Genomic DNA, 55309 nt, shown 5'->3' with positions numbered 1-55309 from the left:
CGGCCACGGCCACCCGAAGAACGCGCTGGAGCTCCAGTGCCTGGTCGAGGCGGGGCTCACGCCCATGCAGGCCCTGCAGGCGGCCACGCAGTGGGCGGCCCGCTGCCTCGGGCTCGAGCGCGAGCTCGGCACGATCGAGAAAGGCCGCCTCGCCGACCTGGTCGTGGTGAACGGCAACCCCCTGGACGACGTGAAGATCCTGCTCGATCCCGCGAGGATCGCCCTGGTGCTCAAGGGCGGGGCGGTGTGCGCCGACCGGCGCGGGGCGCCCGCGCCTTAGCTCGTCCCCCGACACTCAGTGACTTACAGCTTCGACCCCGTCCGACTCTCCCTCATGTGCCACGTATGCGCCACGGAGAACGTCCTCGGGGTCGGTCGCCCGCACCGCGCCGAGGAGTCGCTCGCCCGGTTGACCGCTCGCGGGAGGTGCTCCGGGGCGAGGAATTGCGGGCGGCGGCCGCCCCGTCCTTGGTGAGCGCCCCGTCCCGGCTGCCCGGGCGCGTCGCTACTCGCGGGCGCGCGGCATCACGATCCAAAGCACCAGGTAGGCGAGGATGCCCGGGAAGGCCACGGACACGAGGGAGACGACGATGTAGAGGATGCGGACGACGGTGGGATCCCACCCCAGCCACTCGGCGATCCCGCCGCAGACTCCGGCGATCATCCGGTACTTGCGCGAGCGCTGAAGCGGCATGCCCCTCCTCCCGGCTGCGATGAAGGTCCCTACCCAGAGTGTCCCACAGAGCGCGGTCGCCCCGTCCCGCGGAGTCTCGGTACGGCGGATCGCGGCCCTCGCTACTCCTTCCTCGGCGCCTCGCCCCGGCTCAGCCGGACCAGGAACCTCCCGAGGTCCCGCGCGGCATCGTCGAATGACTCACGCAGGTGGTCGCGGCTGTCGCCCCCGAAGACCCCGTAGGCCGCGGCACGGCGGTCGGCCGTCACGAGAACCGGTTGGCCCGACCGGGCGTCCAGGAAGCGCATCTCGGTCTGGGCCTTCGAGCGCTCTGGAGTTCGGACGCGATCCCTTACCGTTTCGCGGCACCCTCGAGCCCGGCGAGCCTTCGGGCGAGCGTGCAACGGGGGCGATGGCCCGCGCGCCTCCGCCACGCGAGAACGGTGAGGCCGAGGCCCAGGAGAACGAGCGGGGCCGGAGCCGGGGCAGGCGCCGTCGCGCCGTTCGCGAGGGCGCCGACGGAGCTTGCGAGCGGACCGCCCGACTCGACAGACAGCGTGAGCGTCGAGCCCCCGAAGAAGAAATCGCCTCTCCGGGCGGTCAGCGTGACGCCGAGGCGGCCATCATCCAGCAGTGACAGGTCGGACAGATCGGACAGCTCGATCCGCACATCGTGCTGGACGTCGGCGTTGTGGAAGAGGAGCACTCCGTCCAGCGCGATGTTGATCTTCTCGCTCCCGTCGCTCCTGCCCTTGTCGTCCCAGAGGTCCAGCAGGAGTTGGGCGCCGGTGATCGTGTCGCCACCGCCCAGCACGCTCGAGAGATCGTAGTCGAAGGAGTGGCCCGGTCGCGACGCCCCGCTGCTGCGGTGGCAGGCTGCGGGAGCCTCGGCGCTGAGGCACAGCGCGTCCAGGGGCGTGTGTGTGAGGGGGACGGCCTCCGCTCGCCCAGGCAGGATCGTCGTCAGCGCTGCAAGTGCAATCAGTGCATGTCCGAGCAGGGTCTGCATGGTATCCGCTCCCTCCTGAAGTGGCCGTGCCTTCCGCGGAGAGGAACGTGCACGGGGCATGCCAGCCCGCGATCGCGGCGAAGACCCTGTTCCGGCGGGCACCTGGCGGCTGCGAAGCCCTTGCGCGGCGACGATTGCGCGTGCCGTCGACAATCCTGGTGATCGCGCGCCACGAAATTCGGCGTGCCCTGCGATCGGCCGGGCGTCTCAGCGGCGAGCCACTACTCGATGGCCGCTGTCGACTTCACCTGCTCGCGCAGGATGAACTTCTGGAGCTTGCCCGTGGAGGTCTTCGGGACCACGCCGAACATCACGGCCCGGGGCGCCTTGAAGTGGGCGAGGTGGGCGCGGCAATGCGCGATGAGCTCGGCCTCGGTCGCCTGGGCGCCTGGCTTGAGCTCGACGAAGGCGCAGGGGATCTCGCCCCACTTGGGATCGGGGCGGGCGACCACCGCCGCCGCCAGCACGGCGGGGTGGCGGTACAGCACGTCCTCGACCTCGAGGGAGGAGATGTTCTCGCCGCCCGAGATGATGATGTCCTTGGCCCGGTCCCTGATCTTCACGTAGCCGTCGGGCTGCATCACCGCGAGATCGCCCGAGTGGAACCAGCCGCCGGCAAAGGCCTCCCGCGTGGCCGTCGGGTTCTTGAGGTAGCCCTTCATGGTGATGTTGCCGCGGAACATGATCTCCCCCATGGTCTCGCCGTCCCTGGGCGTCGGGGTCATGCTCTCCGGGTCCATCACCGTGAGCCCCTCCTCCACCAGGTAGCGCACGCCCTGCCGGCCGTTGCGCTCGGCCCGCCGGCCGACGTCGAGGCCCTTCCACTCGTCGTGCTTCGCGCACACCGCCGCCGGACCGTAGGTCTCGGTGAGCCCGTAGACGTGGGTCAGATCGAAGCCGATCCTGTCCATGCCCTCGATCATCGCCGCCGGCGGGGCCGCGGCCGCGACCATGGCCGACACCTTGTGGGTGAGGCCCTCGCGCAGGGCGGGCTCGGCGGTGATCAGCGTGCTGTGCACGATGGGCGCGCCGCAGTAGTGCGTGACCCGATGCTCCCGGATCAAGCGGAAGATCAGCGCGGCGTCGATCTTCCTGAGGCAGACGTTGGTGCCGGCATTGGCGGCCATCGTCCACGGGAAGCACCAGCCGTTGCAGTGGAACATGGGCAGGGTCCAGAGGTACACGGACTGCTGCGGCATGCCCCAGGTGAGGATGTTGCCGATGGCGTTGAGGTAGGCGCCGCGGTGGTGGTAAACCACGCCCTTGGGGTTGCCCGTGGTCCCCGAGGTGTAGTTGAGCGAGATCGCGTTCCACTCGTCGGCGGGCGGCTGCCACGGGAACTCGGCGTCGCCGCCGGCGAGGAAGGCCTCGTAGTCCGTCTGGCCGAGCCGGGCGCCGGATCCCGCGTGCTCCGGGTCGTCCACGTCCACGACCACCGGCTTCATCGTCAGCTTCTCCAGCGCCCGCGCGACCGTGTCGGAGAACTCGCGGTCGGTGATGAGCACCTTCGCCCCGCCGTGCCCCAGCATGAAGGCGATGGCGTCGGCGTCGAGGCGCGTGTTGAGCGTGTTCAGCACCCCGCCCGTCATGGGGACGCCGAAGTGGCACTCGTACATCTCCGGGGTGTTGGCGAGCATGGTGGCCACGGTGTCACCCGCGCCGATCCCGCGCCGCGCCAGCGCCGAGGCGAGCCGGCGGCTCCGCGCGTAGGTCTCGGCCCAGGTGAAGCGCCGCGCGCCATGCACCACCGCCAGCGTCCCGGGGTAGACGTGCGCGGTGCGCTCGATGAACGACAGCGGCGTCAGCGGCGCGTGGTTGGCCGGATTCTTGTCCAGGTCGAGCTCGTACGGGTTGACGTTGCCGGGGGCAGCCATCGCATCTCCTCCGATGTGGGCGGACGTCATCTGGGGCGCACGAGCGCCCGGGGCTGATCTCCGTGGCCCATGCCCCGTCACGCCTCCCGCGCCGGGGCCAGCCGCGCCGACAGCTCGGCCACGAACTCGTCGGGCCGGCTGGGCGAGATCACGACGAGTCCGCGGCTGGTGTGAAGATAGACGAGATCGCGGGTGTTGGTGATGGCGAGGTAGTGCAGACCCGTGCGCGGGTTCCAGCGGAGGCCATAGGAGCCGAAGAGCCCGTTGAGCCCGAGCGCCAGCAGTCCCCCGATGGGCCGCGGGCGCCGGTCCACGGCGTGGATGGCCGAGTACGGGAGGCGCCGGGGGAGCCAGCGCCGCTCGATCCGCACCCCCCGCTCCTCCAGCGTGAACCCCGAGGGGGCGAGCCCCTGGAGGGCCCAGACGAGTCCCAGGAACGGCAGCGGGAAGATGACGAAGGCCAGCTCGCCCGTCGTGGCGAGCAGGACGACGGAGAGCGCGAGGGGCACGCCCACACCGAGGCCGAGGCCGATCGTCCCGGCGATGATCCGCTGCCGCAGTCCGAGGACGGCCGGGTAGAAGGTGGGCGCAGTCAGCGCGGGTGGATCTCGAGGGCGCCGAAGAAGTAAGGGATCTCGAAGGCGGCCGACTCCGGCGAGTCCGACCCGTGCACGGCGTTGGCCTCGATGGACGCGGCCAGGTCTCGGCGGATGGTCCCTGGCGCCGCCTTGGCGGGATCGGTGGCGCCCATCAGGTCGCGGAGCCGGGCGATGGCGTTCTCCCCCTCGAGCACCATGGGCATGCAGGGGCCCGAGGTCATGAAGGCGCAGAGGCTCGCGTAGAACGGCCGCTCCTTGTGGACGATGTAGAAGCCCCCGGCCTGCGCCGGGCTCAGATGCACGAGCTTGGCCGCCAGGACCTTCAGGCCCGCCTGCTCGAACCGGGCCACGATCTGCCCGATCACGCCTCTGGCCACGGCGTCGGGCTTGATGATGGTGAGGGTGCGCTCTGCCGCCATGGGACCCCGCCTACCCTGACTTGCCGAGAAGGCGAGCGACGGTGGCGCCCATGTCGGCCGGGCTCTTCACGGTGGTGATGCCGGCGGCCTCGAGCGCCTTCATCTTCTCGGCGGCGGTGCCCTTGCCGCCCGCGATGATGGCACCGGCATGGCCCATGCGGCGGCCGGGGGGCGCCGTCTGGCCGCAGATGAAGCCCACGACCGGCTTGGTGACATGCGCCTTGACGAAGGCCGCAGCCTCCTCCTCCGCCGTCCCGCCGATCTCGCCGATCAGCATGATGGCGGAGGTCTCCGGATCGTCCTGGAAGAGGCGGAGGACGTCGATGAAGCTGGTGCCGTTCACCGGGTCGCCACCGATGCCGACGCACGAGGACTGGCCCAGGCCGCGTCGCGTGAGCTGGTGGACCACCTCGTAGGTGAGCGTCCCGCTCCGCGACACCACTCCCACGGGACCCTCCTTGTGGATGTGCCCCGGCATGATCCCGATCTTCGCCTTTCCCGGCGAGATCAGCCCGGGGCAGTTGGGGCCGATGAGCCGGCTCTGCGTCCCGGCGAGGTACGCCTTGACCCGAACCATGTCGGCGACGGGCAGGCCCTCGGTGATGCAGACGATGAGCGGCAGGCCCGCGTCGGCGGCCTCCATGATGGCGTCGGCCGCCGCCGGCGGCGGCACGAAGATCAGCGCGCAGTCCGCGCCCGCCTCACGCACCGCGTCTTCCACCGTGTTCCAGACCGGGAAGCCCTCGTGGGTCGTGCCGCCCTTGCCGGGGGTGACGCCCCCCACCACCTGGGTTCCGTACTCCTTGCAGCGGAGGGCGTGGAAGGTGCCTTCCTTGCCGGTGATGCCCTGGACGACGACTCTGGTCGCACCGTTGGCCAGGATGCTCATGCGACGCTGCGCGCCAGGGCGACGACCGTGGCGGCGCCCGAGCCCATGTCGTCGGCGCTCGTGAAGTTGAGCCCGGACTCGGCGAGCATCTTCTTGCCCAGCTCCACGTTGGTGCCCTCCATGCGGACCACCACGGGGATCTTGAGCCCCAGCTTCGTGACGGCGGTGATGACGCCCTCCGCGAGCCGGTCGCAGCGGAGGATGCCGCCGAACACGTTGATGAACACGGCCCTGACGCTGGGGTCGGAGGAGAGAATCCGGAAGGCGTTCTCGATCTGCTCCGGCGAGGCACCGCCGCCCACGTCGAGGAAGTTGGCCGGCTGGCCGCCCGCCAGCTTGATGATGTCCATGGTCGCCATGGCGAGCCCGGCCCCGTTCACCATGCACCCGACGTTGCCATCGAGCTTGATGTAGTTGAGGCCGTGCTTCGAGGCCTCGACGTCGAGCGGATCCTCCTCGTTGAGGTCGCGCAGCGCCACGACCTCCTTGTGGCGGAAGAGCGCACTGTCGTCGAAGTTCAGCTTGGCGTCCAGCGCCAGCACCCGCCCGTCGCGCGTCACCACCAGCGGGTTGATCTCGGCCAGCGAGCAGTCCTTCTCGACGTAGGCCCGGAAGAGGCTCAGGATCAGCCCCACGCCCGCCTTGAACTGGTCCCCCGACAGCCCCAGGCCGAAGGCCAGTGCGCGCGCCTGGAAGGGCTGGAGCCCGAGCGCCGGGTCGGCCCACTCGCGGATGATCTTCTCCGGGTGGCTGGCAGCGACCTCCTCGATCTCCATGCCGCCCGCCTGGGAGGCCATGACCACGTGCCGGGCGCGCGCCCGGTCCAGCGTCACGGAGAGGTAGAGCTCCGTCGCGATGGACGAGGCCTCCTCCACCAGCACCTTGAGGACCTTGATGCCCTCGGGCGGCGTCTGTGGGGTCCGGAGCATCATGCCCAGGATCTGGCGCGCGGCGGCCTCGGCCGCCGCGGCATCGTCGGCCAGCTTCACGCCGCCCGCCTTGCCCCGCCCGCCCGCGTGCACCTGCGCCTTGACCACCACCTTGCCGCCCAGGCGCCCGGCGATGGCCCGCGCCTGGGCCGGCGTCTCGGCCACCTCTCCCGCGGGCACCGGGACGCCGAACTCCCGCAGGATCGCCTTGGCCTGGTACTCGTGGACCTTCATGGCTCGCGCTCGGCCGCCGGCTCTTCCGTATTCGCTCGGCTCGCCTTCGGCTGCGCCTCGCCCGTCACTTCCGCACCCCGAGCTTGCGCAGGACCCACACCACCGGGTCGTAGTACTCGGTCACGATGCGCTCCTTGAGCGGGATGATGGCGTTGTCCGTGATGTGGATATACTCGGGGCAGACCTCGGTGCAGCACTTCGTGATGTTGCAGAAGCCGAGGCCGGCCTTCAGCCGGATCAGCTCGCGGCGGTCCTGGGTGTCGAGCGGGTGCATGTCCAGCTCCGCCAGCCGCATGAGGAAGCGCGGACCCGCGAAGGCCGCTTTGTTCTCCGCGTGGTCGCGGATCACGTGGCAGACGTCCTGGCACAGGAAGCACTCGATGCACTTGCGGAACTCGTGCCCGCGCTCGATGTCCTCCTGGAACATGCGCCGCGTCCCGTCGGACTCCTTGGGCCCGGGCGTGAAGGCGGGAATCGTCTTCGCCTTCTCGTAGTTGAACGAGACGTCGGTCGCCAGGTCCCGGATGAGCGGGAAGGTCTTCATCGGCGCCACCGTGATGGGCTCGCCGGGCTTGAACACGTTCATGCGCGTCATGCACATCAGCCGCGGCTTGCCGTTGACCTCGGCGCTGCAGGAGCCGCACTTGCCGGCCTTGCAGTTCCAGCGCACGGCCAGGTCCCCGGCCTGAGCAGCCTGGATGGCGTGAATCACGTCCAGTACCACCATCCCCTCCTGCGCCTGCACCCGGTATTCCTTGAAGGCGCCGCCCTTGGCGTCGCCGCGCCACACCCGCATCGTGACTTCGGAGGCGGCCATTATTTGTTCTCCTCGAAGAGCTTCTTCAGTTCACTGGGCATCTCGGGGATGGGCTCCGGGGAGACGCTGATCTCGCCGTTCTTGCGGCGCCCGACCACGTTGACCTTGCCCCACGTGGGATCGGCCTTCGGGTAGTCGTCCCGGGTGTGACCGCCGCGGCTCTCCTTGCGCTCCAGCGCTGCCCGTGTGACGGCCTCGGAGACGGCCAGCATGGAGTGCAGGTCCAGCGTCAGGTGCCAGGCGGGATTGAAGGCCCGGCCGCCTTCGACCTTGACGCGCCCGAGCCGCTGCTTGAAGACCGCGATCTCCTCCAGGGCCTTCTTGAGCTCGCCCTCGGTGCGGATGATGCCCACCAGGGCCTGCATGCACTCCTGGAGATCGGCGTGGATCGCGTACGGGCTCTCGTTGCCCTTTCCCTGCAAGGGCGCCAGGATCCCCTGCACGCCCGCTTCCACCTGGCCCGCGTCCACGGCGAGCCGGCCGCTCAGCGACTTGACGTACTGCGCCGCGTGGAGCCCGGCCCGGCGCCCGAAGACCACGAGGTCGGAGAGCGAGTTGCCGCCGAGTCGGTTCGCTCCGTGCAGCCCCCCGGCTACCTCGCCCGCGGCGAAGAGCCCGGGCACGCGGGTCGCGGTGGTGTCGGCGTCCACCCGGATCCCGCCGTTCATGTAGTGGCAGGTGGGCCCGACCTCCATGGGCTCTTTCGTGATGTCCACGTCCGCCAGCTCCTTGAACTGGTGGTACATGGAGGGCAGCCGCCTGCGGATGTAGTCGGCCGAGCGCCGGGAGGCGATGTCGAGGAAGACGCCGCCGTGCGGGCTGCCGCGGCCGGCCTTCACCTCGGAGTTGATCGCCCGGGCCACCTCGTCCCTCGGGAGGAGGTCCGGGGTGCGCCGGTTCTTCTTGTCCTCGTACCAGGCGTCGGCCTCCTTCTCGTTGTCCGCCGTCTCCGCCTTGAAGAACTCGGGGATGTAATCGAACATGAAGCGCTTGCCGTCAGAGTTCTTGAGCACGCCACCGTCGCCGCGCACTCCCTCCGTCACCAGGATGCCGCGCACGCTGGCCGGCCACACCATCCCCGTGGGGTGGAACTGGTGGCACTCCATGTCGATGAGCTCGGCGCCCGCATCCAGCGCCAGCCGGACGCCATCCCCGGTGCCTTCCCAGGAGTTGGTCGTGAACTTCCACGACTTCCCGATCCCGCCCGTGGCGAGCACCACGGCCTTCGTCTTGAAGACCACGATCTGGCCGGTGGCGCGGAAGTAGCCCACGGCGCCCGCGATGCGCCCGCCGTCCAGGACGAGCTGCTGGATGTTGCACTCCATGTGCACCTCGAGGCCCCTGTGCACGGCGCGCTGCTGCAGTGTCCGGATCAGCTCGAGCCCGGTGCGGTCACCGATATGGGCCAGGCGCGCGTACCGGTGCCCGCCGAAGTCGCGCTGCGAGATGAGGCCGTCCTTGGTCCGGTCGAAGAGCGCGCCCCACTCCTCGAGCTCGAGCACCCGGTCGGGCGACTCCTGCGCGTGGATCTGGGCCATGCGCCAGTTGTTGAGCATCTTGCCGCCGCGCATGGTGTCGCGGAAGTGGACCTGCCAGCTGTCCTCTTTCCACACGTTGCGCATCGCCGCGGCCATGCCCCCCTCGGCCATGACCGTGTGGGCCTTGCCCAGGAGCGACTTGCAGACGAGCGCGGTCCGGGCGCCCTGCGCCGAGGCCTCGATCGCCGCGCGGAGCCCGGCGCCGCCGGCCCCGAGGACGATGACGTCGTACTCGTGGGTCTCGTACTTCACGTCAGCAGCCATTGGCGTACCTCCAGGGAGAAAGGCATCGCGCTAGAAGAACCGGAGATCCCGGATGACACCCATGGAGAGCAGCCGCACGTACACGTCGCTCAACCCCACCCAGATGAGGCTGACCCAGGCGAGGAGCATGTGACGTTCGTTCAGACAGCTGATGGTGCGCCAGAGCGAGTACCTGGCCGGCCGGGTGTGGAACGCGTCGAGGTGCCCGCCGCAGAGATGGCGGCAGGAGTGGCAGGAGATGGAGTAGAGCGTGAGGAGCGCCGCGTTGAGCAGCAGCACGAGCGTCCCCACCCCGATGCCGAAGCCGTCGGGGAAGCGGAAGGCGAGAACCGCGTCCCACCAGAGGAAGACCACGATCACGAGCGAGAGCCAGAAGAAGTAGCGGTGGATGTTCTGCAGGATGAAGGGGAAGCGCGTCTCGCCCGTGTAGCCCTTCGCCACGTCCCGCACCGCGCAGCCCGGTGGGGAGCCGAAGAAGGAGCGGTAGTAGGCCTTGCGGTAGTAGTAGCACGTGGCCCGGAAGCCACCGGGGACCCAGAGGATCAGGAAGGCCGGCGAGAGGGTCCACCACGAGCCGATCAGCGGCAACGTCACGTGCTGGCAGCTGGTGGTCAGGCAGGGGGAGTAGAAGGGGGAGAGGTACGGCGCCACGTAGTAGTGCGCGTTCTGGAGCGCGACCCACGTGGCGTACACCGCGAAGCTCCCCAGGAGCAGGATCACCAGCGCGGGCTCGATCCACCACGCGTCGGTGCGCAGGGTCGCCCCCGGGATGACCTCGCCCCGCTGGTTGCCGAAGGTGTGTTTGCTCATCGGTGTTCTCCCATTCTCTCAGTCGCGCGCGAACTGCCTCATCCCGTCCTGGTAGAGGTCACCGCCGTGGCAGTCGTAGATCACGATGGCGGGGAAGCCCTCCACCTCGAGCCGCCTGATTGCCTCCGTGCCGAGGTCCTCGTAGGCGACGACCTGGAGCTTCTTGACGAAGCGGGAGAGCACCGCGCCCGCCCCGCCGATGGCGCCGAAGTACGCGGCCTTCTGTTGCCGGAGCGCATCCTTCACCGGCTGGGAGCGTGCCCCCTTGCCGATCGTCCCCTTGAGCCCCAGGCCATAGAGCGTCGGCGTGTACTTGTCCATGCGGCTGGCGGTGGTGGGACCGATGGAGCCGGCGACCTCGCCGGGGCGGGCCGGGGAGGGGCCCGTGTAGTAGATGATCTGCCCGCGGATGTCGATGGGCAGGGGCTTGCCCGCCTCGATCAGCGGCAGCAGCCGGCCGTGCGCGGCATCCCGGGCGGTGTAGAGCACCCCCGTGATCCGGACGCGGTCGCCCGCCTTGAGCGACTCGACGTCGGCATCCGTGAGCGGGGGGGTGATGTCCTTGATCCCGTCGGCCGCCGTCGTGATCACAGCGTCACCTCCTTGTGGCGATGGGCGTGGCAGATCTCGGAGGCGGGCTGCGCCCCCCTTCCGAACCTCCCCCCGGTCGATTGCGCCGACAAAGCCGGCGCTCGAAGCCGCCCGTTCACAGCGTCACCTCTTTGTGTCGATGGGCGTGGCACTCGATGGTCACGGCCACCGGCAAGCTGGTGATGTGGCACGGGTAAGTGAGGAGGTGGATGCCCAGCGCCGTGGTGTCGCCGCCATAGCCCTGGGGGCCGATGCCGAGGCGGTTGGCGCGATCCAGCAGCTCCTTCTCGAGGGCGTCCACGGCGGGGTCGGGGTTGGGCGTGCCCAGCTCCCGGAACAGCGCCTTCTTGGACAGGATCGCCGCCTTCTCGAAGGTGCCGCCGATGCCGACGCCAGCGACCAGCGGCGGGCAGGCATCCGGACCCGCCGTCTTGATGCACTCGAGCACCCATGCCTTGACGCCCTCCACCCCCTCGGCGGGGGTGAGCATCTTGTACTTGGAGCGGTTCTCACAGCCGCCGCCCTTGGGCATGATCTGGATCTTGAGCGTGGCGCCGGACACGACCTCCACGTGCACGACGGCCGGGGTGTTGTCCCCCGTGTTCACCCGGTCGAAGGGCGAGCGGACGATGGAGGCGCGGAGGTAACCCTCCGTGTAGCCCTGGCGCACGCCCGCGTTGACGGCGTCCGCCAGGAGCCCGCCCGTCACGTGCACATCCTGCCCCAGCTCGACGAAGCAGACGACGAACCCCGTGTCCTGGCAGTACGGGATCTTCTTCGTCCGGGCCAGCTCGGCGTTGTCCTTCAGGATCTGGAGCACCTGCCGGCCGGCGGCCGAGCGCTCCGTCTTGAGCGCCCGGTCGAAGGCCCGCAGCATGTCCGGCTCGAGCTCGTAGTTCGCCTCCATGCAGAGCTTCTTGACCGCATCGGTAACGGAGGACGTGTGGATGTCTCTCATGGCCGTGTCCGCCTGCGGCCTAGAGCTTCAGCTTGTCCACCAGCTCGCGCACCGCGCCGGCGGACTTCTGGAACGCCGCGTGCTCCTGCGGCGTGAGCTTGATCTCGATGACCTGCTCCACGCCCCGGCGCCCGAGCTTCACGGGCACACCCACGTAGAGGCCCTTCACGCCGTACTGGCCGTCCAGGTACGCGGCACAGGGCAGGATCTTCTTCTTGTCCTTGAGGATGGCCTCCACCATCTCCACCGTGGCGGCCGCGGGGGCGTAGTAGGCACTCCCGGACTTCAGCAGGGCGACGATCTCGGCACCGCCGTTGGCGGTGCGCTTGACGAGGGCCTCGATGCGGTCCGCCGGCAGGAGATCGGTGATGGGGATCCCGGCCACCGTCGAGTAGCGCGGCAGCGGCACCATGGTGTCGCCGTGGCCGCCGAGGACGAAGGCGGTCACGTTCTCCACCGAGACGGCGAGCTCCTGGGCGATGAAGGTGCGGAACCGTGCCGAGTCGAGGATGCCCGCCATGCCCACGACCCGCGGCGACGGGAAGCCCGACTTCTTCCAGGCGAGCTGGACCATGGCGTCCAGGGGATTCGTCACGAGGATCAGGATCGCCTCCGGCGACCTGGCGGCGACCTGCTCCACCACGCCCCCGACGATCTCGGCGTTCCTGAAGAGGAGGTCGTCCCGCGTCATGCCCGGCTTGCGGGCCAGCCCTGCGGTGATGACCACGATGTCCGACCCGGCCGTCTCGTCGTAGCCGTTGCTGCCGACGAGAGCCGAGTCGTAGTGGTGCACCGGCCCGGCCTGGGCCAGGTCCAGCGCCTTGCCCTGCGGGATACCCTCCAGCACGTCCACCAGGACCACGTCGCCCAGCTCCTTCTCCACCGCGTACTGCGCCACCGAGGCGCCGACGTTGCCGGCGCCCACCACGGTGATCTTCGCCCGCGCGCCCATCGCTATCCCTCCATGTTCTTGATGATCGCGGTGCCGAACTCGGAGCACTTGACCTCCCGGGCCCCCTCGGTCATCCGCGCGAAGTCATAGGTCACCACCTTCTGGCCGATGGTCTTCTCGAGCCCGGCGACGATCCGGTCGGCGGCCTCCGTCCAGCCCATGTGGCGCAGCATCATCTCGCCCGACAGGATGACGGAGCCCGGGTTGACCTTGTCCTGGCCGGCGTACTTGGGCGCCGTGCCGTGGGTGGCCTCGAAGAGGGCGTGCCCGGTGTCGTAGTTGATGTTGGCGCCCGGCGCGATGCCGATGCCGCCCACCTGCGCCGCGAGGGCGTCCGAGATGAGGTCGCCCGTCAGGTTGCAGCACGCGATCACGTCGAACTCGTCCGGCCGCGTGAGGATCTGCTGGAGGAAGGCATCCGTGATGGCGTCCTTCACCAGGATCCTGCCGGCGGGCGGCTTGCCGCCGCAGTCGTCCCAGGAGACGAGCCGGTCCGAGAACTCGCGCTTGGCCAGCGCGTAGCCCCACTTCATGAACATCCCTTCCGTGTACTTCTGGATGTTGCCCTTGTGCACGAGGGTGATGTTCCGGCGGTTCTGCTCGATCGCGTGGCGCATGGCCGCGCGGATGAGCCGCTCCGAGCCCTCCTTGGAGACGGGCTTGATGCCGATGGAGGAGGTGTTCGGGAAGCGGATCTTCTTGACCCCCATCTCCTTCTGGAGGAACTGGACCACCTTCTTCGCCTCGGGCGTCCCCTGCTCCCACTCGATGCCGGCGTAGATATCCTCGGTGTTCTCCCGGAAGATCACCATGTCGATCTTCTCCGGCGATTTCACGGGCGAGGGCACGCCCTTGAGGTAGCGCACCGGCCGGAGGCACACGTAGAGGTCCAGCTCCTGGCGCAGGGTCACGTTCAGCGAGCGGAACCCCTCGCCGATGGGTGTGGTGAGCGGGCCCTTGATCGCGATCAGGTACTGGCGGATCACGTCCATGGTCTCCGACGGCAGGAGGTTGGGCGGACACTCCGCCCCGTACACCGCCTTCGCCTTGTCGCCCGCGTAGGTCTCGCACCACGCGATCTTGCGCTTCCCCTTGTAGGCCCCGGCCACGGCGGCGTCGAGGACGCGCACCGCGGCCGCCCATATGTCCGGCCCCGTGCCGTCCCCCTCGATGAAGGCGATGATGGGGTGCTCCGGGACCTGCAGCTTGCCGTGACTGACGGTGATCTTCTCGCCCGCGGGAACCTTCACCTTGCCTGCCATGCACGCATCTCCTTCACCTGAGGCGGGCACCCGGGCTGTCGCCACGCCCGCCCCCGCCGGAATTGCACGTTCGCATCCATCTGTCGCGCGTCGCGAGTCGCCGTCATCCGGAGGGCGGGCATCCGGGCTGTCGCCACGCCCGCGTCTCTCACCAGGGATGGGCCCCGGGCTGTTGCCCGCCCATCCCCGACGGAACCTCGCGTTGGGTGCCTTCACCCACGTGACGTCAGCCGCCGTCGTCCCCGCCGGTTGTTTCTGGCTCTCCGTGAGCCGTGATCGCGCGCCTATTTCAGGGCGTTCAGGGCGGAGCCCGCCTTGAACCAGCCGATCTGCTCCTCCGTGAGGCTGTGGTTGCAGCGGATCGTCGCCGTCCCGCCGCCCGGCTTGCGGATGACCACCTCGACCGGGGCGCCCGGGGCGAGGCTCCCGAGCCCCCGGAGGCTCACCCGGTCGCCCTGCTCGAAGCGGTCGTAGTCCTTCGGGTCGGCGAAGGTCAGCGGCAGGATCCCCTGCTTCTTGAGGTTGGTCTCGTGGATCCGGGCGAAGCTCCGGACGATCACGGCGCGCCCGCCGAGGTAGCGGGGCGACATGGCGGCGTGCTCGCGGCTCGAGCCCTCGCCGTAGTTCTCGTCGCCGATCACCACCCAGCCGATCCCCCGGCCCTTGAGGTCGCGCGCGATCTTCGAGAACGCGCACCCCACCTCTCCCGTGACGGGATTCACGCCCTTGCCCGCCTCCCCGGTGAAGGCGTTGACGGCGCCCAGGAACATGTTGTCGCTGATCCTGTCGAGGTGGCCGCGGTACTTGAGCCAGGCGCCGGCCGGCGAGATGTGGTCGGTGGTCGTCTTGCCCCGGGTCTTCACCAGGATCGGCGAGTCGACGATGTCCCGGCCGTCCCACTTCGGGAAGGGCTGGAGGAGCTGCAACCGCTCGCTGTCCGGCGGCACCGCCACCGTGACGCTGTCCGGATCGTCCGCTGGCGCCTCGTACCCCTCCTCGCTGCGGGCGAAGCCCCGGGGCGGCAGCTGCTCCCCCTCGGGCGCGGTGAAGCGGAAGGGCCGGCCATCGGGGCCCGGCAGGGTGCCGTGCACCGGGTCGAACTCGAGCGTGCCCGCGACGGCCAGCGCCGTGACGATCTCGGGGCTCGTGAGGAACGAGAGGGTGGCGGCGCTGCCGTCGTTGCGCCCCGGGAAGTTCCGGTTGAACGACGAGACGATGGTGTTGGCCTCGCTGGCGGCCACATCCGAGCGCTTCCACTGACCGATGCACGGCCCGCAGGCGTTGGCCAGCACCGTGCCCCCGATCTTCTCGAAGGTGTCCATGAGGCCGTCGCGCTTGATCGTCTGGTAGATGCGCTCGGACCCCGGCGTGACGAGAAAGGGGGTCTTGGCCCTGAGCCCGGCCCGGAGCGCCTGCGTGGCGATGTGGGCGGCGCGCTTCATGTCCTCGTAGGAGGAGTTGGTACAGGAGCCGATGAGCGCGGCCTTGATGGGGGCGGGCCACCCCTCCTTCGCGACCTCGGCGGCGAGGCGGGAGACGGGTCGCGCCCGATCCGGCGAGTGTGGACCCACGATGTGGGGCTCGAGCTCCGAGAGGTCGATCTCCACCACCTCGTCGAAGTGCTTCTTGGGATCGGCCAGCACCTCGGGGTCCGCCACCAGGTGCGCGCGGTGCCGCTCGGCCAGTGCCGCCACATCCGCCCGGTCGGTGGCGCGGAGATACTCTCCCATGCGGTCGTCGAAGTGGAAGAGCGAGGTGGTGGCGCCCAGCTCCGCTCCCATGTTGCAGATGGTGCCCTTGCCGGTGGCGCTGACGGACTCGGCGCCGGGCCCGAAGTACTCGATGATCTTGTTCGTCCCCCCCTTGACCGTGAGGAGCCCGCAGAGGTAGGTGATGATGTCCTTGGGCGCCGTCCACCCCGAGAGTTTTCCGGTGAGCCGCACGCCGATCAGCCGGGGGTGGAGCACCTCCCAGGCCAGTCCCGCCATGGCCTCGCCGCAGTCGGCGCCGCCCACGCCGATGGCCGCCATGCCGAGGCCGCCGGCATTGGGCGTGTGGGAGTCGGCGCCGATCATCAGCCCACCGGGGAAGGCGTAATTTTCCAGGATCACCTGGTGGATGATGCCGGAGCCGGGCTTCCAGAAGCCGAGGCCGTACTTGCGCGCGGCCGATCGGAGGAAGTCGTACACCTCGCGGTTCTCCGTGGACGCGCGCTTCATGTCCTCGGGGGCCCCGCTCTGGGCCCGGATGAGGTGGTCGCAGTGGACCGTGCTGGGCACCGCGACGCGCTTCTTGCCCGCCTGCATGAACTGGAGCAGCGCCATCTGCCCCGTGGCGTCCTGCAGGGCTACGCGGTCCACCCGGAGCCGGAGCTGCGCCCGGCCGCGGTTCCATTCCTGCGCGTCGAAGTCGTCGGCGTGGCTCACCAGGATCTTCTCGGCCAGTGTGAGCCCGCGGCCGAAGCGCCGGCGCGCGGCCTCGAGGCGGGCGGGCACGGATTCATAGAGCCGCTGGATGAGGTCTACCGCCATGGAGGGCCTCCTCGATCAACCGGACCGCGTGGTCACCAGGTCGCGATTCGGGGCTACACGGACGAATCGCCTCCAGCCCGTCTCGGGACAGGAGGCGACCTGTCCAATTCACCGGCTACGCTAGCATGACGCGCGGCAACGGGTCAAGGCGCTCAGCGGCGCCGACGGCCCGCGGGAAATGGGCCGATCGGCTCAGAACAGCGCGAGGATGGCGCGGCGGCGGAGGCTCAGGATCGAGTCAGTGGGCGAGATCTCCATGGGACAGACCGCCGTGCAGCTGGCCTGCGCGTGGCAGCGGACCAGCGCGTCCTCGGACCGGAGGCGCGTGGCGCGGTCGGCGTGGGCCCCGTCACGGCTGTCCAGCTGGAGGGTGAAGGCGCGGTTGAGCGCGGCGGGTCCCGGGAAGCGCTCGTCGTGGGCCACCATGGTGCAGGCCGACAGACACATGCCACAGCCGATGCACTCGATGGCGGCGGCCACCTGGCGGCGCTCGGCGGTGTCCCGGCCCACGGCAGCGAAGGCGGCGGGCCCCTCGGCCGGCTCGAAGGTCGCCGCTGTCGCCAGCATTCTCCGGCGAAAGGGCTCCAGGTCCACGACGAGGTCCCGGATCAGCGGAAAGTGGTAGAGCGGGCGCACGCTGACGGTCCGCCGCGGCAGCCGCGCGAGGAGGGTCCGGCAGGCCCAGCGCTCGCGCCCGTCGATGACCATGGCGCAGGAGCCGCACATGCCCACGCGGCAGGCGTACCGGAAGGCGAGCGTCGGATCGCTCCCGCGCTGGATCTCCACGAGCGCGTCGAGCACTGTCATCCCCTCGCGCGCCGTCACGCGGTACTCCTGCACGCGCTCACCCGTGCCCGGGTCCCACCGGAAGACCCTCAGGACCACCGCCACATCCAGAAGACGACGAAGAGCAGGATCGCGAGCCCGAGGGCGCCGGCGAAGAGCGCGCGGTGCCAGCCCACCGGCAGACCGAAGTCGAGCAGGATGGCGCGCAAGCCCAGGAGCCCGTGGAGCAGCACGAGCCCGAGAAGCACCGCCTGCACGGCGGGGATGAACGGGTTCTGCAGGTGGAGGGCGATCACGACGACCAGCGCCACGGCCGCGGCCCGCTGGAGGAGCCAGGCCCACAGGCCGGCCTTGGTGTCGCGCCACCCCTCGCGCGTCGTCCATCCGCGCCGGAGCACCCGGGGCTCACTCATGATCGGCCGCGAGTATAGCACCGCTGCGTCCGCCCTCTGCAGGTCGGACTCGGCCAGGTTGACTGAGACCGCAGAGAGTGGTCATATGACCTCTTATGGAGGTCACGATCACCTCGAGCCCCTTCGGCAGCCGGACCCGGACCCGCGCGCTGCTCGCCCTCCGCCTGCTGGGCGAGAGCTATCCGCGCGAGCTGGCCCGGCTCCTCGGCGCCCCCCTCTCCAGCGTCCAGAAGGCGCTGGCGAGCCTGGAGCGCGACGGGCTGGTGGCCGCGCGTCCGGTGGGCCGGACGCGCGCCTTCCGGCTGGAGCCCCGCTACTTCGCCCACGAGGCGCTGGGGAAGTACCTCGACCGCCTCGCCGAGCCGGAGGAGGACCTCCGTGGCCGGGTGGCTGCGCTCCGCCGCCGGCCCCGGCGGACCGCCAAGTCGCTGTGATCACCCGGCAGTCCTCGCTGGCGGACGTGGCCATCGCGCTCGGGGACGCGCTCAGGCGGCACGGCATCCGGGCCGTGCTCACCGGCGGCGCGTGCGCGAGCCTGCACACGGCGGGCGACTACCAGTCGCGCGACGTGGACTTCGTGCTGGTCGGCCCGACCACCCAGGCCCGGCTGGACGCGGCGATGGCCAGCGTGAGGTTCCTCCGCCGGGGCGATTCCTACGTGCACCCGCGCACGGCGTTCTACGTCGAGTTCCCGCGCGGGCCGCTGGCCATCGGAAGCGACCACGCCATCAGGCCCGTCGAGCGCAGGCGGCGCGGAGCCCGGGCCCTCATCCTGTCGGCCACGGACTCGTGCCGGGACCGGCTGGCCGCCTTCTACCATTGGAACGACCGGAGCAGCCTGGCCGTCGCCGTCGCCATCGCCCGGAAGCGGCGCGTGGACCTCCGGGCCATCCGGCGCTGGAGCCTCGCCGAGGGATCCCCCGGCGGGTTCGAGGCCTTCCTGGCCGAGCTGCGGCGTCCCCCTCGGCCCGTCCGGCGGCACCGCCACGCGGCCCCGGGCGAGCCGGAACCGCTGACCGCGAGGGCCCAGAGGTCCCGCCTCTGACCGACGGGCGGCTGGCCTCCGCGCCTGCGACGGAGCGTCACCGGGTCAGTGGCCGGCCGACATCCCCCATCGCAGCACCGTCTTGCGCTCGATCCACTTGAAGCAGAGGTTCTCCACCAGGAGGCCGATGAGGATGACGGTCACGAGGCCCGCGAAGACCAGGTCCGTGTTCATCTCGAAGCGGTTCTGGTAGATGAACCAGCCGAGTCCCCCCTGGCTGCCCGCGACGCCGAACACCATCTCGGCGGCGATGATGGTGCGCCAGGCGAAGGCCCAGCCGATCTTGACCCCCGAGAGGATGTACGGGAAGGCCGCCGGCAACAGGATGCCCGCCACCAGGCGCCAGCCCGTGAGGCCGAAGTTCTGCCCCACGCGCCGGAGCGTGGGCGGCACGGTGATGAAGCCCGTGTAGGTGTTGAGCGACATGGGCCAGAGCACCGAGTGGATGATGACGAAGATGAGCGAGTTGACGCCCAGCCCGAACCAGAGCAGCGCCAGCGGCATGAGCGCGATGGCCGGGAGCGGGTTGAACATGGACGTGATGGTCTCGAGGAACTCGGCGCCGAGCCGCGTGGTCACGGCGAGCGTCGTGAGCACGAGCGCGATGGCGGCGCCGATGGCCATGCCGGTGAGGAGCACCTTGAGCGACTGGCCGGCGTAGCCCGGCAGCTCGCCCGACCGGACCGAGCGCAGGAAGGAGCCCAGCACCGTGGAGGCCTGCGGGAAGAGGAGCGGGCTCGCCGCCCAGCGCGTGAGCCCCTCCCAGGCCAGCAGCAGGACGACGACGATCGCGGCCTTGCGCACCGGGGCGTGGCGCCAGAGCGACAGCGGCGCGCCGGACCCCGCGGTCATTCGCCAAGCATCTCCTGGACCTCGCGCTGCACCCGGAGCGCCGCCTCCGTCTCCCGCTGGCCCACCGCGGCGTTGTCCAGGACACGGCGCACCCGCCCCGGCCCCGGAGACAGGATCAGGATGCGATCACCGAGCAGCGCCGCCTCCTGGATCGAGTGGGTGACGAAGAGGATGGTCTTGCGCGTCGCCTCCCAGATGCCGAGCAGCTCCTCCTGCATCTTCCGGCGGGTGAGGGCGTCCAGGCTCGCGAACGGCTCGTCCATGAGCAGCATGGCCGGGTCCAGCGCCAGCGAGCGAGCGATGGCGACGCGCTGCTTCATGCCGCCCGAGAGCTGATGGGGGTAGGAGTCCGCGAAGGGCTCGAGCCCCACCATGGCGATGAAGCGACGGGCCTGCTCGCGTGCCGCCCGGTCGGGCATGCGCCTGGCGACGCGCAGCGGGTACAGGACATTGCCGAGGACGGTCCTCCAGGGCAGGAGCTGGTCGAACTCCTGGAAGACGACCACGCGGTCGGGCCCGGGGCGCGAGACGCGGCGCCCGTCGAGCTCCACCGCCCCGCATGCCGGGAGCAGGAAGCCCGCGATGGACTTGAGGAGCGTGGACTTCCCGCACCCCGAGGGACCCAGCAGGACGAACTTCTCCCCCACGCCCACCGAGAAGGACACCCCCTCCACCGCGGTGAAGAGCCCGGTCTCGGTGGGGTAGGAGATCGTGACGTCCCGGACCTGGAGCAGCTCCTGCATCAGGCGCGAGCTAGTTCCCGGGGGCCGAGTGGAGGTGCTCGAAGGCGTAGTCGCGCCACGAGGCCGGCACGGCCTTGGTCATGCCGATCTTCTGCATGAAGGCCGAGAACTTCATGAGCCCCGTGGGCGTCATGGAGTAGCGCAGCCCCGGCTGCTTCATGATCTGCAGGATCTGCTCGGGCGTGGACTTGGCCTTCTCGCTGGCGACATAGAGCCGCGCCGCCTCGGCTGGCTTGTCGGTGATGAAGTCGGTGGCCTCCCGGAGCGCCTCGACGAAGGCCCGGACGAGCCGCGGGTTGGCCTTCACCCACTTCTCGCTGGCCCAGACCAGATTGAAGGTGTGCGGGCCGCCGGCGGCCTGGTAACTGTCCATCACCGTGTGGATGCCGGGGTCTCGCAGCTGCTCGTACTGGAAGGGCGGCGAGCTGAGGTGGCAGGTGATCTCGCGCTTGGACAGGATCGCGGCCGTGGCGTCGGGATGGGCCATCGCGACGATCTGCGTGTTGAGCGCCTTGGGGTTGCCCAGCACCTTCTCGGCCTCCATCTGCAGCGCCACGTGCTGGATCGACCCGATGGCGGGCATGGCAATGCGGTCGGTGGGCTTGAGGTCCTTGAGGCTCCTGATGTCCGGACGGGCGCAGTTGAGGTAGAGCGGCATCTCGTTGAGGGCACCCAGCGTCTTCCAGTCGAGCCCGCGGTCGATGGCCTGGATGAAGGGGCCGAGCCCGCCGGAGCCGATGTCGAGCTGCCCGGCCACCATGGCGTCGCGGATGACGGGGCCCGAGGTGAGCTGCCGCCACTCGAGCTCCACCCCGGGGAGCCGCTTCTCGAGCAGCTTCATCTCGCGCATGAGGATGATGTGCAGATAGCCGAGCCCCGGCTGCTTGACGATGCGGAGCTGCCGGGCCTCCTGGGAGGCGACCGGCGGGGCGCCGAGCAGGGTCAGCGCGAGGAGGGCCGCGCCGAGCGACGAAGCGATACGCGTCACGGAGTGGGGCATGGGGGTCTCCTTGGTCAGTCGCCGACCTCGACGCCGAGGGCGGGGCTCGCTGCCTCCGGGCGGTAGCGGGTGAGACGCACGGGCTCGGTCCAGAGGCGGGGCGTGGCCCCCTCCTCGATCTGGACGTGGACGTTGACCAGCACCGCCGACGGCTCGGGGTGATCGGCACGGAAGTGAGACCCACGGCTCTCCGCCCGCTCCAGCGCGCTCCGGGCGATGAGGCCGCTCACCTGCGCCTGGTGGCGGAGGTTCGCCCAGTCCTGCCAGGCGAGGTTGAAGGCCGGACCGCCGGCCAGCCCGACGCGCTCGGCGCGGGCGGCGATCTCCTCGATCTCCCCCACCGCCGCCTGGAGCCCCGCGCCGGTACGGATCAGTCCCACCCGCTCCCACATGACGTCGCGGAGCCGGGCCTGGAGCCCGTAGAGGTCCTCCTCCCCCCTCCGCTCGAGGGCCGCCGTCATGGCGGCGGCCTCGGCCGCGGCGGCGGCCCCGGACAGGCGCGGGAGGGGCCGGCCGGCCACCCACTCGGCCATGGTGTCGCCCGCGATCCCGCCGAACACCGTGGAGTCCGCCACCCCGTTGCCGCCCAGGCGATTGGCGCCGTGGACGCCGCCGGCGTCCTCTCCGGCGGCGAAGAGCCCCTCCACCGGCGTCCTGCAGTCCGTGTCGATCACGACACCGCCCATGGTGAAGTGCGCCGTCGGCCCCACCTCCACGGGCTCGCGTGCCAGGTCGCGGCCGAAGTCGCGGCAGCGCTTGACCATGCCGCGGAAGTTCCGCTCGACGAACTCGGCGCCGAGGTGCGAGACGTCCAGCCATACCCCGCCGTTGGGCGTCCCCCGCCCCTCCCACGCCTCGATGAAGGCGGCCCGGGCCACGCGGTCCCTCGTGGAGCGCTCCATCCGCTCGGGGTCATGGCGCGCCATGAACCGCTCGCCGCGGTCGTTGAGCAGCCGCCCGCCGGCCCCGCGCAGCCCCTCCTCCAGGAGCGTCCCCGTGATGAGCGAGTCGGGGACGATGAGGCCGGTTGGGTGGAACTGGATCATCTCCATGTCCTTGAGGGGCGCTCCCGCCCGGACGGCCAGCGCGAGACCGTCGGCGGCCTTGTCCGCCGAGCAGGCGAAGACACGGTACATGGTGGGCCCGCCGCCCGTGGCGAGCAGCGTCGCGCGGCTCCTCGCGACGAGAAAGGCTCCGCTCCGGATGTCGAGAAGCAGGGCGCCGCCGACCCGCCCCCCCTCGTCGCGGAGGAGAGCCACCGCCCGGTGCTCCTCGAGCGGGCGGATGGCGGGCCGGACCCAGACCTGCTCGCTGAGCCGGTTCATGATCTCGATGCCGGTGAGATCGCCCTTGTGGATGGTGCGGTCGTGGGTCTGGCCGGCAAAGGGCTTCTGGTGGACGCGGCCGCCGGCGTCCCGGTCGAAGAAGCAGCCGTAGCGAGCCTCGAGCTCGAGCACGCGGCGGGGAGCTTCGGAGACGAGCCTCCAGACCAGCTCCTGGTCGTTGATCCAGCCGCCGCCCTTGAGAGTGTCGAGGCAATGGGCGTCCAGCGAGTCGGGCTCGCCGAGGACGGCGTTGTAGCCGCCCTGAACCATGCGCGTGCAGCCGGCGCGGCCAAGGAGCCCCTTGACGACGACGGTGACGGACAGCCGGGGCGAGCGGTCCGAGGCGTGCAGCGCCGCGCAGAGACCCGCCCCCCCTGCGCCGAGCACGAGGATGTCGCTGACGATGGTGTCGATCACGAAACCCGCCGCGGTCGGGAGATGCAAGCGCCGGGATGGTCGAGACCCGGCCGGCGCGGCACGACTATAGCGTCTGGCAGAGGCGGGCGCAATCGGCGCCGGGCGCCCGGGTCACCGGGCGGGCGCCGGACGCCCGGGATCCGCGCCGGGAGCGGCGAGCAGCGCGCCCAGGAGGGCCCGCCCCTCGGCGCCGAGCCAGCTGCGCGTGCCGGCGCCCCGCGCGACCATCTTGCCGTCGCGCCCGATGAGGAAGACGGTGGGCGTGGCTGTCACGCGGTAGGCGGCCACGGCCTCCCCCGCCGGATCGAGCAGGACCCGCGAGGTCAGGCCCCTGTCTCTCACCCAGGCGGCCACCTTCTGCCGACCCTCCTGGATGTTGATGGCCAGGACGGTCAGCCCCTTCCGCCCCAGCTCCCGGTGCACCTGCTCGATGGTCGAGGGTAACTCCCTCGCGCAGAACGGTCACCACGAGGCCCAGAAGTAGAGGAGGACCACCTGCCCCCTCATGTCGGACAGTGACACCCGCTTGCCGTCGAGGGCCTCGAGGGTGAACGGGGGCGGCGTCTGACCATCGAGCGGGACGAGCTGGAGGTCGAGGAGCAGGTCCTCGACCACCTCCGATCCGGCCGCCGAGACGGTGCCGGCGACCAGGAGCGCGAGCAGGGAGAGCGCGACCGCCGACATCTTCCGAGCCTGCCTCATCCTGCGGTCTCCCTCTCCCCACAACCCCCGCGCGCCGCGCTCTATTCCCGCGGCGCCCGGCCCGGATGGCCCGGGCGGCCCGACCCCGTCCCGGTCGGGGGCCTCACAGCACCTTCACGCGAGGCCGGGGGTCGAGCCTGACCCGCTTGAGGTCGCGCAGGTGCTGGGCCACCACATCGTAGGCGGGCGGCCCCGGGGCCTCCGGGCCGACGGAGGCCCAGCTCGCGGTCTTGTACCGGCTGGTGGCGGACAGCAGCACGCCGCCCGCCCGCATGTCGCTGATCCGCTGCCCCATGGGCTTCCGGGGATCGATGGCGTAGGTGAGCCCGCCCACGCGGACCATGTCCCCCCCCTGGCGATAGTAGGGATCGGGGTGGAAGAGGTTGTCGGCCACATCCTCCATGATCTGGCGGATCTCGGCGCCCGTGAGCTCGCGCACGAGCGTGTTCGGGTAGGTGAGCCCCGTATGCGCGTACACGTCCTCCAGCGTGATCGTCTGGCCCGGCACGATCGTCAGGCCCCAGCGGAAGCCCGGGGAGAAGGCCACCTGAGCGTCGAGGCGCTTGAGGAGAGCATCGAGAAGGACCTCGTCGAAGCTGCCGTTGAAGTGCCCGCGGCGGTAGAGGAGGCTCTCGGAGACGGCCAGGGGCTCGGCGAGACGCGCCTCGTGGGGGGCACGGATCTCGCGGATCAGGCGGGCCATGTCGGGGTCCTCGGGGACCTGCCGCGAGAGCACGGGCAGGAGCTTGTAGCGGTGCGCCTGGACGCGGCCGCGCCTGACGTCCAGGTCCAGGCGGCTCAAGAACTTCCCGTGGGCCCCCGAGTTGATCACGAGCGTCCGGCCCACGGTGATGGGCTCGGGCAGGCCGTCGTGGGTGTGGCCGCCGAGGACGACGTCGATGCCGCGCACTCGACCGGCCATCTTCACGTCGGTGCTGAGCCCGTTGTGGCTCAGGAGCACCACGACGTCCGCCTTCCTGTCGTCCCGCAGCTCGTTGACCAGCCGCTGGGCCTGCTGCTCCTGGATCCCGAAGGTGAGGTTCGGCACGAGACGCTGGGGGTGGGAGATGGGCACGTACGGGAAGGCCTGACCGATGACGCCGACCTTGACGCCGCCCACCTCACGGAGGGTATACGGGTGAAAGACGGGCTCGTCCCAGTTGAGCTCCTTGCAGTTGTGGCAGACGAAGTCACCCTTGAAGAGCCCCCGGCTCTCCCGGTCTCCGAACAGCTCCTTCACCCGGTCGATCCCGTGGGTGAACTCCCAGTGGGGCGTGAACACATCCACGCCGAGCTGGTTCATGGCCCGCACCATGTCCTCGCCACGCGTCCAGAGGGCCGTGGCCGAGCCCTGCAGCGTGTCGCCGCCGTCCAGCAGCAGCGTCTGGCCCGGGCGCGCGGCGCGGACACGCCGGACCAGCGTCGCGATGTGCGCGTAGCCACCCATCCGGCCGTAGCGCGCGGCCAGGGCGACGAAGTCCAGGTGCGTGAGGGCATAGGCGGCGGCCGAGCCGCGCGCCAGCCCGTAGGCCTTGAGGAAAGCCTCGCCGGTGAGGAATGGCCGCGTGCCTGCCTCGGCGCCGACGCCGATCAGGCTGTCCGGCTCCCGGTAGTAGACCGGCAGCAGGGTCGCGTGCGGATCCGTCATGTGGAGCAAGGTCACGGGCCCCAGCGGCTGGAAGTCGAGCAGGCGCTCGGGCTCGAGCGCGGCGGCCAGCGCCCCGCCACTTCCGGTCCCCAGGGCGCCGGCCACGCCGAGGAGCGTCAGGAAGTCCCGACGCGTGACGTCCACGCCCTCAGTGCCTGATGCCCGGCACGCTCAGGGGCTCGCCCTGGTCGAACGAGGTGAGGTACAGCTCCAGCTCGGCGTACTCGACGGCGTCGGCCGGCAGCATGTTCATCCCCAGCGGCGTCAGGCACCACTGCATGCGCTTGCGCATGTCCCACACCTGGGCCTGGCTCGTCCGCCAGGTGGGGAAGTGGCGGGTGAGCCCGTTCTCCACGTTGCCGAGAAGCCGCCCGCCCAGGAACCGCTCGGCGCCGCGCCCGCTGCCCGTCGTGTGGCAGTCGGCGCAGGCGTGGTTGCGCTGGCCGACGCGCTTGTGGAAGCTCGCCCGGCCCCGCTCGAAGGCCGCGCGGTGCTCGGGCGTCGACAGATCCAGCGCCACCGGCATCCCGTTGGAGGCCATCTTGACGAGGATGGTCATGTCCAGGTTCTCGGCGCTCTGGGCCAGCACTTGGGTGCCCGTGGTCTCGGGCGCGTGGACGGTGAGGAAGTCCTCGATGCTCATCACGCGCCGGTAGGGCTGCACGTATTTCGGGTAGTGCGTGGCCACACCCTTCATGGCCTTGCCGGGCCCGCCCGGATGGCAGTCGGCGCAGGACTTGCCGGCCGGCCCCTTCCTGGCCCAGGAGGCCTCGGCCGCCTCGGCGCGGACCACGGCCGGGTTGTTGGTGGAATCCAGGTTGTCGCCGAAGCCGGGGGGCTTGGGGCGGGTGTTGGGATTCCGCTCCCTGTCCCTTTCCGGGGGCGGGGGCCCCTTCTGCGTCTTGAGGAAGGCCACGAGGTCCATGACCTCGCCGGGGGCGAGCATGCCGCTCGTGCCCCACGGGGGCATCGTCGTGTTGGGGAAGATGTGCCGTGGGTCGTAGATGAGGTTGAAGACGTACTCGTCAGTCAGGCCCCGGTCGCCGAAGGTGGAGAGATCCGGCCCCATGTTGCCCGCCGGCCACACGTCCTGCCCCTGGATGAGGTGGCAGCCCGTGCACGGCCCCTTGGCTCTGGCCAGGAAGAGGCTCCGGCCCTTCTTGGGATCTCCCGCGGCGGCAGGCATGGGCGCCTTCCCCGGTCGCGGCTCCGGCCTGGTGTCATCGTAGGCGTACGTCCTGAACTGGCCGAAGTCTGCGCTGCTCCAGCCCTTGTAGCGGAGCGCCTGCCGCTTGCCATCGGGCAGGGTCTTGACTTCGCCGCGGGCCTCGGCGGTCGCGCGCGTGACCCATGGGGTCGGGGGCAAGCCGGCCCGCGGATCCGGGGGCTGCGTCTCGGAACAACCGGCGGCGAGCGCCGCCACGAGCACCCATGCGCCTGCCACGCGAGCGGGGCGGATCATCGGTTCGAGGCCTCCTTGTCAGCGGGCGGGATGCGTCACCCGAACTTGATGTCGGCCGTCCCCTCGTACTTGCCGCCGTGGGTGTCGAGGAAGGTCACCTTGAGCGGCCCGGGATCGGTCGCCTTGAAGGCGAACGAGAAGAACGGGTTCTCGCTGAGTGACTGCGTCGTCTCGAACTGGGCGATCTCCTTGCCCAGGTAGGTGACGATCACGCGGTTGATGAAGCGGTAGTTCTTGTCCACGGGCTTGCCGTCCTTCCGCTCCACGATCTCCATGGGGTGGATCACCAGCACGCGGACCTTGACGATGTCTCCCGCCTTGATGCTCGACGGGATGCGCATCCTGACGCGTCCGATCTCCGCCATGGCGCTGTCTCCCCGTCATCCGCCGCAGCCGCCGACGGTGACCTTGACCTGGCGCTTGGCCATGAGCAAGGTGCCGTCGGAGAGCTCCGCGATGGCTCGCACGTCCCCGGTCGTGTTGAGCCGCAGGTTGGTGCCCACGAAGGGCTGGCTCACGCCGGGGCTGAAGCTGAATCTGGCATTCATGGGGCGCCGGTTCTTGTCCGAGATGATGTAGATGCTCTTGACATGCCCTCCCGGGGGAGGCGTCACGTCGACGGTCACCGGCACCACGGCGCCGTTCTCGGCGATGAGCGGCAGCTCGAGCTTCATCGTCGAGGAGCCGTCCTTGATGGGGCGGCCCCCGAAGAGCCGCTTGAGCGTGGCGTCGACGGGCTCCTCGGGCAGCAGGTTGGCGAGGTTGCCCTGGGCCGCGGCGGGGCGTGGCCCCGCCAGGAGCGACCCTGCGGCGCCCGCGAGCCCCAGGAGCCCCAGGCCGCGCAGCAGCCTCCGGCGTGTCACGCGAACTGCAGTCGGCATTCCGCTCATTCCGATCCCTCCTGTAAGATGTGGGGCATCATTGCCTCCCCGCTGATGCGCCCTCGACATCGGACCGGCCTGCTGCTCCTCGCCCTGTGCGCCCTCGTCGGCGCGGCGGCGCTCACCGTGAGCCACGCGCTCGCCGGGCGTGTCCTCGAGCAGTCCCTGGACTACCCCGGCAGCGAGGGCGACATGCCCGCTCACCTCTGACTCCTGTCAACCTCAGTGTACGTCAAGGGTTCACGAAGCAGCCCTTCGCGGTTCCCGCTTGCTCGTGGCGCCGGGCCGCGCCGCTGGCCAGCTCGACGGCACGCGCCACCGCCTCGGAGGGCACCCCTGGCAGCGCCAGCGCCTCCCGGCGCCGGAGCGCCTCGAGCGTCTCCGTCACGGCCTCGACCCCCACGGGGTGCCAGCGGAGCGCCCGCTCCATCCCCGCCAGGACGGTGTCGTCGGTGAAGAAGTCCCCGGTGAAGTAGATGGCCTTGATCACCTCGCCGGCCAGCGTGAGGTGCGCCGTCAGGAGCCCCCCCGGCGTCTTCACCGTCGCCGAGCCCATGGCGTCCGGCGTGGCGGGCTCGCGGGCCAGCCACTCCTCGGTCTGGTAGCGGTCGCGGGCCAGCGCGGCGATCTCCAGGCGCTCCTCTGGTGAGAAGGGCCCGGGCTCGAGCTCGAGCCCCAGGGCGCGCGCGTAGGCCGCCCGGACGAGCTCGCGGACCTCGGCGGTGCTGACCTGCCGCCCCAGCTCGCGCCGGACCGTCGTCATCCGCTCGGACACGGTGGCGATCTCTTTGTCCGAGATCTTCTCGAAGGGCGTCCGGAGCACGGAGAGCATGAAGGCGACGTCGAGGTCCACCAGCAGGCTCGCGTGGAAGAGCATCCCACCGGCCGGGTCGAAGTAGATGCCGAGCCCGGCGATCTTCTTCCCGCCCACCTCCACGTCGTTCTTCCTCCGGTACTCGGCCGCGATGCCGACTTCGCCGAGGGCCCCGGTGAGCCCCGAGGAGAAGCGTGCGAACAGCTCGCGCGTGCGGTCGTAGGAGCGTTCCCCGGCCGTCGCGCGCGTCATGATGGCGATCCCGAGCTGATCGGCGCCCATGATGATCGCCCCGCCTCCCGTGGGCCGCCGGTTGACCTCCACGCCCACTCGCCGGCACTCGTCGAGCCGGAGCTCCGAGCCGAGCCGCTGGAAGCGCCCGACCAGGGCGCAGTGGGAGCGGTAGGTGTACAGCCTGAGCGTGGGCGGGCTCTCGCCGCTGCCCTGTCGCCGGGTGACCGCCTCGTCGGCGGCCAGCCCCGCGGCCGCCCCGACCCCATCGTCGGCGATGTAGCGCCAGCCCACGCGGCTCGCTCTCGGCTCCGGCCCTACTGGAGAATGATCATGACAAGGGCCAGCAGCCCCAGCAGGATGGGAATCGCCCCCAGCAGCAGCGTGAGGGTCATGGTGCTGCCGTACTCGCCCTTCTCGACGCTCTCGTATGTCTTGCGGTAGGCGTAGGTGGCCAGGGCCGCCATCAGGGCGCCGCCGATGACGAAGCTCGCGCCGAGCCGGACGAAGAGCTGGACCCGGCCGTTCCCGGCCAGGTGGAAGTAGCCGGCGATGCCGACTCCCAGCGCGATGAGGGCCAGCGCGGTTCGAACCCAGGCCGCGTAGGTGCGCTCATTCGCGAGATGGGTACGCCGCCTGGCCTCGGCGGTACGCTCGCGGGCGAGCTCATGCTGATCGCTGCTGCGGTCCCACGTCATCCGTCTACTCCGCATGCCCCGTGGGCCGGGCCGCCACGAGGGGTGGCCAGGCCGTCCCGCCCGGCTCGGCGGCGCCGCGGGGGTAGTCGGCCAGCGCCTGCTTGTCGTGCGCCACCGGCGCCATGCAGGCCGCCACCTCCTCCGGCCTGAGATCGAAGATGGGGATCAGGGGGCTCCTTTCGCTGGCGGCGCGCTCGCTGCATAGAGCATGGCGGTGGTCCGGTAGACCAGGTGCGAGAACTTCGAGTACGGGATGTAGACCAGGAGGACGAAGACGAAGCTCAGGTGGACGACGTACATCGGGTAGGCTGCGCCCGGGGCGTCGGCGAGGCGCAGCAGCTCGCAGAGGAACCCGGTGAGCGTCGTGCCCCCCAGCACCACGATGAACAGCCAGTCCGGATAGCTACTCCGCCCTGCCCGCTCCGCATCGGCGATCCGGCGGTAGCCGAAGACCAGGAGTGCCCCCACCACGAGGACGCCGCTGGCGTTGCCGAGGATCTTCACGGGATGCCCGAGCGGCCACGGGGTGAGGTAGCCGAAGACGTAGATGCCGATGCCTACCGACGTGGTGGTCGCCACCAGGCCGAGGAACCCCCAGAACACCGCCAGGTGGGTCGGGTGGAGATGCTCCTCGAAGGTCCGACGGCTCCCGGCCGAGCGGGAGCGGCACTCGCCGAACTTCCGGTGCCGAAGGATGGCGAGGACGGTGGGCACGAGCGCCTGCGCGGGGGCCCGGCCGTCACCGGCCATGTGCGCCCGCATGGCCTTCCAGTACCGGATGCCGCCGGCCAGGGCGCCGAGGCCGGACAGCGTCATCGCGGCGATGAAGACGATCTCGATGTGCATGATCGGGATGAGCTTCGAGAACACCACGGGGCCCTCGGGGAGCCGCCCGAGGTGGCCGAGCGAGGCCAGGAGCGCGAGGAAGAGAAGCGCCGGCACGGCGAAGAGCAGCGGCAGGAAGCGGGGATCGCTCGCTGCCCGCCCCATGAAGGCCGGCGCCGCGAAGTGGCGGATGCTCTGCTCCCGCAGCGCGGCCATGAGGCTGGCCGGCCCGGCGTCCCGGGGGCAGTAGGCGGTGCAGGAGGCGCACTGGTGGCAGAGCCAGATGGAGGAATTGCCCAGCGCCCGCTCCTTGAGCCCCCACTGGACCCAGACCATCTCCTTCCGGGGAAAGGGGTTGTCCGCCGTCGAGAGGGGGCAGACCACCGAGCAGGTCCCGCACTGGTAGCAGGCGGTGAGGTCGGCGGCGCCGCGGCCGATGATCTCCCGCTTGAAGCCCAGGTCCACGCTGACTGGCGCGGGCACTAGCGCCCTGTCGCGGAGATCCGACGGCAAAGCGCCGGCCGGGGCAGGGGGCCCTCCCCGCAGAACACGCTGAGTCCCAACCCGCAGCCCCGTCCCGTACCGGGCCACGAGATCGAGGTCTTCGGCTCCGGCAGCGCGCAGAAGCCACGGTTCCGCGGGGAGGGCCCCCTGCCCCACCGGGCGCCGCCTGTCGATGAACTCCTGAGGCAGGATGCCAGTATCCTGTCCCAGAAGTCGCTGAGACGGGTGAGGGCGGGGCTGGGGGCGCACGCTCCCGAACCGTGGCTTCTGCGGGTCGCCGAAGCCCGCAACCTGCGTCCCGTGGCTCGTTGCGACTGGACGCTGCGCGCCCGCGAGGGAGCGTGTTCGGGAGCGGGCGCCCCCAGTCTCGCCCGGGAGTTCGTCGCCAAACTGCTGGGACAGGCCACTAGAAGCCCTTCATGGGGTTCGGGCCGATGGCCTTCATGGACTCCACGAACCGGGCGAGCTTGCCGGGGAGCGCGGCGAAGTCGGAGATGGCCGTCTCCATCACCTGCGCGCGCTCGGGCTCGAGCATGAGGCGGCCGAGCGTCTCGCGGACATTGTCCATCCGCGTGGTCAAGAGCTCGCTGCCCTTGATGGAGTGGCACTGGTAGTCCTCGCCGGGTTTGCAGCCGAGGAGGACGACGCCGTCGAAGCCCTTGGAGAAGGCATCGGCGGCCATGATGGCGTTGACCGAGCCGAGGCAGCGCACCGGGATGATCCGGAGCGAGGCCGGCAGTGACAGGCGGTCGATCCCTGCCATGTCCAGCGCCGGGTAGGCGTCGTTCTCGCAGGCCAGGACCAGGATCCGCGGCTTGTCGTCGTCTCCCTCGGGCACCTCCACGGCCTTGATCATGGAGGCCACCATGTCCACCGAGTAGTCGTCGAAGGAGATGATCTGCACCGGGCAGGCCCCCATGCAGGTCCCGCAGCGGCGGCAGCGGTTGGTGACGACGAAGGGGGTGTTCTTCTCCGGCACGAGCTCGATGGCGCCGAACGGGCACTCCTGGCTGCAGCGGCCGCACATCGTGCACTTCTGCAGGAAGAAGCTCGGGAAGGAAAGATCCCCGACCCGCGGGTGCACGGCCGCCCCCAGTGCGGCCTTCTCCGTCACCTGGATCGCCTTGAGCGCGGCGGCCGCGCCATCGGTGGCCGCCGCCTGGAGATCCATGGGCTTGCGGACGCAGCCGGCCGAGTAGATGCCCGTCCGCCGCGTCTCGTACGGGAAGCAGATGAAGTTCGAGTCGGCGAACCCGTACCGCGAGAGGGGGAGGCCCTTGCCCTGCAGATACGTGAGGTTGAGCCCCTCGTCCTCCGAGGACACGGGGGCCATGCCCACCGAGAGGACCAGCAGGTCCGCCTCGAGCCGCACGGGGCCGCCCAGCGGCGAGTCCTCGAGATCCACGACCACGCCGCCGTCGGCGGCGGCGGAGACGCCGGCCACACGCCCGCGGGTCAGCATCACGCCGGCATCCTCCTGCACCGCCTTGTAGAAGTACTCGTGCTGCCCCGGCGTCTGCATGTCCCGGTAGACGACGTAGACGCACGTGTCCGGGTGCTGGGCGCGAATGTAGGCGGCTTGCTTGAGGGCAACCAGGTAGGTCACGGAACCGCTGTGCTTGACGTTGTCCGCGTCCTCCGCGCCATCGCACAGCAGGATGGCCACCGAGCGGGGCGTCCGGCCATCCGAGGGGCGGGCGATGGCGCCCGCGCGGGCCATGTCCTCGAGGGCCACGCTCGTGATGACGTTCTGGCAGCGGCCGTGGCCGTAGCGCTCGAGGGCAGCGGGGGCGAAGGGCTTCCACCCGGTGGCCCAGACGACAGCGCCTGCGGTGGCGGCGCGCGGCTCCCCGTTCCGCGTGAGGGTCACCTCGAACTTGCCGGGCTGACCGGCAATGCCCTGCACCTCGGCGCCGGTGAGGACCTCGATGGCGGGATGGGTCTCGGCCCGGCCGACGAGGGCCTCCGCGGCCACCTCCTCCAGGTCGTGGTACGGCGGCCGCTTCGGGTATTGCTTCCCGAGCCTGAGGGCGAAGCCGCCGAGCCGCGGCGCCTTCTCCACGAGGAGCACGCGGGCGCCGGCCTCCGCGGCGCCCAGCGCCGCGTTGAGCCCCGCCACGCCCCCGCCCACCACGAGCACGCTCCGCTCCTGCGCCTCGGTGAAGGGCGTCGGGAGCTTGAGCTTCTGGGCGCGGGCGAGGCCCATCCGGAGTGCGTCCTCCGCCAGCGCCTGGGTCTCCTCGTGCCCCGGAGGATGGCTCCAGGCCACCTGCTCGCGGAGGTTCACCCGGTCGACGGTCGCCCCGGGGAAGGCGAAGACATCCGTGTTCACGCGGGGGGAGCAGGCGGCGATGACGACGGTGTTCACGCCCTCGCGCTCGACGTCCTCCCGGATCAGCCGGACATCCTCGAGGCAGAAGGCCGGGGACGTCCTCACGGCCGCGCCCTGGGCCGTGTCGCGCGCGATCTGCGCGACCTTGTCCGCGTCCACGCACTGGCCGATCCCGCATCCGCTGCAGACGTAGATCCCGAGCTTCTTCTCCACGGGGGTCATCTCCGTGCCGCCGCCTGGATCGCCTGGATGGCCCGGAGCGCGGCGGCGGTCCCTTCCTGGGTGGCCGTGGCCACGTCCCCGGGGCTGCGCGCGGAGCCCGCCGCCACGATTCCCTCGCCGGAGGCGTCGGGCACGACGAACGCGTCCGCATCGAGCCCCACCCCGGCCGACGGCGCTGTCCCCTCGAGGCTCGAGACCATGCCGCTGGCCAGGACGACGAGGTCCACCGTCACCGTCGTCTTCGCGGCGGACAGGATGTCCTCGGCCTCCACGGTCAGGCGGCGGGTGGCGGGATCCTCGACGATCCGGGCCACCTTGCCGTTCGTGATCGAAACATTCGGATCGGCCAGGACCTTCCTGGCGAAGAAGTCGTAGGTGCCCGGCGTCCGGAGATCGATGTAGAAGACGTGGGCCTTGGCGGTGGGGTTCTGCTCCCGCAGGTAGGTCGCCTCCTTCAGCGAGGCCAGACAGCAGATGCCGGAGCAGTAGCCCAGGTGGTTCACGTCGCGCGACCCCGCGCATTGGACGAAGGCGGCGCTCTCGACGGGCTTGCCGTCGGACGGGCGCAGGATCTGTCCCTTCGTGGGGCCGTTGGGGGCGGCCAGGCGCTCCATCATGACGTTGGTGATGACGTCGGGGTAGCGGCCGAAACCCAGGTTGTCGATGCGGCCGGCGTCGTAGGGCTTCCAGCCGGTCGCCACCACCACCGCCCCCACCTGGAGCGTGAGGGTGCGCGGCTGCATGGCGAGGTCGATGGCGCCGTAGCCGCAGGCCTCCACGCACCTGGCGCACTCGGCCATCTTGCAGGCCGTGCCGTCGATGACGTACTTCATGGGGACAGCCAGCTCGTGGGGCAGGTAGATGGCCTTCGTGGTGTCCATCCCGTAATTGAAGGCGTTGGGCCGGTCCACGGGACAGACGCGGACGCAGTCGCCGCAGGCCGTGCACCGGTCGTTGACGTAGCGTGGGTGGAGCACGAGCGTCGCCTCGAACTGCCCCGTGCGGCCCGTGAGGCGCTCGACCTCGGCGAGGGTGAAGAAGCGCACCCGGGGCTCCTTGCGGATCCGCTGGAAGTTGATCTCGAGCCCGCAGTACGGGGGGCAGAGCTTGGGGAAGTACTTGTTGAGCTGCGCCACCCGCCCGCCGAGATACGGGTTCTTCTCGACGATGTAGACCTGGTAGCCGGCCTCCGCCGCTTCCACCGCCGCCGTGATCCCGGCGATACCCCCGCCGATCACGAGGATGCTGCGGTGCACCGACGGCACCGTCTCCGCCGCCCGCGCCGCCCCTTCCACGGTCGACTGCGTCATGGGCACAGACCCTTTCTGCGTCGGGCGGCGGGGAGCCCTGCTCGGGTTCCCCGCCGCGCTCGACCCCGAACTCGCCTCAGGCGGCTACGAGATGTTGGTGAGGAACGGCGTCTTCTCCAGCTTCCAGGCGCGGGCGGCCGCGTCGTAGCGGGAGTTGACGAACACGCGCCAGTTCTGGTCGTCCAGCGACGGGAAGTCCGGACGGTAGTAATACCCCGGCCACCGCGTCTCCTGCCGGAAGAGCATGTGCTGCATGTGCGCCTCGGCGCACCACACCCGGTCCCAGATCTCCCAGCAGCGCATGAGCTCGTGGAGGTCCCGGGCCGCGAGCTTGGAGAGATCCTCGCGGAGGTACTGCATCCGCTCGAGCCCCTTGGTGAGCATCCCCGCCGTGGTGATGTACTGCGAGCCCTGGCCCGCCGCGTACTCGTCCATGATCTTCTGCAGCCGGTGCAACGCCATCTTCGGGAAGAGGTAGTTGGGGTTGATCTCCTCCGTCGTGGAGGCCTTGCGCCCCTTCTCGTAGACCTCGAAGGGCGCCCAGAGCTCGGCCTTGACGGCCTCGACCTGGTCCTGGTCCACGCTCGCTGCGGCGCCGCTGTCCATGACGTAGGCCACGCGGCGAAGAGCCCCTTCACCGTCGTCATGCGGTTGTAGCCCCAGAAGTACTCCTTCGGGGCCACGTCCTCGGGCCCGCTCACCCAGGCCCCCGTCCCCGAGGCATGCGAGCCCATGAGGTACGGCTCGGTGAGCACGATCTCCGACGGCGTCTTGGCCGGGTCGATGTTGTCCGAGGCCCAGATCAGCGCCTGGGACATGGTCATGTCGAGGAAGTCCTCCCAGGCATCGGCCTCGATCTCGCGCATCTTCTTGGGATCCTTGCCGACCTCCGCGTACATGCGCTGCAGCGCCGTGTCCGTGCGGAGGTAGAAGGGCGCCCCCCCCGCCCGGAAGTCGGCGACCATCTGGTGGTTCCGGAGCGGCGTCGGGATCGGCTTGCCGGTGCCGTAGGGCTTCCACTCCTCGAGGAGGTGAGCCCACTTCTGCTCGATGTTCTCTCCCTTGGCATTCTCCAGGACGGCCTTGAAGAGGAGGAACCACATCCCCACCGGGCCGTAGCCGTCCTTGAAGCGCGCCACGACCAGCCGGTGCTCCATCTGCGTCATCGTGGCGCCAGCCTGGATCATCAGGCTGTAGGCCGACCCGGTGTTCCACGGGGCGTACCAGATCCGGCCGAGCCCCTCGGCGTGGGCGTGCGGGCGGAAGACCCCCGTGGCCCCGCCGGCCGTCACGATGACGGCGCGCGCCTTGAAGACGTAGATCTTGTTGTCGCGCACGCTGAAGCCGATGGCCCCCGCGATGCGGCCGGGGTCCTTGGGGTCCAGCAGGAGCCGGGCGGCGAAGATGCGCTCGTAGACGTTCTGCTCGCCCACGGCCGTCTTGGCCGCCTCGGCCACGATGGGCTTGTAGGACTCCCCGTGGATCATGATCTGCCAGCGGCCCTCGCGCTTGTAGGTGCCGTCGGCGTTCTTGAAGATGGGCAGGCCCCATTCCTCGAACATGTGCACCGAGGAGTCCACGTGGCGGGCGATGTCGTACACCAGGTCCTCCCGCGACATCCCCATGAGGTCCTGGCGCACATAGTGGACGAAGTCCTCGGGCTGGTTCTGGTTCCAGCGCATGCCGAGATAGAGGTTGATGGCGGAGAGCCCCATGGCCACCGCGCCGCTGCGCTCCACCGCCGCCTTCTCCACCAGCACCACCCGGAGGCCCTGGGCTCGGGCCCAGTAGGCCGCCTCGAAGGCGGCCCCGCAGCCGGCCATGCCCCCGCCCAGGATCAAGACATCGGTCTCGACGACTTCCGTTTCTGGCTGAGCCATCTCTCTGAGCCCTCGCTGGTCAGTTCTTGGTAGGGGTGGGGAGCTTGTCCACCATGAGCCACTTGCCCTCGGCGTACAGCTCCTGTGTCTTGATCTTGTCGGCCGGCGGCGCGGGCGCGTCCTTGAACGGGTCGATGGAGCCCCACGCCGTGGTCCGGATCGTGAACTTGAACCGCTTGATCTGGCCGTCGCGGTACTTGGCCGTCCACATGATGGCGTCCGTCCCGCGCAGGGGGACCAGCGAGCCGCCCAGCGGCACCACGTCGGCGTAGCCGCGCATGGTGATGGCGCCCTGCGGGCAGGCCTTCACGCACGAGAAGCACTCCCAGCAGGCGTCGGGCTCCTGGTTGAAGGCCATCCCGTGCTCCTTGCTGTAGGCCTTCCCCAGCTCCGGGTCGTACTTCATGAGGTCGTTGGGACAGATGTACATGCAGGCCGTGCGCGCCAGCCCGCGGCATCCGTCGCACTTGTCCGGGTTCACGAATGTCGGCATCACTCCTCCTCCTGGTTGGTTGGGGCGCTACTTCTCGCCCTTGGCGTACTTGTGGAGCTTGACCTCCACCTTGTCCTCGAGCGTGGCGTAGTAGTCCTTGAGGATGGCCAGCACCTCGGGCCGGCTGAAGTGCTCCGGCACCTCGCCGCCCTCGGACAGCGTCTTCCGCAGCATCGTGCCGCTCACCGCCAGCCGGTCCTCCTTGCCGTGCGGGCACGTCCGCCCCGTCGCCATGCCGTCGCACCTCCTGCAGTAGAAGGTCATGTCGATCTTGAGCGGCTTGAGCTCGAGCGAGCCCTTCGGGATCTCGTCGAAGATCTTCTGCGCGTCGAAGGGCCCGTAGTACTCGCCGACGCCCGCGTGGTCCCGGCCGACGAGGAGATGGCTGCAGCCGAAGTTCTGGCGGAAGACGGCGTGGAGCAGCGCCTCGCGGGGCCCGCCGTAGCGCATCTCCAGCGGCACGCCGGCCTGGATGCAGGTGTCCTTCACGAAGTAGTGCCGGACGAGCGTGTCCACGGCGCGGACGCGCACCTCGGCCGGGATGTCGCCGGGCTTCAGCTTGCCCAGGATCTGCTGGATGAGCACCCCGTCGCAGATCTCCACGGCGATCTTCGCCAGGTACTCGTGGGAGCGGTGCATGGGGTTCCGGAGCTGGAGCGCCGCCACCGTGCTCCACCCCTTCTCGGCGAACCGCTTCCGCGTCTCCTCGGGTCGCATGTAGAGCCCCGCGTACTGCGCGGGGTACCGCCCCTCGCTCAGCACGCGGACCTCGCCCGCCAGGTTCACCTCGCCCTGTCCCATGACGTTGGCGACACCCGGGTGGGCGGGATCGTCGGTCCGGAAGATCTGCTTGCACTCGTGGGCCCGGTCGATGGCGTACCGCTCGCGGACGGTCAGCGTGCCCATCAGCTCGCCGCTCTCCCCGTCCACGAGGGCGACGTCCTGGCCGTCCCGCACCCGCCCGGCCTCCTCGCGCGTCGTGGAGAGGGTGATGGGGACAGGCCAGAAGGTCCCGTCGGCCAGGCGGTACTCGTCGCAGACCCCCTGCCAGTCCGCCCGCCCCATGAAGCCCTCGAGCGGCGTGAAGGCGCCGATGCCCAGCATGATGAGGTCGGAGGTCTCGCGCGAGCTGATCGCCAGGCGCGGGAGGCCCCGGGCCCTGCGCGTCGCCTCCTCGCACTCCTGGCCGCCGAGCAGCAGCGGCTTCAGGCGCTTGTCCCTGCCGTGTGGGTTCACCAGGCTCATGCTCGCTCCCTCGTTCAGATCGCTCACCAGCGCGAACACCTCCGCCGCCGCCGCGCGCACCTGCACCGGCGCCGAGAGCGCCAGGCGATCGGTCATCGCTCGCACTCTTCCGGTGCCGGGCGGGTCGCGCGCGGGGCGACGGCTCTCGAAAGCTGCTGTGGCGCCCTCCTACTTGATCACCGGCGCCGCGAAGAGCACACCTCCGAACAGCAGGAACGCCAGGATCAGCGTCCAGATGACATTGATCGCCTGGGCGACGAGGAAGGCCCCGGCCGGCCGGCCGCCCTCCATCGAAACCAGGTCGGTGAAGCGCGTCTCGAGGCCGATGCAGATGAAGGCCAGGGCGAACCACACGGTCCGCATCCCGCCCAGTGACCCCTTGGTGGCGCCCACGGTGGCCGCGTCGAGGATGAAGGAGAACACGATCGACGCGACCACGAACCCCAGGACGAACTTCGGGAAGCGCTCCCAGATCACGCCGGCGCTCGGCCGCTCGCCGGTCTTCGCGCCCTCCTTGAACGTCCACCACACCGACAGCAGGAAGGCGGCCACGCCGATGAGCACGTTCTGGGAGAACTTGACGATGACGCCGGCCTTCATGGCGGGCTCGCTGATGAGAGCACCCGCCGCCACCACGGAGCCGCTCGTGTCGAGCGTCCCGCCGAGCCAGGCCCCGCCGACGATCTCCGGGATGCCGAAGAACTTCACGGCCCAGGGCATGAGGACCATCATGGGGACGGCCACGATCAGCACCAGCGAGGTGACGTACGAGAGCTTCTTCTTGTCCCCCTGGATGGCCCCGCAGGCGGCGATGGCGGCCGAGACGCCGCAGATGGACACCGCCGTCGAGAGCATGGCCGCGAAGTCGTCGTCCACGCGCATCTTCCGGCATAGCCAGAAGCAGATGTACCAGATGACGCCGACCACGAGCACCGCCTGGACGATGCCCAGCGCCCCGGCCTGGACGATCTCCAGGAAGAGGATGCCCGCGCCCAGGATGACGAGCCCTGTCTTGATGTAGTACTCGGTCCGGACGCCCTCCTTGAGCCAGTCCGGGATGCCCACCGTGTTGCTGATCAGGAGCCCGATCACGAGCGCGAAGATGACGTACTCGAACCCCCAGTAGTTGATCGTGGAGTTGCCCGCGATCACCTGGGACAGCCAGGCCAGCGCGTAGACGACGGGGAAGCCCACGACGAACTTGCCCACGCTGCCGCCCATGAGGGCGATACCGATGGCGGCGAGGACGAGGTAGCCGATGCCCACGACCACGGCCTTCCAGATGTTCTCGCCGGAGAAGACCTTGCCCACGACGGCGCCGGCATCGCCGCCGATCTTCCTGGCAAGGTCACTGCCCTTCTTCTTGAGCGCGGCGTCCTTGCTCTTGCCCGCCGCCTCGCCCAACCCCTTGGCCGCGCCTCCGATCGCCGAACGGTCGCCGGCCCCGATGGCCGTCGCCAGGGTGGTTGCGGCCGTCGCCAGTTCCTGCTCCCCCTTGGCGGCGGCATCCCCGGCCAGCTTCTCGACGGCCGGTCGCGCCTCGGCCGCGGTGGCCGTGAAGCCGGCGGCGGTGGCCCACCGGAACTTGGGCATGTCCGGCCTCACCCCGACCAGCACGAGCACGATGATCAGGAACCCCAGCCATACCGCCAGCCAGTCCTCGGTTCTCAGCAGCGCCGACCCGCCTCTCGCCTCTGCCATGGCTCGCTCCTCCCAGGAACGGATCCGGGCAGCGTTCTGCCGCTCCTCCGCTCCCGGCGCCCCTGCCCCCGGGGCAATCACTGCCTCCACTGCGATCCCTGCGTGGAGCTCCGGTCGGGCATCACCTCCATCCGCACCGGGTTCGCCGGCTCCCGGGCATCACTCCCGATCGCTGCGGACCCCTCTGGCCCGTCCGCCGGCGCGGCGCGCGCCTCCCGGACCGCGCGGGCCCCCGACCTCGCCGCGCGGTGTCGAGGCCACGGGCTGACCGAGATGACGCTCCCCGTAGGACTTCGCGAAGTCGCGGAAGCGCTCCCCCACCGGGGAGAAGTACTTCTGGTTCCGGTAGACGAGGTTCATGGTGCGCGTGATCCCCCACCCCTCGATGGGCACGCGCTGGAGCACACCGTGCTGGCACTCGGACTCGACCGCGTAGCGCGAGACCATGCCCACACCGAGACGCGCCTCGACCCCCCGCTTGACGCCTTCGGTGCCCGACAGCTGCATGGCGATCTTGAAGGGCACCCCCGCGTCCCGGAAGTTGCGCTCGACGAGCTGGCGGGTCCGGGACCCCGCTTCGGGCACGATGAACGGCAGCCCTGCCAGGTCCTTGAGGGTCACCTTGCCAAGCGACACGATGGGGTGCGTCGGCGCCGCAATGAGAACCAGCTCGTCGGGGCAGACAGGCTCGACGACGAAGCGCCGGTCGTCGATGGGCCCGCCGACGAGCCCCATGTCCACGACGTTCTCCAGGAGCTTCTCGAGAATGTGGTCGGTGTTCCCGATGTGGAAGACGATCTCGGTCTCCGGCCAGAGCCCCTTGTAGGCCTGGACGATTCTCGGGAGCACGTACATCCCCCCCGTCGTCCCCGCGCCGAGGATCAGCCGGCCCTTGGTCCCGTCGCGCAGCTCGCCGATGGAGCGCTCGACCTCCTCCTTGGCGTGGAGGATGGACACGGCGGAGCGATAGAGCACCTCGCCGGCCTGGGTGAGCGCCAGCTTCGAGCCGCCGCGCTGGAAGAGCGGCATGCCCAGCTCCTTCTCGAGGGCCTTGAGCTGCAGACTCACCGCAGGCTGGCTGAGGAGAAGGTCCTCGGCCGCCGCCGTGATGCTCCTGCGCTGCGCGACGGTGTAGAAGATCCGGAGGTGGTGCAGGTTCATTGGTCGGTGACCTGCAGAAGGATGTCAGTAGCCGGGGGCCAGGGCAAATAAATAATCTGGCCAAAGTCCATAAGTATCTGCCCATGACGCACCGCGCACCAGGTCAAGTAGGGTAGACGCTGCCCTCCAGATGCCTCACCTCACCACGCCTTGGCGATGGTCGAGAGGGCTCCTCCGACGATGAGGGTGACCATGGCGAGCTTCAGTAACCGGTCCGGCAGCAACATCGTGGACTTGGATCCCAGCACCGCCCCCCCGAAGGAGCCCAGCAGCAGCAGGCCCAGGAGCCGCCAGTCCACCCCGCCGGCAAGGTAGTGGGCGAATCCCGCGGGGACGACCATGATGAGCGCAATGATGATGTTGGAGCCGACGATCTCGCGGGCGGTCATCCGGAAGAGGAAGACCATGGAGAGGATGATGATGCTGCCCGCGCCGACGGAGGTGATCCCCAGGAGGACGCCCACGAAGAGCTGGAGCGCGGCGATGCCCGCGACGCCCTGCCAGCCGACCTCGTGGGGGGAGAAGGGCTTCGGGCGGGCCGCCAGGGAGCGCATGCCCGTCTCCATCAGCATGAGCGCGGAGACCACGAGCAGGACGCCCCCCATGATCAGGGGGAAGAGGCGCTGCAGCCCCGCGTCGGCCAGGTAGACCAGCCGCGATCCCAGGATGGCTCCCGGGATTCCCAGGAGCCCGTACAGCAGGGTCACCTTCCACAGAACCGTTCCCTGGCGCATGTGCTGGACACCGCTCACGACCTTCGTGAAGAGGGAGTAGATCAGCGACAGGGCCACGGCCTCTCCGTAAGGGAGCCCCAGCACCACGTACAGGGCGGGCGCGACCAGGGCGCCTCCGCCGACGCCGGTCAGACCGATCAGGAAACCCAGGACGAAGCCGAGCGGCACCGCGATCAGCAGGTCCATCGGTCCGCAACATGGCTTGCCTCCAGGTGGTCCCTCATCCCGCACTCAGCGCCTCGAGCACGCGCCGGCGGGCGTCGTCGGGCGCCAGCGGCGCCCCGGCGACCACGAGCTCCTCGATGTGGCGATCGGCCACGCGGGCGGTGACCCGGGTCTCTCCTTCGCCCGCGCGCCACGTCCACTCGTGGACCGAGACGCGGCGCGTGACCTTGACCCGGGTGAGCGGCCGCCCCGGCGCGCGGGAGCGCTCGGGAGGCCGGGCGAGGCGTTCCTCCTCGGCCCTCACCGCGGCCGTCTCCGCCGGCGTCAGCCGGCCCCGGACGAGGGGGCGGCCGAGGCCCGTCTCGTAGGAGGCGACGAGCCGCTCCCGCATCCCGGCCTGGGCCGGCGGAGACGGCAGCGCCGCGCCCAACGTCCCGACGTGGAGCCGCAGCCCCTCCTCGGCGAGCCGCCGGAACTGGGGGGAGGGGGCACGCCACGCGCGCCCCATCACGGAGGCGGGAAAGTCGAAGAGCACGTTGCCGACCACGACCACCGCCTCGCCGATCTGCCCGCCGCCCGTGCCCGCCATCCTCCGACCCGCCACCTCGATCTCGTTGATGCCCTCGAGGCTCGCGGGGAGCCCGAGCCCACGCAGCGCCTCGACCGCCGGCATCAGGAAGCGGCGGTAAATCCCCTCCACCATCAGCGGCGCGCCCCTGCGGTGGAAGATGCACTGGTAGAAGAGCTGGCTCCGATCGAGGAAGACCGTGCCGCCGCCGATGCGCCGCCGGAGGACGGGGTAGCCGCTGGCGCGACACCACTCGAGGTCGAGCTCGTCGGCCGGAGCGTGGTGATGGCCCACCGAGAAGTACGGCGCGGCGGGATGGCAGAGCACGATGGTGTCCGGCGACTGCTCATTCATGCTCTCGCCCAGGCCGTGGTAGAGGGCCTGCGAGCGGAGCGGGGAGACCTCGCCGAGGTCGAGGAGGCGAACGGGATGGTCGGTCACCCGGTGACCTCGTCGAAGGCGGCCTCGGCGCGGATCACGGCGATGTCGTCCTCGGTAGGCCGGAACGGGTAGTCGCGGAACTCCTCGCCCGGGCGGTAGCTGCCGAAGGGCCGGTTGCAGGCCATCCTGCCGGTGCGGTCGGGGCAGCCATCGGTCATGAACGGCGTCCCGGCGGCGATGCATTCCTCGATGAGCGCTCGCGGCGCATGCACGCGGAGGAGCGCGCCCGCCTCGTCACACTCGATGGCCTCGCGCGGCAACCCGCGCTCCTCGATCAGGTGCTTGGTGAGCTGGATGCGCCGGAGCCGCGCGATGGGGGCGCGCGGCGCCCCGGCCATGTCGGTTCCAGGCTCGGGGTTGAAGGAGAACAGATACGCGGCGATCTCCTCGGCTCGCACCCGATAGAAGAGGTCGATCAGCTCCGCGTCCGTCTCGCCGAGCCCCACGATGACGTGACAGTTCACCTTCATCGGGCCGAAGTGCTTGCGAGCCAGCCGGATGATCTCCCAGTGCTGCGCCCACGAGTGGGGCCCGCGCGCGCCCCGGCCCCGCGTGCGATGGAAGACCTCCTCGCTGGCGGCATCCAGTCCCACGCCGACGATGTCCACCCCCGCCTCCCGGATCGCGAGGAGCTTCTCCTCGTCGAGCAGCGTGGCCGAGACGAGGGCCGAGATGGGCACCGACGACCGGCGCCTGAGGCGGCCCGCGATGTCGAGGAGATCCGGGTAGGCACGCCGGTCCTGCACCTGGGCGATGCAGACCCGCCCCACCCGCGCCTCGCTCTCGGCGATGGCCTGCACCACGCGCTCGGTGGGGTAGACAGGCCAGCCCACGCGGATGAAGGTGTTATCCTGGGCGAGTCCCGGGCGCTCCCGGGCCAGCCCGCAGTAGGTGCAGTTGGCGTAACAGCCCTCGGGGTAGTTGAGCAGCAGGTTCACGCAGTCGCAGCTGGCGTTGCGGAAGAAGAGGCCCGGCCGGAGCCCGATGGACATGGCGGCCGCCACGCTGATCCGCACGTGGTCGGGGCTCGGCAGCGTCCGCTCCGCGTGCTCCAGCAGCGCGAGCTTCGTCTTCTTTCCGCCGACGGTTTCCGTGGTCATGTCGTCACCCGGCTCGCTGACGCTCGCCACCGCTCTTCCATATCCGTTCGCCTCGCCTTCGGCCTCGGCTCCCCCGGCTCGCTGACGCTCGGGGATTCTCCATATTTCATTCGCCTCGCCTTCGGCTTCGGCTCCCCCGGCTCGCTGACGCTCGCCACTGCTCCTCCATATCCGTTCGCCTCGCCTTCGGCTTCGGCTCACCAATCAATACCGCAGCAGGCGTCGTGAAAGCGGGGCGTCAGGCCGCGGGACCGCGCATAGGCCACGATGCCCTCGGCCGGATAGGCGATACCGTCGAGCCCCGCCTCCACGGCGCACCGGTCGATCTCGGCCTTGACCGGGCCCAGGGGGCGAGCGCAGCCGAGGGCGATGGGCGTCTCCCGCATGGCGGCGCGCGCCGTCTGGAAGAAGGCGCCGACCTCGGCCACTGACGGCGGCGTCACGTCCCGCATGGCCGTGCCTGTCATCGGCATCAGCACCACGAGGACCAGCAGCCGGGGGCGATGGCGCGCCACCATGGAGAGCGCCGTCCACTCCCCCAGCATGCGGCCGCGGTGGAGCCCCAGGATGATGTGGGGCACCAGCGGGACCCCGTGGGCGTCCAGCCGCTCGAGCACGGCCGCGTACTCCCCGACGGGGACGTCGAGGTGGTAGATCTCCCGGATGGTCTCCTGGGCGCCGATGATGTCGAGCATGGCACCATCCACACCCACCTCGCCGAGCGCCGCCGCCGTCTCCTCGTCAGGCAAGCCGGGATGCAGGCGGACCAGCAGGCCCAGCTCTTGCCGGATCCGCTTGAGGTCCGGCACGTGCCGGAGCAACGGGACGCGCCCGCGCCGGTCGGAGCCGCCGGAGACCAGGATCCCGCGCGCCCCCCGCTCCCGGGCCTCCAGCGCGACATCGTAGAGCGTCGCGCCCCCGAGCGACCACATCCCCTCGAGCACCTTCGACTGGCAGTGATCGCATTGCAGCGCACACGCGGCACCCGTCACGGACACGGACACGAAGCGCCCCGGCTCCTGCCCGGTCCACTCCGAGGTCCGGTAGCGCCTGAGCCCCGGGGCATAGAAGTGGATCTCGCGGAGCGCGACGGTCACCGCCTGTCCTCGTGCTCGGAGAGCTCCTGCCGCACCCACGCCTCCACGTCGCCCGGCGCCCGGAGGAACTCCGTCGCCTCCAGATCCCAGGCGCCGGCCGCGATCCGGACCAGCCAGCCGCCGCCGTAGGGATCGGTGTTCAGCCGTCGCGGGGCCGCCTGGAGCTCGTCGTTGACCTCCACCACGGTGCCCGACACCGGCGCCAGCACGGGACGCACCATCTTCTCGGCCTCGAGCGAGCCCAGCGCCTGTCCCGCCCGGACGTCGAGGCCGCGCTCGCCGAGCTCCGCATAGACCACCTCGCCGAGCGCCAGCACGCCGAGGGCGTCGAGGCCCACCGTCACCAGCCGCCGCCCGCTCCCGTCCGGCTCTCCGGGCCGCAGCCAGAGGTGCTCCGCCGCCTGGTACCAGAGCCCCTCGGGGAAGTCGTGTCCCTCGATGCGCCTCACCTGCTCATCCGCCTCGCTCCGCTCTGCATCCATCTCCATGTCTTCTTCCGGATGCGCTCGCCTCGCCTTCGGCTGCGGCTCGCCAACCCTGCGCCTCACCCGCCTCGCTCCGCTCGGACCCACCTCCATGTTTCGTTCGGCTCGCCTTCGGCTGCGCCTCACCCTGCACAGCGCATGCAGTTGATGGCGTGGGCGTCGATGCGCGCGCGGTAGCGGGCGAGCGCGTCGGCCCCGGTGACCAGCGCCCCGCGCTCTTCCGGGAGCCGCTCGGGCCTGAGCCGCACCAGCCAGCCTTCGCCGTAGGGATCCTTGTTGGCGGCGAGGATGTCCTGCCGGAACGCCGCCTCGTTGTTCGCGACGATCACCCCCGACAGCACGGCGGGAAACGGCCCGACCCACTTCGCGCTCTCGATGGTCCCGAGGCTCTGCCCGCGCGGCACGTGGCGCCCCACCGCCTTGAAGCGCACGCTCACCACTCGGCCGCAGCGCGTCTGCGCCGGGTCCGTCATGCCGAGCGTGACCGTGTCGTCCGCCTCGAATCGCGCCCAGACGTCGCGGTCGACGTCGTACCACAGATCCTCGGGGAGGTCGCAGCCACGATACAGCGCCATGGCGTGACCGCCCGGAAGGCCGGGCCCGGCTACCTCCGGCTCGAGTAGTACGCGGCCAGGTCGGCCAGGGTCGCCTCCGGGATGGTCCCCAGCATCGCCTTCGTGGACTTGATCAGGGCATCCTTGGGGTTCCTCTTTTCGGCCTTGAACAGCGTCAGCTGCTCTCGCAGGTACCCGGCAGGCTGCCCCGCCAGGGCCGGGATGCCCTTGTCGACATCGGCCTTGCCCTCCCGTCCGTGGCAGACGACGCACGCCTCCGACGCCCTGCGGCCGCGCTCGACGGCGGCGGGATCGACCGGTACCCTGGCGGGCCGCATCTTCTGCGCCGCGAAGTAAGCCGCGACGTCATCGACGCCCAGATGCATCACCATCTTTGCGTAGGGCTCCATCTCGGCCGACGGCCGCTGGCCTCCCGCATACGCCTGCATCTGCTTCTTGAAGTACGCCGGTGCCATCCCCGCGATGATCGGCATGCTGTCGGACTCGCTGTTGCCCGCGGGCCCGTGACAGACCGCGCAGGTGAAGACCTTGGTGAAGCCGGGCGTCTCGAAGGGCCCGGCCGCCCACCCGTCGGAGACGGCCAGGACGGCGAGGAGAGCCGCTCCGGCCAGGAGCCCGCGTGCCATCGTGTGCATGGAGGATCCTCCGAACTCGACGCTGGTCGTGGTGGCCATGGTCATCGCCCCCCCTCACGCGAGCACGTCGTGCCAGATGCCCTTCGCCCACCCCTCGGCCCGCTGCGCGACGAAGGGGCTCTGGGCCGGCGTGAGCTTCTGCTCGATCTGGACGACCTTGCCGTTCTCGATCTTGTAGGCGTTGACCACGGCGATGGCCTCCCGGTCGCTCACCCAGCTGTAGCAGGTGTTGCCCGGCGCCAGGGACGGCACGGGCTTGTCGTTCAGGAGCGCCACGACCGCGATGGCACAGACCTTCCCCATGGCGTTGGCGACGTTGCCCGACTTCGGCACCGGCAGCCCGATGGTGGAATCTCCGAGGACGTGGACGTTCTTGTGCTTCACCGACTCGTACGTGGTGTGGCTCACCTCGCACCACCGCTTGTCGGCGCCCACGAGATCGGCCTGGACGGCGATGGTCCCGGCGCGCTGTGGTGGGATGAGGTTCACCACGTCGTACTTGATCCGGTCGAACTCGGTGCGGACCTCGCGCGCGCCCGGGTCCACGGCGATCACCTTGCTCGAGGCGTGATACTCGAGGTTCGGGTAGGCCTTCCACGCCGCCCGGAACAGGCCCGTCTTGGACACGATGTTCTGGTTGGCGTCGAGCACGATGAGCTTGCTCTTGGGCTTGTGGGTCTTGAGGTACCAGGCCACCATGCAGGCCCGCTCGTAGGGGCCCGGGGGGCAGCGGTAGGCGATGGGCGGCACCGTCAGCACGAAGACCCCGCCGTCCCGCATGGACTCGAGCTGCCGGGCGAGCGCGACGGTCTGCGGCCCCGCCTTCCAGGCGTGCAGCACCTTGTCCTGGTTGGCCGCGAGCCCCTCGACCTGCTCCCACTGGAACTCGACGCCCGGCGAGACGATGAGGCGGTCGTACTGGAGGTACCCGTCGGCGAGACGGACGCGCCGGCGGTCGGGCTCGATGGCCGTGGCCGCCTCGTGCAGGATCCTGACGCCGTGGCGCCTGAGGCCCTCGTAGCCGAAGGTGATGCTGTCGATCTTGCGGAGGCCGCTCAGGACCAGGTTGCTGAACGGGCAGGAGACGAACTCGCGGTTGGGCTCGAGGAGGACGACCTCGATGCTGGGATCGCCCATGCGGACGTACTTCGCCGCCGTCGCGCCGCCCCAGCCGCCGCCGATCACGACCACGCGGCGGCGCGTACCGGGGGCGATGTCGCCCGTGACGGGCGCGGCGCATCCGGCGAGCCCGCCGCCCAGGGTCACGCCCAGCACACCGACTCCGGCGCCGGCCGCGCCGGTCCTGAGAAACCCCCTGCGGGTGAACTGAGTCATCGCTCGTTCCTCCCTCGTGGTCGCGTGTTCACGTGGCCGCCACCGCGCTTCCGGCCGCCTGCCCTCAGCCGCCGGCCGGCCGGCACTGGATCCCCTGGGCCTCGAGGAAGCTGCGGTACGCCTCCAGCCCCTCGGCACCGGTCGCGAGCTCCGCTCTCTCCGCCTCCCAGTTCGTCGGCCTGACCCGCACCAGCCACCCCTGCCCGTACGGATCCTGATTGAGGATCCCCGGACTCTTCCGCACGGCCTCGTTGACCTCCACGATCTCCCCCGTCACGGGGTTCGGCACCGGTCCCACCCACTTGGAGGACTCGATGGTCGCCAGGCTCTGCCCTCTGGGCACCGCGCGCCCCGCCTTCTTCGGCGTGCAGGCGACGATGGTCCCGGCCAGGTTCTGGGCCACGTCGTCGATGCCCACCGTGACGGGCCCGTCCACGGAAACCCGCAGCCACACGTGCTTGTCGATGAGGTAGAAGAGCTCTTCCGGCAGGTTGCAGTTGAACAGGGTCGCCATGCTCGCCTCTACGCCTCCGCAGGTGCGGGGTGGGCCTCCTCGAGCAGCTCCACGATCTCCTTCACCTCGATGCGCCCCTCGAAGCCCCCGGTCTTGACCGCGTCCCGGAACATGGTCACGTCCTTGGGGCAGGCGACGACAAAGTACCGCACCCCGGGGATCTCCAGGGCTTCGGCGATCCGCTGCTCGGCCGGCGTCGGCACCCCGGGCCTGCGCGTGTCGCTCATCCAGATGCGTCCTCCCCCCGCCCCGCAGCAGAAGCTCGCGGCCCGGCTCCGTGGCATCTCCACCAGCGTGAGCCCGAGCGTCGCCAGGATCTGGCGCGGCGCGTCGGTCACCTCCGCGTAGCGGGAGAGATAGCACGGATCGTGGTAGGTGACCACCCCTTCGAGCTGGCGCGCCAGGGGCAGGAGCCCCGCGCGGAGGAGATCGCTCAGCACTTCCGTGTAGTGCCGGACGGGGTACGCCGCCCCCAGCTCCGGGTACTCGAACCTGAGCGTGTTGTAGGAGTGGGGGTCGGTCGTGACGATGGCCTGGAACCGCGCCTTGGCGAGCACGGCGGCGTTCTTCTCGGCGAGGAGCTGGAAGAGCCCCTCCTCGCCCACGCGGCGGACGTCGTTGCCCGCGTTGCGCTCTCCTTCGTAGAGAATGCCCACATCCAGCCCCGCCCGGTGGAAGACCCGCGCCACCCCGCGCGTGAGCCCCTGGAGCCCCGGATCGTACGAGGCGTAGTCGCCCACGAACCAGAGCCACTCCACCGGCTCCTTGCGCGCGTCCTTGAGCTTGAAGTCGAGCCCCTGCGTCCACCTCGGGCGGCTGCGCTCGGACTGGCCGAAGGAGTTGCCGTAGCGCTGGATCTTCTCCAGCACTGACTGGAGATTGGCGTCGAGGGTGCCCTCGGCGACCAGCGAGCGGCGCAGCTGGACGATGAGCGGCAGATGCTCGATGCCGACCGGACAGGCCTCGACGCAGGCCCGGCAGGTGGTGCAGGCCCAGAGGGTCTCCGGGCGGATCACCACCCCCACCAGGGCACCGTCGGCCGGGCGCGCCTGCACCTCGCGGAACCAGGAGCGGCCGCCAAGCGTCGACTCGGCGTGCTCTCGCAGCTCGAGGATGAGGTCGCGCGGGCTCAGCGGGGCTCCCGCCGCGCGGGCGGGGCAGGCCTCGTGGCAGCGGCCGCACCTGGTGCACGCGTCGAGGTCGAGCAACTCCTTCCAGGTGAAGTCCGTGAGGCTCTGGTAGCCGGGGCTCGCCTCGGGCGCAGGGGGCAGCCGCTTGGCAGCCAGGGGGTCGCGGAAGAGCAGGTTCACGCCGTCTACCAGCATGTGCACGGCCTTGGAGTACGGCAGATAAGCGATGAAGCCCAGCGCCAGGACGCCGTGGCACCACCAGCCCCACGGATGGAGCGCGCTGGCGCCCGGCCCGAGGCCCGCGGCATCGACGACGTTGGCGAGCTGCCAGCCCACCACGGACCAGCGCTCGAAGGGCGGCCGGTCGGCGGCGATGCGCAGCGCCTCCACCGCGTACCCCGTCACGCCGATCCCGAACAGCAGCCAGAGGAAGAGCCGGTCGTCGGCGAGGTACCCGGCCCGGTTGTAGGCGGCGGGCGCGCGGTCGGGGCGGACGTAGTCCAGCGCTGCAGGCCGGGCCAGCCAGCGGCGCGCCATCATGACGGCGAGCCCCACGACGAAGGCCGCGCCGAGGATGTCCAGCAGCAGCGAGTACCAGAGGTAGAAGGACCCCTTCCAGAAGCGCCACGCGGGGTTCACGAGCCGCACCATGTCGTAGTCGACCATGATGATGAGGGTGCCCACGAAGAGCGCGGCGAAGCCCCAGAAGATCCCCGCGTGGGCGAGCCCCACTGCGGCGTGGCGCCTGGCGAGCGTGGTATGGGCGCCCACCGCCAGAGCCGCGCCCAGGAACCGCTGGCCGAGGGCGTCCCACCGCGAGACGGGGCGGCCGCGGAGGTACCGCCGGAGGCGCAGCCACACCCCCCAGCCGGCAACCGCCATGCTCAGGACGGCGGCGAGATAGAAGAGGGCGATCAGGACGCCCGAGAAGTTCCGGAAGACCTCCCGTGCCGGAAGGGCCGGGTCGCTCACGCCGAGGTCTTGACCTTCTCAGTAAGCGCCGGGAGGACGTCGAACAGGTCGGAGACGATCCCGTAATGCGCCACGTCGAAGATCGGCGCGCTCGGATCCGTGTTGATGGCGACGATCAGCTCCGCGCCTCGCATGCCCTCGATGTGCTCCGGCGCCCCGCTGATCCCCACGGCCAGGTAGAGCTTGGGCTTCACCGAGAGCCCGGACTTGCCGACCTGACGGCTCTTGGGCAGCCACCCCTGATCCACGATTGGACGCGACGAGGAAACGGCGCCGCCGAGGGCCTGGGCCAGCTCCTCCACCACGGCGAGGTTGTCCTGGGAGCCGATGCCGCGGCCGACGCTGACGAGGATGCTCTCGCGGGTGATGTCCACGTCCCCGGCCTCCGGCTGGATGAGCCGCTTGAAGCGCATGCGCAGACTGTCGAGCGCCGGCGCCGGGATCTCCCGCAGCGTCGCTGTCCCGCGCCTGCGCCCGGCCGCGGCCGCCGCGGCCCCGGGGAGCATGGCGCAGACGGCATGCTCCCCGGGCACCTCCGCCGTCGCCATGAGCTTGCCGCCGTAGATCTGGCTCACGGCACTGAGCGTGCCGCCCGTGAGCGCGACGTCCTTGCAGTAGCCGCACAGCGGCCAGCCGAGCGTCCCCGACAGCCCCGCGGCCAGGTCGAGCCCCATGGAGGAGGAGGCCACCAGCGCCACACGGGGGCCGAGCGCCTGAAGCGCCGCGGCCGCGGCCCGCTCGTAGGCCTCGGGGGTGTAATGGGCCAGCCTCTCGTCCTCCACCACGGCCACGCCGTCGGCGGCCCCCAGCTCGCCGGCCAGCCGCGTGACGCCGTGGCCGATGAGGACGCCCCAGAGCTGGCCGCCGCCGGCCGCCGCCAGCTCCCGGCCCTTGGCGAGCATCTCGAACGACACCTCGGCGAGGACACCTTCCAGGTGCTCGATGATCACCGCGACATCGCTGCTCACGGATCGTCTCCTGTCGTTGAGTCCCATCACTGCTTGAGGAGACCGCGGTCGGCGAGGATCGTGTAGAGGCGGTCGGCCACTTCGTCGGGCGCACCCTCGAGGATCTCGGCGCGCCCCGTCGCTTCGGGCCGGGCCAGGCGCGTCACGGTGGAGCCGGCGCCGGCCTCCACGGCCGGGGCCGCGACGGTCTCGAGCGTGGCCGTCTTCATCAGCTGCCGCACCTTGGACACCGGCGCGTAGCGCGGCGCCTGGGGCGCCGCCTGGACGCCGAGAACGGCCGGGAGATCCACCTCCAGCTCGCCCACGACCCCGCCCGCGTACTCCTGCCGCACCGTCACGGCCCTGTCCCCCGCGGGCTCCACCGCGGTGACGACGCTGACATGGGGCAGCCGGAGGGCCGCGGCCAGGAGCACGCCGAGCTGCCCGTCCCGGTCGTCGGGCGCCTGGACCCCCGCCAGGACGAGGTCGTGCGGGATGCCGCCCAGCACCTGGGCCAGCACCGCCGCGGCGCCGTGGGTCGAGAGCCCGTCCTGGAAGTCGCCCGTCACCTTCACGGCCCGGTCGGCGCCCTTGGCGAGACAGGTGAACAGGGGCTCGTCCACGTCGCCGGAGTCGAGCGCGACGACCGTCACCCGGGCGCCGTACCTGTCCTTCAGCACGAGCGCCTGCTCCAGCGCGTGCTCGTCGAACTCGTTGAGGCGCAGCCGGACCGCCGAGCGGTCGAGGTCGGTGCCCTCGGCATTGACCTCGAGCTCCTCCACCAGGTCGGGGACCATCTTGACCGTCACGACGATGTCCATGCGGGTCTCCGGCTACATCAGGCTGAACTTCTGCGTGTGCTCGTTCCAGGTGGCGAAGAGATACCACCCGGCCATGACGGCGGCGACGAGGGCCAGCGCGCCGTCCCAGCCGATCAGCGCCGGGAGGAAGACGGCGCTGCCGAGCTTCTGCAGGAGCCCGTGCTGGGCCAGGATCAGCCGCATGACGGAGGCGCCCCCCGCGAAGCAGGCCACGGCGCACCAGAGCTTCACGTGTCCCTCGCCCGCGCGCCAGATGGCGCCGGCCCCGCACCCCCCGGCCAGCGTCATGCCCACGCCGAAGACCAGGCCGCCCAGGAGCGCGCCGAGCCAGAAACCGGGAAAGACCCACTCGCCCGCGTCCTTGAGGTCGGTGAACTTGAGGACCGTGAAGCCGATGGTGCTCACGCCGAGCGCCAGCGCGGTGGCGCGCGTGTGATCCCCCTCCCCGGTGAGGAACGGCTCGCGGAAGGCGCGCACGAGGCAGAAGCGGGAGCGCTGGAAGACGACGCCGAAGCTGACCCCGAAGAGCAGGAAGCCGGCCTGCGGGACATAGCCCGCGCGGCTGTACGCGTAGGGAAGCGCGAGGACGAGCAGGAGGAGAAGCAGGGCCCCGAGGTAGGGCTGGGTGCCGAGCCCGTGGGCCCTGGAGCCGCCAAAGGTGTAGGTCTTCCCGCGGGTGAACGCCGGCAGCCGCTCCACCTCCCAGAGGAGGTAGCGAAGCCCGGCGTAGGTGCCCAGGATCAGCCCGAGCATCATGGCGAGTCCCGAGAGCGAGAGCGCGCTGATGGCGCTGAAGAAGCCGCCCACGTTGCAGCCGAAGGCCAGGACGGCGCCCATCCCCATGAGGAGCCCGCCCGCCCCCCCCTTGAGCAGCTCCCCGGGCGGCGGCACGCGGATCGCGAACTCGCGCGAGAGCAGGGCCGCGGCCAGGGCGCCCGCCAGCACCCCCAGGTTGAGGACGGAGCCGGAGTACAGCCACGGCGGGATCAGGTCCGGGCGCTCGAGCACGCCGAGCCCGACGAGGACCCAGTCCCCCCAGTTGCGCGCGCCGTCGGAAGCCGTCCAGGGCCGGTCATAGGCGAAGAGGAAGACATTGAGCGTCGCGATCAGGAGGGCGGCGGCCCACACCGACCACGCGCGCCCGAAGAGCAGCTGGTACTGCTCCCGCAGCACGCTCCCCATCAGCCCGTCACCCCGGCACGCGGCTTGACCTCGGCGCCCCGATGAGCCCGCAGGGCGAAGAGGCCGAACCGCAACCCGAAGTCATCCACGGTCAGGCCCGATGGACAGAGCCCGCAGGGCGAAGAGGCCGAACCGCAACCCGAAGTCATCCACGGTCAGGCCCGATGGACAGAGCCCGCAGGGCGAAGAGGCCGAACCGCGACCCGAAGTCATCCACGGTCAGGCATCCCGATAGACCTGTCGATCAGCTCGGCGATGTCCTGGACGTCCAGCCGGCCGTCGTTGCCCGTGGACTTCACGGCGTCCTCGAACCGCGACACCTCGTAGGGACAGCAGATCGACAGCGTCCCCGCCCCGGTCTCCGCCGCCTCCATGACGCGCTTGTCGGAGAGGCGCATCGTCGTGTGATCCCGAGAGAAGCTGTCGAGCCACATGCCGCCCCCGCCGCCGCCGCAGCAGTAGCCGTTCTCGCGGCTGCGCGGCATCTCCACGAGCGTCAGCCCCGGGATGGCGCGCAGGAGGGTGCGCGGTGCCTCGTACTCGCCGTTGTGGCGCGAGAGATAGCAGGGGTCGTGGTAGGTGACCACGCGGTCGACCGCGTGCGCCATCAGCGTCCGCAGCCGCTCCAGGTGCTCGGCGAGAAACTGGGTGTAGTGCTGCACGCGGTACTCGCCGCCCAGCTTCGGGTACTCGTTCTTGAAGGCGTTGAGCTCGTGCGGGCCAGAGACCACCAGACGCTGGAACTGGTAGCGGGCGAAGGTCTTGATGTTCGCCTCGGCGAGCTTCTCGAAGAGCCCCCGCTCGCCGGCGAGGCGGATCGAGTCGCCGTCCTCCTTTTCCTCCACGCCGAGGACGGCGAAGTCCACGCCGAGGGCGTGGAGGATCCGCGCCAGCGCCCGCGCGGCGTCCATGCCCCGCGGGTGGTACGACGGGTAGGAGCCCACGTACCACAGCACATCCACCGGCCGCTTCAGCTGGGCCATGACGGGCACGGGCACCCCCGCCTGCTTGATCCAGTCCGCCCGCTTCCGGGGGTTCTCCCCCATGGGGTTGCCGTAGCGATCGGCGGCCTCGAACACCTTCTGCAGCTCCGGGGGGATCTCCCTGCCCGCGTTGATCGCCGCCTCGCGCGCCGCGGGCATGATCCGGATCATGTCGACTTCCTTCGGGCAGACGCGGAGGCAGTTGGCGCAGGTGGTGCAGAGCCAGAGGTTCGGGGAGTCGAGCAGCGAGGCCCCGCGGAGCGTGTCCCGGTGGATCTTCCGGGGCCCGTAGTCGCCCACGATGTCGACCGGGCAGACACCCACGCACTTGGCGCACTGGTAGCACCAGCCCAGCGACTCGCCGCCTGGGAGCGCCGTGATCTCGTCGAGGGCGCCCGGGTCGTAGTCGGTGATCACGCGGGGCTCGAACATCCGGTTCCACTGCCCCGGCAGGTCGACGCCCTCGACGACGGCGTGCTCCTTCTCCCTGATCCCCGGCCCCTGCCGCCCGTAGGCCACGCTATGTGTCCTTCACCAGGGGCGGGCACCCGGGCTGTCGCCCCCCCGCCCCCGCCGCAACCTCACG

At 70.4% G+C, this 55309-nt stretch carries 55 protein-coding genes and 1 pseudogene; 4 read left to right on the top strand and 52 right to left on the bottom strand.

All coding sequences use genetic code 11. The features are described from left to right. Nucleotides 1–280 (top strand): amidohydrolase family protein (locus tag HYV93_15910; protein MBI2527457.1); only part of this gene is annotated, 280 nt, incomplete at its 5' end. A gap of 225 nt (nucleotides 281–505) precedes the next feature. Here the strand turns inward: HYV93_15910 and HYV93_15905 are convergent. From HYV93_15905 to HYV93_15820, 18 genes are all read right to left on the bottom strand, one after another. Beyond that, nucleotides 506–694 (bottom strand): PspC domain-containing protein, encoded by a 189-nt coding sequence (locus HYV93_15905; GenBank protein MBI2527456.1) that lies wholly within the window; start codon nucleotides 692–694, stop codon nucleotides 506–508. Between the two features lie 101 nt (nucleotides 695–795). Beyond that, on the bottom strand, nucleotides 796–981 hold the full coding sequence (locus HYV93_15900; GenBank protein ID MBI2527455.1) for a hypothetical protein: 186 nt from the start codon (nucleotides 979–981) through the stop codon (nucleotides 796–798). A gap of 44 nt (nucleotides 982–1025) precedes the next feature. Beyond that, on the bottom strand, nucleotides 1026–1682 hold the full coding sequence (locus HYV93_15895; protein MBI2527454.1) for a hypothetical protein: 657 nt from the start codon (nucleotides 1680–1682) through the stop codon (nucleotides 1026–1028). A gap of 221 nt (nucleotides 1683–1903) precedes the next feature. Next, the gene (locus HYV93_15890) at nucleotides 1904–3556 is read right to left on the bottom strand and encodes an acyl-CoA synthetase (protein ID MBI2527453.1); all 1653 of its coding nucleotides are present in this window, start codon (nucleotides 3554–3556) and stop codon (nucleotides 1904–1906) included. Between the two features lie 77 nt (nucleotides 3557–3633). Further along, nucleotides 3634–4065 carry a hypothetical protein gene (locus tag HYV93_15885; GenBank protein ID MBI2527452.1) on the bottom strand — a complete coding sequence of 144 codons (432 nt, stop codon included), beginning with the start codon at nucleotides 4063–4065 and terminating at the stop codon, nucleotides 3634–3636. An 83-nt stretch (nucleotides 4066–4148) separates the two neighbouring features. Further along, nucleotides 4149–4574 carry a nucleoside-diphosphate kinase gene (gene ndk, locus HYV93_15880; GenBank protein MBI2527451.1) on the bottom strand — a complete coding sequence of 142 codons (426 nt, stop codon included), beginning with the start codon at nucleotides 4572–4574 and terminating at the stop codon, nucleotides 4149–4151. A 10-nt stretch (nucleotides 4575–4584) separates the two neighbouring features. Then, on the bottom strand, nucleotides 4585–5463 hold the full coding sequence (sucD, locus tag HYV93_15875; protein ID MBI2527450.1) for a succinate--CoA ligase subunit alpha: 879 nt from the start codon (nucleotides 5461–5463) through the stop codon (nucleotides 4585–4587). Then, nucleotides 5460–6626 carry an ADP-forming succinate--CoA ligase subunit beta gene (sucC, locus tag HYV93_15870; GenBank protein MBI2527449.1) on the bottom strand — a complete coding sequence of 389 codons (1167 nt, stop codon included), beginning with the start codon at nucleotides 6624–6626 and terminating at the stop codon, nucleotides 5460–5462. The genes sucD and sucC overlap by 4 nt, the downstream gene beginning before the upstream one ends. Before the next feature lie 64 nt (nucleotides 6627–6690). Then, nucleotides 6691–7443, bottom strand: a complete 753-nt coding sequence (locus tag HYV93_15865) for a succinate dehydrogenase/fumarate reductase iron-sulfur subunit (protein MBI2527448.1) — start codon at nucleotides 7441–7443, stop codon at nucleotides 6691–6693. Further along, nucleotides 7443–9245 (bottom strand): fumarate reductase/succinate dehydrogenase flavoprotein subunit, encoded by a 1803-nt coding sequence (locus tag HYV93_15860; protein MBI2527447.1) that lies wholly within the window; start codon nucleotides 9243–9245, stop codon nucleotides 7443–7445. The genes HYV93_15865 and HYV93_15860 overlap by 1 nt, the downstream gene beginning before the upstream one ends. Before the next feature lie 30 nt (nucleotides 9246–9275). Then, nucleotides 9276–10055, bottom strand: a complete 780-nt coding sequence (locus tag HYV93_15855) for a succinate dehydrogenase (GenBank protein ID MBI2527446.1) — start codon at nucleotides 10053–10055, stop codon at nucleotides 9276–9278. 18 nt (nucleotides 10056–10073) lie between these two features. After that, entirely contained in the window at nucleotides 10074–10622 is a 549-nt protein-coding gene (locus HYV93_15850) for a Fe-S-containing hydro-lyase (protein ID MBI2527445.1), read from the bottom strand. 139 nt (nucleotides 10623–10761) lie between these two features. Next, entirely contained in the window at nucleotides 10762–11604 is an 843-nt protein-coding gene (locus tag HYV93_15845; protein ID MBI2527444.1) for a fumarate hydratase, read from the bottom strand. Nucleotides 11605–11623: 19 nt separating this feature from the next. Then, nucleotides 11624–12556, bottom strand: a complete 933-nt coding sequence (gene mdh / locus HYV93_15840) for a malate dehydrogenase (protein ID MBI2527443.1) — start codon at nucleotides 12554–12556, stop codon at nucleotides 11624–11626. Between the two features lie 2 nt (nucleotides 12557–12558). Further along, complete coding sequence (gene icd / locus HYV93_15835) at nucleotides 12559–13818, bottom strand: NADP-dependent isocitrate dehydrogenase (GenBank protein MBI2527442.1); 1260 nt, start codon at nucleotides 13816–13818, stop codon at nucleotides 12559–12561. A 284-nt stretch (nucleotides 13819–14102) separates the two neighbouring features. After that, on the bottom strand, nucleotides 14103–16349 hold the full coding sequence (locus HYV93_15830; protein MBI2527441.1) for an aconitate hydratase: 2247 nt from the start codon (nucleotides 16347–16349) through the stop codon (nucleotides 14103–14105). A 192-nt stretch (nucleotides 16350–16541) separates the two neighbouring features. Continuing rightward, entirely contained in the window at nucleotides 16542–17234 is a 693-nt protein-coding gene (locus tag HYV93_15825; protein MBI2527440.1) for a succinate dehydrogenase/fumarate reductase iron-sulfur subunit, read from the bottom strand. Further along, nucleotides 17225–17548, bottom strand: a complete 324-nt coding sequence (locus HYV93_15820) for a succinate dehydrogenase (protein MBI2527439.1) — start codon at nucleotides 17546–17548, stop codon at nucleotides 17225–17227. Before HYV93_15820 ends, HYV93_15825 begins: the two co-directional genes overlap by 10 nt. Nucleotides 17549–17643: 95 nt before the next feature. On the opposite strand from HYV93_15820, the gene HYV93_15815 reads away from it, so the two are divergent. After that, nucleotides 17644–17982 (top strand): winged helix-turn-helix transcriptional regulator, encoded by a 339-nt coding sequence (locus HYV93_15815; protein ID MBI2527438.1) that lies wholly within the window; start codon nucleotides 17644–17646, stop codon nucleotides 17980–17982. After that, nucleotides 17979–18593, top strand: coding sequence for a hypothetical protein (locus tag HYV93_15810; GenBank protein ID MBI2527437.1), 615 nt, complete (start codon nucleotides 17979–17981; stop codon nucleotides 18591–18593). The genes HYV93_15815 and HYV93_15810 overlap by 4 nt, the downstream gene beginning before the upstream one ends. 45 nt (nucleotides 18594–18638) lie before the next feature. Here the strand turns inward: HYV93_15810 and HYV93_15805 are convergent, their stop codons facing one another. From HYV93_15805 to soxY, 10 genes are all read right to left on the bottom strand, one after another. Further along, complete coding sequence (locus HYV93_15805) at nucleotides 18639–19445, bottom strand: ABC transporter permease (GenBank protein MBI2527436.1); 807 nt, start codon at nucleotides 19443–19445, stop codon at nucleotides 18639–18641. Beyond that, on the bottom strand, nucleotides 19442–20188 hold the full coding sequence (locus tag HYV93_15800; protein MBI2527435.1) for an ABC transporter ATP-binding protein: 747 nt from the start codon (nucleotides 20186–20188) through the stop codon (nucleotides 19442–19444). The genes HYV93_15805 and HYV93_15800 overlap by 4 nt, the downstream gene beginning before the upstream one ends. A gap of 10 nt (nucleotides 20189–20198) precedes the next feature. Next, entirely contained in the window at nucleotides 20199–21188 is a 990-nt protein-coding gene (locus tag HYV93_15795; GenBank protein MBI2527434.1) for an ABC transporter substrate-binding protein, read from the bottom strand. Nucleotides 21189–21202: 14 nt separating this feature from the next. Beyond that, nucleotides 21203–22930, bottom strand: a complete 1728-nt coding sequence (locus HYV93_15790) for an FAD-binding protein (GenBank protein MBI2527433.1) — start codon at nucleotides 22928–22930, stop codon at nucleotides 21203–21205. A gap of 111 nt (nucleotides 22931–23041) precedes the next feature. Then, nucleotides 23042–23353 carry a TlpA family protein disulfide reductase gene (locus HYV93_15785; GenBank protein MBI2527432.1) on the bottom strand — a complete coding sequence of 104 codons (312 nt, stop codon included), beginning with the start codon at nucleotides 23351–23353 and terminating at the stop codon, nucleotides 23042–23044. Nucleotides 23354–23392: 39 nt separating this feature from the next. Further along, complete coding sequence (locus HYV93_15780) at nucleotides 23393–23632, bottom strand: TlpA family protein disulfide reductase (protein ID MBI2527431.1); 240 nt, start codon at nucleotides 23630–23632, stop codon at nucleotides 23393–23395. Between the two features lie 103 nt (nucleotides 23633–23735). Beyond that, the gene (gene soxB, locus HYV93_15775; protein ID MBI2527430.1) at nucleotides 23736–25424 is read right to left on the bottom strand and encodes a thiosulfohydrolase SoxB; all 1689 of its coding nucleotides are present in this window, start codon (nucleotides 25422–25424) and stop codon (nucleotides 23736–23738) included. Between the two features lie 4 nt (nucleotides 25425–25428). After that, nucleotides 25429–26742: a sulfur oxidation c-type cytochrome SoxA gene (soxA, locus tag HYV93_15770; protein ID MBI2527429.1), complete on the bottom strand. Its 1314-nt coding sequence runs from the start codon at nucleotides 26740–26742 to the stop codon at nucleotides 25429–25431. 35 nt (nucleotides 26743–26777) lie between these two features. After that, entirely contained in the window at nucleotides 26778–27107 is a 330-nt protein-coding gene (gene soxZ, locus HYV93_15765) for a thiosulfate oxidation carrier complex protein SoxZ (GenBank protein ID MBI2527428.1), read from the bottom strand. 15 nt (nucleotides 27108–27122) lie between these two features. Beyond that, the gene (soxY, locus tag HYV93_15760) at nucleotides 27123–27632 is read right to left on the bottom strand and encodes a thiosulfate oxidation carrier protein SoxY (protein MBI2527427.1); all 510 of its coding nucleotides are present in this window, start codon (nucleotides 27630–27632) and stop codon (nucleotides 27123–27125) included. A gap of 45 nt (nucleotides 27633–27677) precedes the next feature. Here soxY and HYV93_15755 point away from each other — a divergent pair, with 45 nt between their 5' ends. Then, nucleotides 27678–27833, top strand: a complete 156-nt coding sequence (locus HYV93_15755) for a hypothetical protein (GenBank protein MBI2527426.1) — start codon at nucleotides 27678–27680, stop codon at nucleotides 27831–27833. 22 nt (nucleotides 27834–27855) lie between these two features. Here HYV93_15755 and HYV93_15750 read toward each other — a convergent pair whose 3' ends face one another. The 24 genes and pseudogenes from HYV93_15750 to HYV93_15635 all read right to left on the bottom strand — a co-directional run bounded on the left by HYV93_15750 (nucleotide 27856) and on the right by HYV93_15635 (nucleotide 55155). Beyond that, nucleotides 27856–28962: a lipoate--protein ligase family protein gene (locus tag HYV93_15750; protein ID MBI2527425.1), complete on the bottom strand. Its 1107-nt coding sequence runs from the start codon at nucleotides 28960–28962 to the stop codon at nucleotides 27856–27858. A 23-nt stretch (nucleotides 28963–28985) separates the two neighbouring features. Continuing rightward, a complete protein-coding gene (locus HYV93_15745) occupies nucleotides 28986–29366 on the bottom strand; it encodes a DUF202 domain-containing protein (protein ID MBI2527424.1) in 381 nt (126 codons plus the stop codon). Nucleotides 29367–29531: 165 nt separating this feature from the next. Further along, nucleotides 29532–30674 carry a quinone-interacting membrane-bound oxidoreductase complex subunit QmoC gene (gene qmoC, locus HYV93_15740; protein MBI2527423.1) on the bottom strand — a complete coding sequence of 381 codons (1143 nt, stop codon included), beginning with the start codon at nucleotides 30672–30674 and terminating at the stop codon, nucleotides 29532–29534. A gap of 427 nt (nucleotides 30675–31101) precedes the next feature. Then, nucleotides 31102–33240 (bottom strand): hydrogenase iron-sulfur subunit, encoded by a 2139-nt coding sequence (locus tag HYV93_15735; GenBank protein MBI2527422.1) that lies wholly within the window; start codon nucleotides 33238–33240, stop codon nucleotides 31102–31104. 5 nt (nucleotides 33241–33245) lie between these two features. After that, nucleotides 33246–34559: a CoB--CoM heterodisulfide reductase iron-sulfur subunit A family protein gene (locus HYV93_15730; protein ID MBI2527421.1), complete on the bottom strand. Its 1314-nt coding sequence runs from the start codon at nucleotides 34557–34559 to the stop codon at nucleotides 33246–33248. Between the two features lie 84 nt (nucleotides 34560–34643). Continuing rightward, nucleotides 34644–36439 (bottom strand): annotated as a pseudogene (aprA, locus tag HYV93_15725) (adenylyl-sulfate reductase subunit alpha). Nucleotides 36440–36458: 19 nt separating this feature from the next. Further along, a complete protein-coding gene (gene aprB / locus HYV93_15720; protein MBI2527420.1) occupies nucleotides 36459–36932 on the bottom strand; it encodes an adenylyl-sulfate reductase subunit beta in 474 nt (157 codons plus the stop codon). A gap of 27 nt (nucleotides 36933–36959) precedes the next feature. Beyond that, nucleotides 36960–38177: a sulfate adenylyltransferase gene (sat, locus tag HYV93_15715; protein ID MBI2527419.1), complete on the bottom strand. Its 1218-nt coding sequence runs from the start codon at nucleotides 38175–38177 to the stop codon at nucleotides 36960–36962. Between the two features lie 168 nt (nucleotides 38178–38345). Then, nucleotides 38346–39878 carry a putative sulfate exporter family transporter gene (locus HYV93_15710; protein ID MBI2527418.1) on the bottom strand — a complete coding sequence of 511 codons (1533 nt, stop codon included), beginning with the start codon at nucleotides 39876–39878 and terminating at the stop codon, nucleotides 38346–38348. 159 nt (nucleotides 39879–40037) lie between these two features. Further along, nucleotides 40038–41039, bottom strand: a complete 1002-nt coding sequence (locus HYV93_15705; GenBank protein MBI2527417.1) for a LysR family transcriptional regulator — start codon at nucleotides 41037–41039, stop codon at nucleotides 40038–40040. A 140-nt stretch (nucleotides 41040–41179) separates the two neighbouring features. Beyond that, nucleotides 41180–41959, bottom strand: coding sequence for a sulfite exporter TauE/SafE family protein (locus HYV93_15700; GenBank protein MBI2527416.1), 780 nt, complete (start codon nucleotides 41957–41959; stop codon nucleotides 41180–41182). Between the two features lie 34 nt (nucleotides 41960–41993). Then, nucleotides 41994–42947 carry a lipoate--protein ligase family protein gene (locus tag HYV93_15695; protein ID MBI2527415.1) on the bottom strand — a complete coding sequence of 318 codons (954 nt, stop codon included), beginning with the start codon at nucleotides 42945–42947 and terminating at the stop codon, nucleotides 41994–41996. Beyond that, complete coding sequence (locus HYV93_15690; protein ID MBI2527414.1) at nucleotides 42944–44077, bottom strand: radical SAM protein; 1134 nt, start codon at nucleotides 44075–44077, stop codon at nucleotides 42944–42946. Before HYV93_15690 ends, HYV93_15695 begins: the two co-directional genes overlap by 4 nt. 167 nt (nucleotides 44078–44244) lie before the next feature. After that, nucleotides 44245–45144, bottom strand: coding sequence for a radical SAM protein (locus HYV93_15685; GenBank protein MBI2527413.1), 900 nt, complete (start codon nucleotides 45142–45144; stop codon nucleotides 44245–44247). Then, complete coding sequence (locus tag HYV93_15680; GenBank protein ID MBI2527412.1) at nucleotides 45141–45632, bottom strand: glycine cleavage system protein H; 492 nt, start codon at nucleotides 45630–45632, stop codon at nucleotides 45141–45143. The genes HYV93_15685 and HYV93_15680 overlap by 4 nt, the downstream gene beginning before the upstream one ends. 119 nt (nucleotides 45633–45751) lie before the next feature. After that, nucleotides 45752–46204: a glycine cleavage system protein H gene (locus HYV93_15675; GenBank protein ID MBI2527411.1), complete on the bottom strand. Its 453-nt coding sequence runs from the start codon at nucleotides 46202–46204 to the stop codon at nucleotides 45752–45754. Nucleotides 46205–46233: 29 nt separating this feature from the next. After that, on the bottom strand, nucleotides 46234–46884 hold the full coding sequence (locus HYV93_15670) for a c-type cytochrome (protein ID MBI2527410.1): 651 nt from the start codon (nucleotides 46882–46884) through the stop codon (nucleotides 46234–46236). 9 nt (nucleotides 46885–46893) lie between these two features. Continuing rightward, nucleotides 46894–48174 (bottom strand): FAD-dependent oxidoreductase, encoded by a 1281-nt coding sequence (locus tag HYV93_15665; GenBank protein MBI2527409.1) that lies wholly within the window; start codon nucleotides 48172–48174, stop codon nucleotides 46894–46896. A 64-nt stretch (nucleotides 48175–48238) separates the two neighbouring features. Next, nucleotides 48239–48688, bottom strand: a complete 450-nt coding sequence (gcvH, locus tag HYV93_15660; GenBank protein MBI2527408.1) for a glycine cleavage system protein GcvH — start codon at nucleotides 48686–48688, stop codon at nucleotides 48239–48241. An 8-nt stretch (nucleotides 48689–48696) separates the two neighbouring features. Next, a complete protein-coding gene (locus HYV93_15655) occupies nucleotides 48697–50790 on the bottom strand; it encodes a 4Fe-4S dicluster domain-containing protein (GenBank protein MBI2527407.1) in 2094 nt (697 codons plus the stop codon). Next, nucleotides 50787–51758: an electron transfer flavoprotein subunit alpha/FixB family protein gene (locus HYV93_15650; protein MBI2527406.1), complete on the bottom strand. Its 972-nt coding sequence runs from the start codon at nucleotides 51756–51758 to the stop codon at nucleotides 50787–50789. Before HYV93_15650 ends, HYV93_15655 begins: the two co-directional genes overlap by 4 nt. A 26-nt stretch (nucleotides 51759–51784) precedes the next feature. Further along, on the bottom strand, nucleotides 51785–52558 hold the full coding sequence (locus tag HYV93_15645) for an electron transfer flavoprotein subunit beta/FixA family protein (GenBank protein ID MBI2527405.1): 774 nt from the start codon (nucleotides 52556–52558) through the stop codon (nucleotides 51785–51787). Between the two features lie 12 nt (nucleotides 52559–52570). Next, nucleotides 52571–53740 (bottom strand): YeeE/YedE family protein, encoded by a 1170-nt coding sequence (locus tag HYV93_15640; protein ID MBI2527404.1) that lies wholly within the window; start codon nucleotides 53738–53740, stop codon nucleotides 52571–52573. Nucleotides 53741–53949: 209 nt separating this feature from the next. Beyond that, the gene (locus HYV93_15635; protein MBI2527403.1) at nucleotides 53950–55155 is read right to left on the bottom strand and encodes a (Fe-S)-binding protein; all 1206 of its coding nucleotides are present in this window, start codon (nucleotides 55153–55155) and stop codon (nucleotides 53950–53952) included. Nucleotides 55156–55309: the final 154 nt, after the last annotated feature.

This window comes from Candidatus Rokuibacteriota bacterium (assembly GCA_016188005.1).
Classification (GTDB): domain Bacteria; phylum Methylomirabilota; class Methylomirabilia; order Rokubacteriales; family CSP1-6; genus UBA12499.
Note: the sequence above shows the minus strand (reverse complement) of the source record. Positions and strands in the feature narration are given on the sequence as shown.

What these genes read in the sequence shown, in the direction of transcription:
- HYV93_15905 (MBI2527456.1), bottom strand. Translation starts at nt 694, where the DNA reads ATGCCGCTTCAGCGCTCGCGCAAGTACCGGATGATCGCCGGAGTCTGC.
- HYV93_15900 (MBI2527455.1), bottom strand. Translation starts at nt 981, where the DNA reads ATGCGCTTCCTGGACGCCCGGTCGGGCCAACCGGTTCTCGTGACGGCC.
- HYV93_15895 (MBI2527454.1), bottom strand. Translation starts at nt 1,682, where the DNA reads ATGCAGACCCTGCTCGGACATGCACTGATTGCACTTGCAGCGCTGACG.
- HYV93_15890 (MBI2527453.1), bottom strand. Translation starts at nt 3,556, where the DNA reads ATGGCTGCCCCCGGCAACGTCAACCCGTACGAGCTCGACCTGGACAAG.
- ndk (MBI2527451.1), bottom strand. Translation starts at nt 4,574, where the DNA reads ATGGCGGCAGAGCGCACCCTCACCATCATCAAGCCCGACGCCGTGGCC.
- sucD (MBI2527450.1), bottom strand. Translation starts at nt 5,463, where the DNA reads ATGAGCATCCTGGCCAACGGTGCGACCAGAGTCGTCGTCCAGGGCATC.
- sucC (MBI2527449.1), bottom strand. Translation starts at nt 6,626, where the DNA reads ATGAAGGTCCACGAGTACCAGGCCAAGGCGATCCTGCGGGAGTTCGGC.
- HYV93_15865 (MBI2527448.1), bottom strand. Translation starts at nt 7,443, where the DNA reads ATGGCCGCCTCCGAAGTCACGATGCGGGTGTGGCGCGGCGACGCCAAG.
- HYV93_15860 (MBI2527447.1), bottom strand. Translation starts at nt 9,245, where the DNA reads ATGGCTGCTGACGTGAAGTACGAGACCCACGAGTACGACGTCATCGTC.
- HYV93_15855 (MBI2527446.1), bottom strand. Translation starts at nt 10,055, where the DNA reads ATGAGCAAACACACCTTCGGCAACCAGCGGGGCGAGGTCATCCCGGGG.
- HYV93_15845 (MBI2527444.1), bottom strand. Translation starts at nt 11,604, where the DNA reads ATGAGAGACATCCACACGTCCTCCGTTACCGATGCGGTCAAGAAGCTC.
- mdh (MBI2527443.1), bottom strand. Translation starts at nt 12,556, where the DNA reads ATGGGCGCGCGGGCGAAGATCACCGTGGTGGGCGCCGGCAACGTCGGC.
- icd (MBI2527442.1), bottom strand. Translation starts at nt 13,818, where the DNA reads ATGGCAGGCAAGGTGAAGGTTCCCGCGGGCGAGAAGATCACCGTCAGT.
- HYV93_15830 (MBI2527441.1), bottom strand. Translation starts at nt 16,349, where the DNA reads ATGGCGGTAGACCTCATCCAGCGGCTCTATGAATCCGTGCCCGCCCGC.
- HYV93_15820 (MBI2527439.1), bottom strand. Translation starts at nt 17,548, where the DNA reads ATGAGTGAGCCCCGGGTGCTCCGGCGCGGATGGACGACGCGCGAGGGG.
- HYV93_15815 (MBI2527438.1), top strand. Translation starts at nt 17,644, where the DNA reads ATGGAGGTCACGATCACCTCGAGCCCCTTCGGCAGCCGGACCCGGACC.
- HYV93_15805 (MBI2527436.1), bottom strand. Translation starts at nt 19,445, where the DNA reads ATGACCGCGGGGTCCGGCGCGCCGCTGTCGCTCTGGCGCCACGCCCCG.
- HYV93_15800 (MBI2527435.1), bottom strand. Translation starts at nt 20,188, where the DNA reads ATGCAGGAGCTGCTCCAGGTCCGGGACGTCACGATCTCCTACCCCACC.
- HYV93_15795 (MBI2527434.1), bottom strand. Translation starts at nt 21,188, where the DNA reads ATGCCCCACTCCGTGACGCGTATCGCTTCGTCGCTCGGCGCGGCCCTC.
- HYV93_15780 (MBI2527431.1), bottom strand. Translation starts at nt 23,632, where the DNA reads ATGAGGCAGGCTCGGAAGATGTCGGCGGTCGCGCTCTCCCTGCTCGCG.
- soxA (MBI2527429.1), bottom strand. Translation starts at nt 26,742, where the DNA reads ATGATCCGCCCCGCTCGCGTGGCAGGCGCATGGGTGCTCGTGGCGGCG.
- soxZ (MBI2527428.1), bottom strand. Translation starts at nt 27,107, where the DNA reads ATGGCGGAGATCGGACGCGTCAGGATGCGCATCCCGTCGAGCATCAAG.
- soxY (MBI2527427.1), bottom strand. Translation starts at nt 27,632, where the DNA reads ATGAGCGGAATGCCGACTGCAGTTCGCGTGACACGCCGGAGGCTGCTG.
- HYV93_15755 (MBI2527426.1), top strand. Translation starts at nt 27,678, where the DNA reads ATGCGCCCTCGACATCGGACCGGCCTGCTGCTCCTCGCCCTGTGCGCC.
- HYV93_15745 (MBI2527424.1), bottom strand. Translation starts at nt 29,366, where the DNA reads ATGACGTGGGACCGCAGCAGCGATCAGCATGAGCTCGCCCGCGAGCGT.
- HYV93_15730 (MBI2527421.1), bottom strand. Translation starts at nt 34,559, where the DNA reads ATGACGCAGTCGACCGTGGAAGGGGCGGCGCGGGCGGCGGAGACGGTG.
- aprB (MBI2527420.1), bottom strand. Translation starts at nt 36,932, where the DNA reads ATGCCGACATTCGTGAACCCGGACAAGTGCGACGGATGCCGCGGGCTG.
- sat (MBI2527419.1), bottom strand. Translation starts at nt 38,177, where the DNA reads ATGAGCCTGGTGAACCCACACGGCAGGGACAAGCGCCTGAAGCCGCTG.
- HYV93_15710 (MBI2527418.1), bottom strand. Translation starts at nt 39,878, where the DNA reads ATGGCAGAGGCGAGAGGCGGGTCGGCGCTGCTGAGAACCGAGGACTGG.
- HYV93_15705 (MBI2527417.1), bottom strand. Translation starts at nt 41,039, where the DNA reads ATGAACCTGCACCACCTCCGGATCTTCTACACCGTCGCGCAGCGCAGG.
- HYV93_15700 (MBI2527416.1), bottom strand. Translation starts at nt 41,959, where the DNA reads ATGGACCTGCTGATCGCGGTGCCGCTCGGCTTCGTCCTGGGTTTCCTG.
- HYV93_15680 (MBI2527412.1), bottom strand. Translation starts at nt 45,632, where the DNA reads ATGGAGATGGATGCAGAGCGGAGCGAGGCGGATGAGCAGGTGAGGCGC.
- HYV93_15675 (MBI2527411.1), bottom strand. Translation starts at nt 46,204, where the DNA reads ATGGCGCTGTATCGTGGCTGCGACCTCCCCGAGGATCTGTGGTACGAC.
- HYV93_15670 (MBI2527410.1), bottom strand. Translation starts at nt 46,884, where the DNA reads ATGACCATGGCCACCACGACCAGCGTCGAGTTCGGAGGATCCTCCATG.
- HYV93_15665 (MBI2527409.1), bottom strand. Translation starts at nt 48,174, where the DNA reads ATGACTCAGTTCACCCGCAGGGGGTTTCTCAGGACCGGCGCGGCCGGC.
- gcvH (MBI2527408.1), bottom strand. Translation starts at nt 48,688, where the DNA reads ATGGCGACCCTGTTCAACTGCAACCTGCCGGAAGAGCTCTTCTACCTC.
- HYV93_15645 (MBI2527405.1), bottom strand. Translation starts at nt 52,558, where the DNA reads ATGGACATCGTCGTGACGGTCAAGATGGTCCCCGACCTGGTGGAGGAG.
- HYV93_15640 (MBI2527404.1), bottom strand. Translation starts at nt 53,740, where the DNA reads ATGGGGAGCGTGCTGCGGGAGCAGTACCAGCTGCTCTTCGGGCGCGCG.
- HYV93_15635 (MBI2527403.1), bottom strand. Translation starts at nt 55,155, where the DNA reads ATGTTCGAGCCCCGCGTGATCACCGACTACGACCCGGGCGCCCTCGAC.